Origin of the sequence: Candidatus Kosakonia sp. 282A-S69 (assembly GCF_029433855.1) — a bacterium.
Lineage (GTDB): Bacteria > Pseudomonadota > Gammaproteobacteria > Enterobacterales > Enterobacteriaceae > Kosakonia > Kosakonia cowanii_A.
Genome location: NZ_JAROAU010000003.1, coordinates 2,380,684 through 2,437,665, shown reverse-complemented (window position 1 = coordinate 2,437,665; position 56,982 = coordinate 2,380,684). Strand labels below are relative to the sequence as shown.

Here is a 56,982-nt window from a genome sequence, read left to right as displayed (position 1 = left end):
TCACAGACAGGGTTTTTCAGGAGAGCAGCATGACAGAGAGCATTTCCCGACACTGGCGGGCCGTTGCAGGCGTGGTTGTCGCGCTGACCGTCCTCCCGGCATTTGCCGCGAAAGATGTGGTGGTAGCGGTCGGTTCCAACTTCACCACTCTCGATCCCTATGACGCCAATGACACGCTCTCGCAGGCGGTGGCAAAGTCCTTCTATCAGGGGCTGTTTGGCCTCGATAAAGAGATGAAGCTGGTCAACGTGCTGGCAGAGAGTTATGCCGTCTCCGACGATGGGCTGGTCTACACCATCAAGCTGCGCAAAGGGGTCAAGTTTCAGGATGGGACCGATTTCAACGCCGAAGCGGTGAAAGCGAACCTCGACCGCGCCAGCAACCCGGCGAACAGCCTTAAGCGCTATAACCTCTATAAAAACATCGCCAGCACCGAGGCGGTTGATGAGAGCATGGTGAAGATCACCCTCAAGCAGCCTTTCTCGGCGTTTATCAATATTCTGGCTCACCCGGCGTCGGCGATGATTTCGCCTGCGGCGCTGAAAAAATATGGCAAAGAGATCGGGTTCCACCCGGTCGGTACCGGCCCCTATACGCTGGAAGCGTGGAACCAGACCGATTTTGTGAAGGTGAAAAAGTTTGCCGGTTACTGGCAGCAGGGATTACCTAAGCTGGACTCTATTACCTGGCGCCCGGTGGTGGATAACAACACCCGCGCGGCGATGCTGCAGACCGGCGAGGCGCAGTTCGCCTTTCCGATCCCCTATGAGCAGGCGGCGGTGCTGAAACGCAACAGTAAGCTGGAGCTGGTTGCCAGCCCGTCGATTATGCAGCGCTACATCAGCATGAACGTGACGCAAAAGCCGTTCGACAACCCGAAAGTACGCGAGGCGATCAACTACGCCATTAACCGCCAGGCGCTGGTGAAAGTGGCGTTTGCCGGTTTTGCCGTGCCTGCGACCGGCGTGCTGCCGCCGACCATTGCCTATTCGCAGAGCTACCAACCCTGGCCGTACGATCCGGCCAGGGCGCGCGAGCTGCTGAAAGAGGCGGGCTATCCGCAGGGCTTCACCACCACGCTCTGGTCTTCCCATAATCACAGTACCGCGCAGAAGGTGCTGCAGTTTACCCAGCAGCAGCTGGCGCAGGTAGGGATTAAAGTGCAGGTCACGGCGATGGATGCCGGGCAGCGCGCGGCGGAAGTGGAAGCGAAAGGGCAGAAGCAGAGCGGGGTGCGGATGTTCTATACCGGCTGGACCTCCTCCACCGGCGAAGCAGACTGGGCGCTCTCGCCGCTGTTTGCCTCATGGAACTGGCCGCCCACGCAGTTCAACACCGCCTTCTACAGCAACCCGCAGGTGGATAAAGATCTGGCTGACGCGCTGAAGACGACCAGCACAGATGAAAAAGCACGTCTCTATAAAGAGGCGCAGGATATCCTCTGGAAAGAGTCGCCGTGGGTGCCGCTGGTGGTTGAGAAGCTGGTTTCCGCCCATAACAAAAAGCTGACCGGTTTTTACATCATGCCGGATACCGGCTTTAGTTTTGATAACGCTGATTTGCAATAGATAACTCACGCCGCCCTGCAGGAGAGGGGGCGGCGTGAGGGAATATGAGATGCTGAATTATATTATTAAACGCTTGCTGGGGCTGATTCCGACGCTGCTGATTGTGGCCGTGCTGGTGTTTCTGTTTGTCCACCTGCTGCCGGGCGATCCGGCCCGCCTGATTGCCGGGCCGGAAGCGGACGCCGAGGTGATTGAACTGGTGCGTCGACAGCTCGGGCTGGATCAGCCGCTGTGGGTGCAGTTCTGGCACTATGTTACCAACGTGCTGCAGGGGGATTTCGGCGTGTCGATGGCGTCGCGCCGTCCGGTGGTGGAAGAGATCGCCAGCCGTTTTATGCCGACTCTCCTGCTCACCCTCACCAGCATGCTGTGGGCGATGTTTTTTGGGCTGGGCGCGGGTATCGCCGCCGCCGTGTGGCGCAACCGTTGGCCCGATCATCTGGGGATGGCGGTGGCGGTCACGGGGCTTTCATTCCCGGCCTTTGCGCTGGGGATGCTGCTGATGCAGATCTTCTCCGTCGAGCTGGGCTGGCTGCCGACCGTTGGCGCGGATAGCTGGCGACACTACATATTGCCCTCGCTGACCCTTGGCGCGGCGGTGGCGGCGGTGATGGCGCGCTTTACCCGCGCTTCGTTCGTGGAGGTGCTCAATGAGGACTATATGCGCACCGCGCGGGCAAAAGGGGTCAGTGAAAAGTGGGTGATCCTCAAGCACGGCCTGCGCAATGCGATGATCCCGGTGGTGACGATGATGGGGCTGCAGTTTGGCTTCCTGCTCGGTGGATCGATTGTGGTGGAGAAGGTCTTCAACTGGCCGGGGCTCGGGCGTTTGCTGGTCGACTCGGTTGAGATGCGCGACTACCCGGTGATTCAGGCGGAAGTGCTGCTCTTCTCGCTGGAGTTTATTCTTATCAACTTAGTGGTGGATGTGCTCTACGCCGCCCTTAATCCCGCTATCAGGTATAAGTAAGGATGCGATTGTTAAACTGGCGTCGACAGGCGATTTTAAATGCCATGCCCACGGTGAAACCGGGGCATGTGCGCACTCCGTGGCACGAGTTCTGGCGGCGCTTCTGCCGTCAGCCCGTGGCCATGACCGCCGGGCTGTTTGTCCTGCTGCTGATCCTGCTGGCGGTGATTGCGCCATGGATCGCCCCGTTTGATGCGGAGAACTACTTCGATTATGACCGGCTGAACGAGGGGCCATCGCTGGTGCACTGGTTCGGCGTCGATTCGCTCGGGCGCGATATCTTCAGCCGTGTGCTGGTGGGCGCACAGATCTCGCTGGCAGCCGGTGTCTTCGCGGTGCTGATTGGCGCGGCGATCGGCACGGTGCTGGGGCTGCTGGCGGGCTACTACGAAGGGTGGTGGGATCGCATCATTATGCGCATCTGCGATGTGCTGTTCGCCTTTCCCGGTATTCTGCTGGCGATTGCCGTGGTTGCGGTGATGGGCAGCGGTATGGCGAATGTGATTATTGCCGTCGCGGTCTTTTCCGTACCGGCATTTGCCCGGCTGGTGCGCGGCAATACACTGGTGCTGAAACAGCAAACCTTTATCGAGTCGGCGCGCAGCATCGGTGCCAGCGATGCGGTGATCCTCTTCCACCATATTCTGCCGGGCACGGTCTCCTCCATCGTGGTCTATTTCACCATGCGTATTGGCACCTCGATTATCTCGGCGGCCAGTCTCTCATTTCTTGGACTTGGCGCGCAGCCGCCGACGCCGGAGTGGGGCGCGATGCTCAACGAAGCGCGGGCAGATATGGTGATCGCCCCGCATGTGGCGCTCTTCCCGTCGCTGGCGATTTTCGTCACGGTACTGGCCTTTAACCTGCTGGGAGACGGGCTGCGCGACGCGCTGGACCCGAAAATCAAGGGGTGAGGCGCTCTGTTCGGAGTCGATAAAACGAAAGCGAGCCACATTTAATTTGAGATGAGCGTTAACGAAGGGGAGTGAGGCAGAAGTTTATTCAGAGAGAAGGTCCGCTTTGCGTAAGGAGCGGACGTTTAATTTCTTAGACTTCCGGCTAAATAGCGACCTCCCTCGAAGCAGACCGGGTCTGACCTCATTACCAGAGTGTTCCGGCTTAGGTCTGGATCTATTCAAAATCGCTACAGATTTCAGTGCAAAAATTCAGAAAGGCTTCGACAGCTGCTGGTGCCAGACGACGTGATGGGCGGGCAACATATAGCGGGTAGGTCTCGCCTGGCCATTCCGGAAAAAGCTCTATCAGCTTTCCGTCCGCTATCAGCTGCGCCACGCTCAGAGAGAGCACCTGCGCAATGCCGGTGCCGCTCACACAAGCCTGTACCATAAGATCGACATCTGTCGTAGTCAGATGTCCTTGTGTCGCTACTGACAGACGCTCCCTGCCACGTCTAAATTCCCACCCGAACGGCTTACCGCTGCGCGGATCAATGTACTGAATGCATTCATGCCGAGTGAGATCTTCGGGATGTTTTGGCCGACCATGCTGCCCCAGATATGCAGGTGCTGCCACTGTCAGCACGCGCGTATTCAGCAGCAGCTTTGATGTAATGGTGGAGGGCAGTTGGGGGCCGAAGCGAACCGCAATATCAATCCCTTCGTTGACCAGATCGCCGACATCCGGTTGCTGTACCACCGTCAGCGTCAGATCCGGATGGCGCTGGCGCAACAGCGGCATTTTCGGTGCCAGAATGTAGCGGGCGAAGATGGGATTCACGCTGACGCGCAATGCTCCCCGCACCGCCACGGCAGCACCTGAGACATAGCTCGCAGCTACCTCAATGCCTTCCAGATGCGGCGCGGCGCGTTCATATAAAGCTCTGCCTTCGCTCGTCAGGTTCAGGGTGCGTGTAGTGCGGTTCAGCAGGCGCACACCGAGCCGCTCTTCAAGCCGGTCTATGGATCGGCTGACGCCGGAAGCAGATAGCCCCAGCACCTCACCAGCGCGGCTAAAATTGCCAGCTTCCACAACAGCGGCCAGCACACTTAGTCCAGACAGAAGTCTTCCGTCAAAACTCATACGAATCCACCTTTGATTTTTAGCAAATATAATTTGAATGAAACTACCTTTATCAAAGATGGTGCGCAACCTATTGTGTCGTCCACATCGTTGCGACTCGCAGTTTACCTGGCTCTGGCCGGGTAATTCCGCAACGAATGGCACCCCTTAATTCTGAGGAATACGACATGACAACGAAGCGCACTCTTTTCAAAGGCGGCATCATCCTTACGCTGGATGCCAATATCCCCAATCTTGATGTCGGCGATGTGCTTGTCGAGAACGACCGGATCGCTGCGGTTGGTCCGATCCTGCAGGCGGATGATGCTGAAGTGATCGACGCAACCGGCCATATCGTTATGCCAGGCCTGATAGATGCCCATCATCACATGTGGCTGGGTGTCATGCGGCGCATGATGCCGGATGTGGATGATCTGTTTGCTTACATTGATGTTGTCGCTGAGAAGCTAGGTGCCCACTACCGGCCGCTGGACATGTATCTGAGCACCAGACTGACCGCGGCGGCCTCTCTGGATGCGGGTATCACCACGGTTATTGATGCTTGCCACAATTCGCGCAGCCCTGCGCACACTGATGCCGCGCTGGATGCCCTGCAGGAGAGCGGCATTCGCGCATTACATATGGTGGGTGCGGCGATGGATAAGCAAGCATCAGCCGCGCATCTGCCGGGCGATCTGCCGCGACTGGCGCAGCGCTGGAATACCGCAGAAAGCCTGGTGCGTGTGGGGCTGTTTGGTCAGCTTAATCTGGAGTGGTGGCAGGCCGCGCGTGATCTTGACATGCGTATTCTGACGGAGTTTATCGGCGATCTGACCAGGCTCGGCCCGGAATTTGCCACACCGGGCGTGCTGGGCAAGCACAACATCTTTAACCATTGTTCACGGGTTCCGCAAGAGACGTGGCAGCTGCTGGCCGAAGCTGGCGTTAACGTCACCGTTAATCCGCGTTCGGATGCGCTGTTTGGCTTCGACGACGAGAGCTTCGCTTATCAGCAGGCCGTTAATCATGGACTGACGCCGGCGCTGGGCATCGACCTGGATACCGCGTTTGGCAGCGATATGTTCGGAGAAATGCACGCGCTGTTTGGACAACAGCGCTCAGCGATGCGCTACCGGCGCTTCCGCGGCGAAGAGAGTGTACCAGCACCTATTACGGTCGCAGCGGTGCTGAAGGCGGCGACCGTGAATGGCGCACGCGCGGCCGGACTTGAAGACCAGATTGGCACCCTTACGCCAGGTAAGCAGGCTGACATCATCATGGTGCGCACCAGCGGCGTCGCCGTCTTCCCGGTCACCAACGTAACCGGAACGGTGGTGCAGGCGATTGAACGCGCGGACGTGGACACGGTGATGGTGGCGGGTCAGTTACGTAAGCGCGCCGGCCAGCTGATTGGCGTGGATCTGGCCGCACTGGAGGCAGATATCACGGCGTCCCGTGATTACCTGATCAAAGCCAGCGGCTGGCACGTCGATCGCTTCACCGCAGCCTGATGACAGAGCGGCCCGTCGCAGCGGGCCGTATCACACTTTTATGCCTTTCTCGCACAGGAGATTTCCATGCCAGATCTCGCTCTAAAGCGGAGCACGCAGGTAAACAACCCGCCCGCGCAACTTCCCCGCCCAGCTTCGGGCGTTATCGCCGCACTCTTCTTTGGCTATCTGGCGGTTGGCCTGCCATTGCCGGTGATCCCGTTATACATACATGGTCATCTCGGCTTCAGTAACCTTGTCGTGGGAGTGGTGATCGGCACTCAGTTTCTGGCCACCGTGCTCACACGTGGTTATGCCGGGCGGGTAACTGACCAGCAGGGCGGCAAGCGTTCTGCACTGCAAGGAGCACTGCTTTCGGCGCTGGCGGGTGGCTTGTATCTGGCCGCTGCCGCGTCGGATCTTTCGCCCACCACCAGCCTCGGCATCGTCATTGCCGGTCGTCTGATGGCTGGCTTTGGCGAAAGCCAGTTCGTCACGGGATGTGTCTCCTGGTCGATTGCTTCGGTTGGCCCGCAGCGGGCCGGAATGTCGATGTCATGGACCGGCATTGCCATGTTCGCGGCCCTCTCAATTGGCGCGCCGGTTGGCATGGCGCTATATCAGCATTACAGCCTCGCGGTGGCCATGATGGCCTGCATTGCTGCACCGGTGCTGGCTGCGTTGATCGCGCTGGGCTCTGCTGCTTATGTGTCGCCAGGAGGTGCGCGACTGCCATTTTATCGGGTGATCGGGCGCATCTGGCGCGAAGGGTTGGGGCTGATGCTGCAGGGTGTCGGCCTGTCCGGGCTCACCGCCTTTGCCTCCCTCTACTTTGCGGCACATCACTGGCAAAACGCCGGTCTGGTCATGACTGCCTTTGGACTCGGGTTTATTTTCATTCGCCTTCTCTGCGGCCATCTGCCTGACCGGATGGGGGGCTATCGCGTGGCAATCTGGTCGCTGACGGTTGAAGCCATCGGCCAGGCCATGTTGTGGCTGGGGACAAATGAATGGGCGGCGCTTGCCGGTGCGCTGGTGACCGGGTTGGGCTGTGCGCTGGTTTTCCCGGCACTGGGTGTTGAAGCCATCCGTCGGGTGCCGTCGGCTAATCGCGGCAGTGCGATGGGGGCCTTTGTGGCTTTTCTTGATATCGCCTATGGCCTCTCCGGTCCGGCCGCGGGGGTTATCGCTGGCCATTACAGTTATGCCGCCGTTTATCTTTGTGGCGCGATGTGTGCGCTGCTGGGCGCGCTGCTCGCGAGCATCTCCCGCCGCGCCCAATCCTGAATATCACATAATGCCGTCAGCCCTCTCTGGCGGCGCACTACTCTGGAGAAGTTCTATGTCTCGTATTTTTATTTCCGGCTCATCTACCGGCCTCGGCCTGATGGCTGCCGAACTGCTGGTGCAGCAGGGGCATAACGTTGTGCTGCACGCGCGTAATATCCATCGTGCGAAAGATGCCCGGCGTGCTTTACCCCAGGCCGAGGCGGTCGTCGTCGGCGATCTCGAAACTATTGCAGGGGCGAAGGAAACCGCATCTTGTGTTAACGATCTGGGGCATTTCGATGCCGTGATCCATAACGCCGCAGTGGGCTATCGTGAAGCCAGTCGTGTGATCCGCGACGGGTTGCCGCATGTGTTCGCAATCAACACACTCTCTGCTTACATACTCACCGCATTAATCGCGCGTCCGCAGCGCCTCGTCTATCTGAGTTCCGGTATGCATCATCATGTTGGGGCCAGTCTGGACGACATTCTCTGGCGCAAGCGGCCCTGGAATGGTGCTGACGCCTACGCTGAGAGCAAACTGCATGACGCGATGCTCTCCTTTGCCGTGGCGCGTCGCTGGCGGGATGTACACGTCAACGCCCTGGAACCTGGCTGGGTGCCAACCAAAATGGGCGGCCCGGGTGCGCCCGACGATATGGACCAGGCACATCTGACTCAGGCCTGGCTTGCCGCCAGTGATGATCCGCAGGCAAAGGTAACAGGGAAATATTTCTATCACCTGAAGCGCATGGCCGCGAATCCCCAGGCCCATGATGTCGCACTGCAGGATCGCCTGCTTCATATCTGTGCTGAGCTTTCAGGGGTTATGTTGCCGGAGTAATAAGGAAAGTTTAACCAGCTTTGGTCGGGGCACGGTATTCCCAGCCTGGTTCCTGACTGTTTGGCCTGCGGTAAGCAGTTGCATGGCCGGTTAACAAAGCGCCTTGTCCTTTAATTATGAACGTTACCCGGTTGACACTGGACCGGGTATCCACCCTTTATGAGCTCTCGATGTTCACGCTCCGCAAACATCACATCGCTTCATTAAAATGGCATTACTTAATGCATGTGATGGGATGCAGTCATTACAAATGGCGAATATTCTGATTCGGCTTGAGGTAAAGACAAGGACTGCTGCTGGCAGGAAGCTGACTGAACTGAAGGTCCGCTTTGAGCGAAAAGCGGGCCTTTAAACATTGTGTATAAGATGCAGGAGTATCTTATAGAGGTTGAGGGAGTTGTGCTTCAATGACTCTAAACTGAGTTTGTTATTCAACATTGCCCATGCAATATTTACCGTTCTACTTTTACGGATGCAGTGGTACTTCTGGTAAATGGGCTGCCTGTTTAAAAATAAAACAGTGGGTATTTTCTTTCATAATTTTATTTTCTTTTTAATGTGTGTCTTTGATATTTACTTCATCAGCACTTTTCGCTAGTCAGTCAATATAACTTCCTGTTTGTTTATATCCTGTTGAAATTTCACTTCTTTTATGGTTTGGCGTATTTTCAATAATTTTTGCTCATTAAAATATTTTCGCAGAGCAACTGACACCCTAACTCTATTATGAGCGCGCGAAAAAGGTTAGAAATATTCATTTTTATAAATATCTTGTGTCAAAAGGCAGATAAAATAAATTTAGAGATCCTTCTTTTCTTTAAAAAGCTCATGTTCCAATGTTCTTAGTTGAAAGACTATTTCATTGAGGATCCTTTCTCCATATTCGGCTTAAGTGAGTAGTCCTTAAAGGCGAGTATTCGCGTCAGTGACCAAAAAACTTGACGTAAGTTTTCACACCTTTGAGTGAAAGAAACATAATGTCATGATTTGACTATATAATTTTAAAAGTCTCTACAAAACTATACGCTTAATTGATTACCACCAACGATCATTAATCTATACATGATAGGTAAAAGCTATCAAGAGGGTTAAAACGATCGATAATTTCCATTATGACTGTGTGGTTTTATGCTTTACATTTAGCCCATTAAGTTTTCAGCATCGTCAGACGAATTAACGATCGAACCACAAAGGGAATACGCTATTAAACAGAAAATTACGCTGCTAAGTTTTTTAAAAGCATCTACAACAATGTCATTGGGCTAATGGCTTTTATTATATTTAATATTAAACGCAACCTAAACGACAAATATCCTTTTTAAGGGTAAGTCATGTTATTGCTTATATAAGCAATATGCGTTTTTTCCTAATCACTGAGAGCACCCCGCGTTTACTAAGGGTGGTAAAGCAAAAGTTCTTTAAGTCAGATACTTAAAGCTTCCGACATATTTTATCTGAAATAACAATGGAAATGATTTATGGAAAATAAAATCAATGAATTTGAGCAGATGATTTCACGTTATAAAGGGGACGGGCCCTATTTGCACGATGGTGAACGCGTAATCATTGATGCAGCTTCAGGAACTTTTAACCTGCCTTTCGGTTATACCCATGAACGACTGACTGAAAAACTCAAGCAACAAATTGACCGTTGTGCCCATCTGAGTTCTGCTTACACCAAACCCATTGCTGAGCAAATCCTTAAACGGCTCAAACCACACTTACCCGATGGAATTGATTCTCTCTGGCTCAGGGACGTTTCCGGGTCCGGTGCAGTTGAAGGGGCTATCCGCATGTCACAAAAGTACACGGGGCGCTCAGGTGTAATCTCTCTATTTATGTCACACCATGGCCAGTCTTTAGCCACTGCGAGGATATCCGGTAATGCATTTCGTCTTCACCATTTTACCGCCAATATTGATGGTTCTTTTAAGATACCCGTGCCAGATAGTGAACTCGCTGGAGAGCAAAGCACCGGCTCTTTAAACTTAAATTATTTTTCTGAGTTAGAGGATTTCATCAACTATGGCTCAAGCGGAAACATAGCTTGTCTCATTGTCGAACCCATCCTTGGTAATGGCGGCAACATAGTATTGCCTGTGGAGTTTTACCGCCAAATACGCGAAATCTGCAACAAATACAAAATAGTGTTGATCGCTGATGAGGTTCAGACTGGTTTTGGACGAACTGGCGCTTTTTTTGCAACCACAGGATACGCGAAGGAACTTAAACCAGACATCGTAGTTTTTGCCAAAGGTGCCGGCGGAATAGGGATTCCCACAGGCGGTATTTTGATGAATCGCAAACTGGATGTGCTGGAAGCCTATGAACACTCCACTACCTCAGGCGCAAATCCTTTATCTCTGATCGCTCTTAACGAAACTATCTCTATCATCGAAGATGAAAAGTTGCTCGAGAATGTGCAACTAAATGAGCCTTATCTGCGTAATGCATTGCTCGAGCTGCAAAATAAACATGCGTTAATTACTAATGTTCGCGGGTTGGGCTACATGTTCGGTTTCGATACACCAAGTCCAGAAATCGCTTCGATGGCTATTGAAATAGCAGCTGAGCTAGGACTTGTCATTAGAGGCTCGCGTTACGGTAAGGGACGCGCGATTAAAGTACGCCCTCCAATTATCTGTGGATGCCAACATATCGATGAGATCGCAGCCAAGCTGGATCGCACTTTTATTGAACTTGAACGCAAACTTAATACTACACAGGGAAGAATCTGATGAAAGTACTTAAATTCAACGGTGTGTGGGATGTATCTCCTGTTGAAGTGCCATCTTTACAATGTATCGATCCCGATGACGTGCTCGTTTCAGTTGAGGTCTGTGGCCTATGCGGTACGGATGTGGGCATCATTACAGGTGATTATCCTGTGGCTGTTCCTGGAACAACGTTGGGCCATGAGTCAACTGGCAAGGTTTTGGAGGTGGGTACAGCCGTGACCCGATTCAAGGTGGGGGACCGCGTGGTTATCAACCCTACTTATTCCTGCAACGAGTGTCGTATGTGTCAGACAGGAAATCCTAACCATTGTGAGCGTAAGCACGGAACTGAGGCTGGCGTTTCCTATAACGGCACTTTTGCAGATCAGTACCTCGCAAAAGAGAGCGCCTTACTGCATTTAGATGATCACGTTAGCTTCGAAGAGGGAGCCCTGACCGAGCCACTCAGTTGCACCATCACAGGTGTAGACAAGCTAAATATTACGCATACAAATATTCGAGCATGCGTAATCGGAGCTGGCCCCATGGGAATGCTTTATCTGTGGTGTCTACATCTGCGTGGTGTTAAGGCCTTTTTGGTAGAAAAAAATGAGCATCGTCAGCGGTTTGCAAAAGGGATCCTTCCTGAAAATGGACGTATCTATGATGATTTTGTGACGGCTATGCGAGAAGAGTACGGCAGTGATGATGAAAGGCTAGATTTGTGTGTTGATACCAGTGGTTATCTTTCTGAAGTTGTCTTTAATCGCTTAGCGCCAGGTGGAAAGTTGCTCAATGTGGCTCTGAAAGATTATACGGCCAGGCTGGATGTGCTAAAAATCGCCGATAAAAGTTTGTCAGTAATTGGTTCAATCGATTCTCTTAACCAAAGCTTCGAACGCGCCTACGCGATAATAAGGGACGGCAAGATTCCGGCCGCTAAGCTGGTCAGTCACATCTTTAGTTTTGATGATTACTTGCAGGCATTTGCCATGGTTGGCTGTGACATAGCAGCGAAAAAGCAGCAATTAATCGGTGAGCCAAATTGTAAAGTGCTACTGCGAATCCCATCCAATCAACAGGAGCCGATTTCATGAGCCGTTTGTACGTTATTTTTGATATTGATGGTGTCGTTGTTGATAGCGAGCAGTTGCACTTTGATGTTCTTAAAAAGCTCCTGCCCGAGCATACTAAAGGTGTTACACCCGAGGATCTTATAGGGCTGAGCGTAAAGGAAACTTTATTAAACTTATCTGTCGATGCTCAGCAACATGAACAAATCACCGCCCAGATCGTCAGCACCTATAAGGATCAGCTTAAGCCTCGTTATTTACGCCCAGGTATTCGTTCGCTTATCCAGAGCTTGATTGAACACCATGTCCCATTTGGTTTCGTCTCCACCGCCCCGCGAGAAATCTGTCTGGCTAACTTAGCCACTCTGGAATTGCAGTTGAGGCAGCCACTTATTAGTGGTGATGATACCGAGCGCACAAAGCCTCATCCCGATCCCTATCTGGCGATGTTGCAGTCTCTCGGTGCTCATCCAGACCAGACAGTTGTTATTGAGGATACAGATCTCGGTATAAAGGCAGCAACGGCAGCTGGCATTAGACGTGTTTATGGCTGGCCTCACGCTCTATCAAATACCGAGAATTATGCTAATGCCCACAAAGTGATCGGCTCTTTAGATGAAATCGATGCTTTTGACGCAATATTTAATTGAATCATGAAATGAATATGGAATGTCATCGTCATTAATGGCTATACAAAAAGGGAGTTTATAAAAGTGGTTGCTCAAGACACACTATGTTCCGTTCCGCGCTCGGTTACCTCAACGCGAATTGCCTTTTTTATTGCAGGCCTAAGCCTGGCGACCTGGGCTCCATTGATCCCGCTCGCTAAAATACGCATGATGGCAGACAACGGCACCATGGGCATGGTGATGTTGGCATTTGGCATTGGCTCTTTATTAATGATGCCATTATCTGCTGTTCTCGCTTCACGACATGGCTGCAGGATGGTTTTTAACGTAGCCACGCTGGTCATGCTGATGCTGTTGCCGGCGCTTGTGACCTTCGACACACCATTAACTTTAGCTTTGGCACTATTTGTGTTTGGTGGCGGCATCGGCGGTATGGATGTGGTCGCTAACATCCACGCAGTGCATGTCGAAAAGCTGGCAGGTCGACCCATTATGTCTGGTTTCCACGCGTTATTTAGCATAGGCGGTATAGTGGGTTCTGGACTTGTCAGTACACTAATTATGTATGGTCTGACTCCGCTCGTTACAGTAGGCATAGTTATTATCTTAGTGCTGGGGCTTCTTATTCTCACTTTCGGGGGGCTGCTTAACTATTCTGAATCAGATGATTCTCCATTTTTTGTAATGCCTGAAGGTATTGTCATTGTTCTTGGTGCTCTCTGTTTCGTTGCTTATATCATGGAGGGCTCAATGCTTGACTGGAGCGGTATCCTGCTGACAAATCACAGTAGTATAACTGCCAATTTCGCAGGCATTGGCTACACAACTTTCGCCTTAGCGATGACCCTGGGTCGTCTGTTGGGGGACAGAATTATCAAATCATTTGGCCGCTTCAATGTATTTTTGATCAGCTCCCTCATAGCAACTGCGGGAATTGGCGTAGTAGTGGGAGGAACAAATCTCATTGCGATGATCTGTGGTTTTTTCCTTATCGGCGCAGGGCTTTCAAATATAGTTCCCATATTATTTAGCGCAGCAGGACGTCAAAATACGATGCCAACGACACTTGCAGTCGCTGCAATATCAAGTATAGGTTATTCCGGAATTCTGCTCGGCCCAGCCTTCATTGGCGCGATTGCTCATCAATCCAGCCTGATAACGGCTTTTGTTGTGGTGGGATTGCTTTCTTTTAGCTTACCTCTTTGCAGCTATCTGATACGGAAATATTTTTAATTTTGATGCGTTTCTTATTAATCACAACATCATTATATGGAGAGGGGAGGGATATAAAAAAATGCCAGTGGATTTATGATACGTGCATATTCTGCCGAAGATGAACGGCTATTCCAGAGGAAAGTGAATGTCATCTGAATAGGCAAGGTAAAATGCGCCAAAGGGGCAGCACGAAGGCAAGCCGGTAATGTCACTGGGTGATGTTCTGCAGATGTTCTTCCGTCAGACCGGTCTGAGCATCACGGTATTGCAGTTGATGCTGCCTTGCAATGTTACTACTGCTAACAGTCGGATCTTCACTAAGGGTCTGGTTAAGATTGGGTTTAATTGAAGCTAAGCGATGAATAATGGGATAGATGTCTGAAAAGAGGCAACGTCCGCTTTGAGCGAGAGGCGGACATTCCATACGCATATAGACCGATCTGCCGGGAAGCTTACGCCGTAGGATTGAACATGTGCATTGTGTTAAACAACACGTCGCTGTGAAAAACTCACTCTCTATCTTTCAGTTCAATCAGCGCAAGTTGCAGATGATGCTCTATAAAATTTGTTTTGAACGCACTATAACGATGTGCATCGTTCTTGCATAGCAATGCTGCCGCGCGCTTAATCTCAGCGTATTCTCTTGCAATATCACTGTTTTTCCTCAGGTAATCACGGAAAGCAAGATGTGCTGGTATTTGTGCATCCCCTGATGAAAATGCATGCACTTGATGGCTACGTTGATCGCCGCCCTTAATAAAGTAGCGGCGGCCTGCAATACCGTTTTCTCCGCGAGCAACGTATCCGGCGTTTACCATTGCAGGGGTATATTGATCCAATTCATTGATATCTGAAACTTCCAGCAGAATATCAATCACGGGCTTTGCTGAAAGGCCAGGTACTGACGTACTGCCAATATGATGGACACTCTTAACCACGTCACCCAGTAGTGCCTGTATCAATAAACGTTCAGCTTTAAATATCTGTGGCCATTTTTCATCGTATGGAGTCACAACGATTTCCCGCATAAACACCTCCCCCTTTTTCCAAAGGTTCTTAACATAAAAGTTCCTAAAGCACATCCATCGAAATCGCATGAGGCAAAACGTATGCTTTTGACCGAGAGGATGGACATATGCGCAATGTCCGCGTTGAGGTGAATTAGGGAAAAGTTGATGCTGCGCAACGGGTCATCCCATAAGGATTGAAAGGTCACGATACCAGGCGTATCAAGAGAGACGGCAACGTTGCCATTTTTTCAGGAAACGCAAATAGGGCTGACAGAAGACCCCTTAATCCAGGCGTAGTTGTTCCTGAACCCGGCGGTGGTACACAGCCCCGTGACCGTAACAATAATGGTCGCGTTCGAGAAAAGCGCTCGGACGCGGGTAAACCACGCAAATAATGACAAGCCGCCTCCGGGCGGCTTTTTTCCAAAATTTATTATGAGGTTGCGCTGTTATATTCGCTAGTCCGGAGCAGCGTTTTGCCACCTTTCAGGGTAAAGAGGGAGACGATGGTAAAGCTCAGCGTAATGCTGCCCAGAATGAGATAAGCCTGGTGGAAGCCGACAGTGTCATACATCCTTCCGACCCATGCGGACAGTACAACGCCTGAAAGCTGTTTCGATAAGTTAAAACCAATCAGGAACAGTGTTGCCGATAGTTTCGGGTTAAAGGCGGATGATATGTATTTGAAAGTGCCCACCAGCAAAAACGGGAGTTCAAACATATGTAGCATTTTTAAGATCACCACTTCGATAGCTGAAGAGGCAAAAGAAGAACCCAGAATACGCGCTGACATAATAATACCGGCAGTGATCAGCGCGTTTTTCGCTCCAATCCGGTTCACGATGGCAGGGGCAAAGAACATAATCGTCGCGTTAAGTAACTCTCCTCCGGTGGTGACGAAGCCGAATACTTCGGTTCCGCGTTGCGGACTGGAGAAAAAGCCTTTAAAGAAGTTGGCAAACTGTTGATCAAAGACGTCATATACGCTGGCGACGCCAACTACGTAGACAATAAATCCCCAGAAGCGTGGCATGCGTAATAGTTCCGCGGCGGTGCGCATCGAGAAGGCCTGGCGGTTGGCTCCCAGCGCATCGATTACCCGTTCACTGTTGCTCCCTTCCGGGCGTGACATCCACAGCAGCACTCCCAGCACCAGCGCAAAACCTGAAGCAATCCAGAAGGTGATATTGGGATCGATGCCAAACAAAATACCGGTGATGGATGCGCACAGTGCCCAGCCAATACAGCCGGAGACGCGCACTTTTCCGTATTCAAAACGGTTCGCGCGACTGACGCGTTCAATATAGGCCTCTACCGCCCCGGAACCGCTGGAGAAGACAACCCCCAGATAAATACCGCCCGCTAGCGCACCGGCGAAAATATTCAATTGCAATAACGGAGACAGCACAAAAATAAAGAAGGGCGCAAACAAGATCAGCAAGATCGTAATGGTCCACAACAGGTGTTTGCGTAACCCCAGTTTGTCAGATATCAGGCCAAATATCGGCTGAAATATAATCGCAAACAGCGAGATTGAGGAGAAAACGATCCCCGTTTCTGTTTTGGTTAAATGATTAACTTCCGCCAGCCAGACCGGGAAAAAAGGAAAGTAGGCCGACATAATGAAGTAGTAGAAGAAAAAGAACAGCATAAAGTAGATGAAGTTATGCCGTTCTCTTGGCGCGAGTTCAGAGAGTTTCATTGTCTATATCCATCCTGTGATACGCGTCATTATTAAAGCCGCTTTTTTGGTGGTTTCGCGCTTTCATCCCGGTAAGAGAGTCAACGCCAGCGAAGATAATCTGCGTCTGGCCACCAGCCCGCCAGTTTTCCTCCACGCTGAACGTCAGTGAGGAGCAGCCTGTCGGGTTTTGCCAGGCCTCATGCGCCAGCATGTCATGAAACAGGTGGCCCGGGGATGTCCGGGGAGGGTGATATAGCATAGGTATATTCGCCTGATAAATGAGAATGTCGTTCGCTATACAAGATGGATGAGTTATCAGATATTTTGTTTAAAGCCACAATACTGGCGAAAGTGAAACTCATACACGATCACGAAATCGCATGGAAATGATGTTATTTTGTCGTCTTTAAGACATAAAATGTTAGCGTACGACATTGTTATGGACGTGTAAGGGAGTGGTTTATGCAGCGCCGCACGGCAACGTTAGAAGATGTGGCTCGCAAGGCCGGGGTGTCGCAGCAGACGGTTTCGCGTGTACTGAATAAACCCGGGCTTGTGTCTGAACGCACCCGCGACAAGGTTATCAGCGCGATGCAGGCGTTGCTCTATGTTCCTAACCGTTCGGCGCAATTGCTGGCGGGGAAGTCTGCGCCGTCGATTGGTTTGATCACCGCGTCGTTGACCCTGCATGCGCCCTCACAAATCGCCGCGGCAATAAAAAGTCACGCCAGCGTAAACCAGCTTGAGGTCGCTATTGCGATGCCCGCGACCGTCGATTACACCTCACTTCAGGCACGGCTCAATGAGTTTCGTGCACAGAATATTCGTGGTGCAATTATTAACCTGCCGCTGGAAGGCAGTGTTGCCGAAAAGCTGGTAAGTGAGAACCCGGATATTTGCTGTCTGTTTTTGGATATTTCGCCGGAGACCGATGTCTGCTGCGTGCGCTTTGACCATCTTGATGGTTGTAGCGCTTGCATCCATCATCTCTGGGAACTGGGGCACCGGGATTTCGGTCTGCTTGCCGGGCCTGAAAGTTCTGTTTCAGCGCGCATGCGTTTGAGCAGCTGGCGTGAGACGTTGCATCGACTTGGGGTAAGTAATGCTGTGACGGTTTTTGGCGACTGGAGTGCGGCCAGCGGCTGGCACAATGCTTTCAAACTGTTACATCAATACCCGAAGATAGGTGCCATCGTTGTGGCGAACGATCAGATGGCACTCGGCGTGTTGAGCGCCCTGGCGCAGCTCAATCGCAACGGGAGTCAGGCAGTCTCCGTCACGGGTTATGACGATACAGCAGATAGCCTTTACTTCCAGCCGCCGTTGACGACCGTGGCGCAGGATTTCAACAAACTCGGTAAGCGGGCCGTAGAGTTACTTATGCAACTCATGGCTGATCCGCAAATAAGGATCCGTGAGCTGCTGCCTACACGACTGGTTATTCGTCAGTCAACCTGGCCCGTAGCCGGTCACACCGCGGATGACAACGCGCAGCTAATTACGCAATTAAAAACACTGGTAAATAAGCTGTAAGATCTACAGATTCTGTCCGTGGCGCGACCCATTTTATTAATCAACATCCACAGGCACTACCATCACCATATGCAGCCAGCATTGCCACTTAATTATTTTCAGTGAATCTCTTTGCCGCTTTATTGGCAGGCATCGGTGCATGGATTTTGTTATTTATATCTCTGCCCTAATCCTTTTTGCCTGACGCTATCAGGCATACAGAAGGTGAACCCTGGGCTTGTTTTTATACGTTCCAATAAGCCAGACAGGCTCGCAATTCAACTGCCTCATAAGCGAAATCCTGAGCCATTCAAATAAAGCATCCCGCAATGAACCCTACTTCCCTGAAGGAGAGGGTAGCCGTCACGAATATTTACTTAACCGGAGAAGAAGGGTTTTTCACCCTCAAACGGCATAAATAAACACAAACGATGCTGGCAACGTCCGCTTCTTGTACAAAGCTGACTCTCAATGAGCCCCTGATCATTCAAGGCGGGTAAATTGCCGGGTGGCGCGTAAACACTTATCCGGCCTACCTGTTCGCTCGCGATAGACACAAAAAACCCGGCGGGTGCCGGGTTTTTTTAATCGCTTAAACGCGTGTGCCCCACAGGTCATACTCGTCGGCGTTTTCCACTTTCACGCGAACCACATCGCCCGGTTTGACGTTGGTTTCACCGTTCAGGTAGACCGCGCCGTCGATTTCCGGGGCATCGGCCATGCTGCGGCCAATCGCGCCTTCTTCATCTACTTCGTCGATCATCACCAGGATTTCACGACCAATCTTCTCCTGCAGACGCTCAGCGGAGATGCGCTGTTGCAGCTGCATAAAGCGGTTCCAGCGCTCCTCTTTCACCTCTTCCGGCACCTGATCCGCCAGCTCATTGGCGGTGGCACCCTCAACCGGGCTGTATTTGAAGCAGCCAACGCGATCGAGGCGCGCTTCGGTCAGGAAGTCGAGCAGCATCTGGAAATCTTCTTCGGTCTCGCCGGGGAAGCCGACGATAAAGGTGGAGCGCAGCGTCAGCTCCGGGCAGATTTCGCGCCAGCGCTTGATGCGTGCCAGCTGGCGATCGACCGCACCAGGGCGCTTCATCAGCTTCAGAATGCGCGGGCTGGCGTGCTGCAGCGGGATGTCAAGGTAAGGCAGAATTTTGCCTTCCGCCATCAGCGGGATCACATCATCCACGTGCGGATAAGGGTAAACGTAGTGCAGACGCGTCCAGACGCCGAGTTTCGCCAGCTGCTCGCAGAGGCCAACCATGCTGGTTTTCACCGGCTCGCCATTGTGAAAGCCCATGCGGTGCTTCACATCAACGCCGTAAGCAGAGGTGTCCTGTGAGATAACCAGCAGCTCTTTAACGCCGGCATCGACCAGACGTTTGGCCTCGGCAAGCACTTCACCAATCGGGCGGCTCACCAGATCGCCACGCATCGATGGAATAATGCAGAAGGTGCAGCGGTGGTTACAGCCTTCGGAAATTTTCAGGTAAGCGTAGTGACGCGGCGTCAGCTTTACGCCCTGTTCCGGCACCAGGCTTAAGAAGGGGTTGTGCTGCGGTTTTGGCACATAGTGATGAACATGGGCGAGAACCTGCTCATAGCTGTGCGGGCCGGTGATCTCCAGCACTTTCGGGTGCACTTCGCGGATCTGATCCTCTTTCGCACCCAGACAGCCGGTGACAATCACTTTACCGTTTTCATTCAGCGCTTCGCCAATCGCTTCCAGCGACTCCTGCACGGCGCTGTCGATAAAACCGCAGGTGTTTACAATCACCATATCGGCATCATCGTAACTCGGGACAACATCGTAACCTTCGGTACGCAGCTCCGTAAGGATGCGTTCAGAGTCGACGAGATTTTTTGGGCAGCCAAGAGAGACAAAGCCGATTTTCGGCTGCAGGTTCACATTGCTCATAGTTCAAAAAGTAATCAGTTATTGGATCTTAGGCGAGGGATTGTACAGAGTTCCGGGCGGGATTTATAGCGGATTATCAGCGCAGTGGCTTCGTGCCCGGTAAGTTATTTTGCTTCTTTAGTGATTGCTGCCTGCGCGTGTGCGCAATGGCTTTAGTCAGGGTCATGAATCTCCTGCACCCACTCATCCCAGCATGCACAGCCAAGGTCTGCGACCGCCGCGTTTTTATTACTCGCAAACCACCACTCTTTGACGACGGCATACTCCTCAGGAGACAGCGCAAAGGGGCGCCAGGTGCCCATCCGGCAATCCTGGTCGCAGGGATCGCTGCCGCGTAAGAAGAACGCATTCAGAAACGCCAGCGGCGGGAAGTAACCGCAGCCGTCAATGATGCTGAAAATGCCATACGGCACGTGGATATTTGCATTAAGAATGTGTATTGCTTGCGCGCTCTGCTTCATCATTGGCTCTTTTACTGCTCCGCGACATCGCTGCGGTCACCGCGCGGGGTGGGGTGAGAGAAGACGATAAACTCAACCGCCGCATCAGAATCATTGCGCGCCTGATGTTTTGCTAATGGCGGGATCTCAATGCCTTGTTGGGCAGCAATGTGCTGTTTTACGCCTTCCAGCTCCATCGTTAACACGCCGCTAAGTACAAAGAAAAATTGCCGCGACACGGAGTGGTAGTGGCGCTGCTCCTGCGTGCCGGCGGCCATTTTCTCATGGATGATCATCATCTCTGGCCGCTTCACCAGGTACCAGCCGTCGCACCCCTCGCCCCAGAGATAGTGCTCGGCATTCTCTTTTGAAATCATTAACTTCTCCTGATGTCGGTGCTTCTTAACCACCGTTATACCGGGCTTCGACGCACGGCATAAGCTGCCTGAATTAGCGGGCGCACTTACGCGAGCCAATCACGCAGAGGATCACGCCCAGCGTCACCAGTAGCATTAACGGGCTCACCCTCTCGTTGAGCAGCAGGGCAGAGAGGGCAAGGCCAAAAAAGGGCTGCAACAGCTGCAACTGGCCGACGGCGGCAATCCCGCCGCGCGCAAGGCCGTTGTACCAGAAGATAAAGCCGATCAGCATACTAAAGAGCGAGACATAGCCCAGTGCGTACCAGGCTGGCGTACCGATCTCAGCAAGCGTAGCGGGGCGTGTCAGCCACGCGGCGGGCAACATCACCGGAAGCGACAGGATCAGCGCCCAGCAGATCACCTGCCAGCCGCCAAGCGTGCGGGTTAAGCTTGCCCCTTCGGCATAGCCCAGCCCGCAGATTATCACCGCTGCCAGCATCAGCAGATCGCCAGTCAGCGAAACGGCATGGCTCTGCGCCAGCGCGAAGGCCACCACCAGCAGGCTGCCAATCAGTGAAAAGAGCCAGAAGGCGCGCTTTGGCCGTTCGCCACCGCGCAGCACCGCAAAAATCGCCGTGCAGAGCGGCAGAAGGCCGAGAAAGACAATCGAGTGGGCGGAGGTGACGTGCTGTAACGCCAGCGCCGTCAAAAGCGGGAACCCGATCACCACGCCGCAGGAGACAATCAGCAGCGGGAGAAGCTGAGCGCGGCGCGGGCGCGGTTCGCGCAAGACACAAACAAGGATAATCGCCAGCAATCCGGCGAGAGAGGCGCGCAGAAAGGTGAGGAAAAAGGGCGACATCTCCAGCACGGCGATGCGCGTGGCGGGTAACGATCCGCTGAAAATCACCACCCCAAGCAGGCCGTTGAGCCAGCCTGTCAGCGCAGGATGAAGCGCTTTTTGCAGCGTAGAGTTCGCCATCTTGACCTCGTTATCAGTTATTAGTGGGAGCTTGAGCATTGATGGGCTGAATGGTAGGTTGAGGCACTTACGACAATCAAATTATTGTCATGGATACATTTGATGAAAGCGCGCTACAAACAGCTGGTGGATCGCTTCGCTGCGCAGATCCGTGCCGGCGAGCTGCCGCCCGGTGCCCGTTTACCAACGCACCGTTGCCTTGCCGGGCAGGAACATATTTCGCTGGCTACAGCCACCCGTGTCTACCGCGAACTGGAGGCGATGGGCCTGGTGAGCGGTGAAACTGGCCGCGGTACCTTTGTCAGGGAGATTGCCCTTCCTCCCGGGCACGGCATCGATCAGCTTGCCGTTGCCAGCGATGTGCTGGATCTCAACTTCAACTACCCGTCGGTGGCCGGGCAGGGCGAGATGCTGCGCGAGGCCCTCAAACGCACGGCGGTGGAGGGCAATATCGAGGCGCATCTGCGTTATCAGCCCCATGGCGGGCGCATTACCGAGCGAGAGGTGTTTGCCGCCCACTTTACGCAGGGCGCGTTTTGCCCGGCACCGGAGGATCTGCTGCTGGTCAATGGCGCGCAGCACGGTTTGACTGTTGCCGTAATGGGGTTGCTGAAACCGGGCGATGTGATAGCGGTGGACGCGCTGACCTATCCCGGTTTTAAGGCGCTGGCCGCGCTCTATCATCTGGAGCTGGTGGCGATCCCGGCGGCGCAAGCGGGCCCGGATCTGGCCGCGTTACGCCAGCTCTGCCAGCAGCGGCGTATTCGCGCGGTGTATACCATGCCGACCATGCATAACCCGCTGGGCTGGGTGATGAACCGTGCCCAACGCAAAACGCTTGCCGATATCGCTCGTGCTCACGATCTGCTGATCATTGAAGATGCCGCCTATGCCTGGCTGGCCCGTCGCGCGCCGCCGCCGCTCGCCTGTTTTGCGCCTGAGAGAACGGTCTATGTCAGCGGCTTTTCAAAAAATGTGGCGACCGGATTGCGGGTCGGAGTGGTGATCTGCCCGCCTGCGCTACGGCCTGCGCTGGAGCGGGCGATTCGCGCCACAACGTGGAATGCGCCGTCGTTAATGACCTCGCTGGTCAGCCACTGGATAGAGGAGGGCACGGTGGCCGATCTTGAGAAACGCAAGCGAGAAGATGCCCGGCTGCGTCAGCGCATCCTGCATGAAACGCTGGCCGGTCTGCCGTGCGTTACCCATCCCGACTCTTACTTTGCCTGGCTACCGCTCTGTGAAGAGTCGCGCGCCGATCGGGTGGTGAAGCAACTGATGGATAACAACATCTCCCTCTCTACCGCGGAACCCTTTTGCACTGCGCCATCGACGCCGCAGGCGTTGCGCGTTGCCCTCGGCTCGGTTGCCATCGACACCCTGCACGGGGCGCTGCTGACTATCCGCGAAGCGATAGAGTATGAAGCATGCCGCTAGCGGTAACTCCCCTCCAGCCAGTGCATCAGTGCGCTAAGCCGGGCGGTGAAGTGCGCCGTGTCCTCCTCAGGCGTGTGGCACTGTTGCAGCAGCCAGCCGATAGCCTGCTGCTGCTGTGGAAAGCGTTGTACAACCCGGCTGGCGTACTCCTCCAGCGTCTCGGGCCAGTCGTTATCCTCTGCGCTACGTAACAGATTGGTTGCGCGCAGCAGCTTACGCGCCGCGGCCCGCTGAAGCTGCCGCGCATCGCCCGCCTCTGCCAGCTGCAGAAGGTAGCCTTGCAGGACGGGAATAAAATCACTGTTTACCGCCACGGCAATCTCGCGCGAGGGGGCAAAAGGCGTGAAGCGCAGGGAGAGATCCTCGCCCGCCACGCGGCGGCAGTGGTGCTTGAGCCAGTAACCCCAACTGAACCGGTTATCCGGGGCCAGCGCCTCTGCCAGCGTGCCGCAATCAAAATCGACTTTGCTGATAAGCGGATGCTTCGCCTGCACACGTTCGGCAATCGCCCGCAGGCAATCGCCCTCCGCCGCGTTTAGGGTGCGCTGAGTGATCAGGCAGAGATCCAGATCCGAGACGCCCGCCACCGCCGCACCTTTAGCTACGCTGCCGTAGAGGTAAATGCTGTGCACCTGCGCGCCGAGGCCCGCGCGCAGCAGGTCAATGGCCTCATCGACGACCGGGCGAAACGCCGGTTGCAGCGGGGTGTCGGGTAAAGAGGTGATAAAACCGTTGGCATCGACCATCGGAAGTGCCTCCGGTTACAGGACGGTGATCTGCAACTGCTGGAACAGGGCGCTCATCTTCTCGTCGAGCGGCTCATCGACCAGCAGCGTGCTGGCGAGTGTCAGTTCGCCGATGCCAAAGGCCGAAGCGGAGTTGATCTTCTCCGGCGACGCCAGCACCACGGTTTCTGCCGCGCGCTCCGAAAGTGCGCGCTTCACGCACGCCTCTTCATAGTTGCCGGTGGTAAAGCCTGCCTGCTCATGCACGCCGGTCACGCCCATAAAAAAGAGGTCTGCATTGATACGGCGAATAGACTCAATCATCGATGCACCCACGGTGACCATTGAGTGTTTATATAACTGCCCACCGATGACGATCACGTCCACATTTGGCAGGTTAATCAATCCGGCGGCGATCGTCGGGCTGTGGGTAACCACGGTAAAGGCCAGATCGGGTGGCAGCAGGGTGATCATCTCTTCTGAGGTCGTACCGCCGTCAATGATGACGATATTGCCCGGCTGAATAAGATTGACGGCTTTCTGCGCAATGATGCGTTTTGCATGAATGTTCACGCTTTTGCGTACTTCAAACGGCGCAATCGCCGCGGATACTGCCAGCGCGCCGCCGTGTACCCGTTGCAGCAGGCCATCTGCCGCTAGCTCCCTTAAATCCCGGCGGATGGAGTCTTCAGAGATAGCAAAGTGCTGGCTTAATTCGCGGGACAAGACCTGCTTATCACGCGCCAGCATCTCAAGTATCTTCTGCTTACGTTGACTGGATAACACCTTTTCTCCTTTCACGTTTGATCTTGATCTTGCACGATTATGCATTTTAGCGTGCCGCTTGTCAGCCTGACGATCCTAATTTTACGCAGTTTACAGGGGAAACCATGCACGCCATGCTTATTTTAATCGCCGGACCCGTGCGCAGCGGCACCAACGGTGATGATGCGTTAATCAAACAGAATCTGGATGCCATGACGCGCGCTGCCGCAAAGGTGTTCGAAAAAGGCCACACGCCGGTGATCGGCGAATGGCTGGCAATGCCGCTGGCCGAAGCGGCCGGGTCGAAGAAGATTGGCGATGAGATTAGCCAGACCTTTTTATACCCCGTCGCCCATCGCCTGATACAACACTGCGACGCCATTTTGCGGCTGCCCGGCGACTCAGCGGGAGCCGATAACGATGTACGTATCGGGCGCGAGCGGGGCCTTACCCTTTACAGCGCCCTTGATGAGATCCCTGATGCTGAAACGCGGAGGGCGTCTCCGGCATAACAAACGGGATGTAATGGAAATCAACATTGTGGGGTTTATCCCCGTACTCCTACCCGTCGCGCTCTCTCCGGGCGCGAGTTTTACCCTGGCAATGAACAGCGCGCTGGCCGGCGGGCGGGGCGGCTTGCTGCGCACGCTGGCGGGAACCGCGCTCGGCATCTACACCCACGCGCTGCTGATTGGCCTTGGAGTGACGGCGATGCTCGTCTCCTCTCCCGCGCTGTTTAACGTGCTGAAATATGCAGGGGCGGTCTATCTGATGTGGCTTGGCGTACAGCTGATCCGCAGCGGGTTAGCGACGAATGCGGTCACGCTACGCGCCAACGGAGCGACGGTAACGCTGAAAGAGGCGTGGCTGGCGAACGTGCTTAACCCTAAAGCGATCGTTTTTTATCTCACCGTGGTGTCCCAATTTGCCGGCAGCCGGGGAGATGTCAGCCACTATCTGCTGCTGGCAACGGTGCATGTGCTGGTGATGGGCGCGTGGCTGATTGCGCTGAGCAGGGTGCTGGTCTTTTCGGCGAAAAAAGCCAATCCGGCACGGCTCAAAAAAGGGGTGAATGTGGTGGGCGGCACGTTATTGCTCATCTTCTCCGCCCTTTCACTGCTGCACTGAATGGCGATGTCAGTAGAGCTTTTGTTCAAAATGCTCCCCGGCGTCAGTCACTCGCCAGATCTTCCACTCGCCCGCCTCTTTACGTGTCCAGACCTGCAGATGAGAGTGCTTGTTATCTTCAATACCCAGCCAGACATCCAGCCGCATGCTGTCGCCATCGGCCTGCGGCGGTGAGACGTTAAGGCGCGGGATCCACGCCGGGTCGTAATCCTGGGTGTAGGTGAAATAGTCCGCTGAGAGGAGCTCCTGCTCCGGCATGGCATAAATTTCAGCTATCCGCGTCAGCAACTTAGCGGAGACATATTGACGCATTTCCGCCGTTTTAATGACCTCGTCCGGCGGCGTGTTCTCCAGGGCATGCAGATAGAAATGATAAAACGCGGTCATCTGTTTTTGCACGTCGGGCGCGCTGCTGGCGCCGGCGAAGGGCAGATAACAGGCGAGCAGCAGAGAGATAATCAGACGCATGAGTATTCCTGCGAAAAGGGATGGGTGAAAAAAGTGCGCTCATCCTGACATTGACCACAGGCGTAAGAAAGCACTTTATACGGCCCGGCAGGGCAGATTTTGGTAGGGCGAAAAGCGGCCTGGCAGCCTTATGAGCGCATCGCTTTCCGCTATGATGGCAGAGATTTCAACTCGCCGCAGGAGAGTGGATGAAGACCTTGAGTGAACTAATCGATGTGCACGATCCCGGCTGGGCGGTGGTGCAGGAGTGGCTTAACGCGGCCAGTAACCCTTACGAAGTATTGGCGAAAGAGGAGAGCCGCGCTGAGCAGGCGCTGCTGCAACTGCAGGTCACTACCCGCTCCCCGCTGGGGGCGCTGGTGTATGAAACCGGCGGGCTGCTGATTGAAGATGGCTGGCTGCGTATTCTCGGCTCCGGCAGCACGCGGCTGTCGCGCGATCCGATGAACTGGACGCAGACGGCAACCGATGCGGCGTCGTTCGGTGCCCTGCTGATTGCCGATGATGCGTCAGGCGGTTTTTTTGCCCTCAACGGCGGCGGGCTTGGTGAGGATATTGGCAACGTCTACTACTTCGCGCCCGATGCGCTGGCCTGGGAAGGGCTGGAGGTGGGCTACTCGGCTTTTGTCGAGTGGGCGCTGTGCGGCGATCTGGCGCTCTTCTACCAGACGGTACGCTGGCCCGGCTGGCGGGAAGAGGTAGCTTCGCTCGGCGGCGAGCAGGTGTATGCCTTCTTTCCTTTTCTCTGGAGCGAGCCGCAACTGTCGGTCGATGAACGCAAGCGCACGGTGATGCCGATTGAGGAGCAGTGGCGGCTCGCGCAGGAGCTGGCAGGGAGCAGCCCTAAGGCGTAACTGGGCAAGGCAGCAATACCTGCTGCCGCTTACCTGTTGCAATCAATAATGATTCCCATTAACGTTTGCTCTCATTGCGAGTTCAGCTGATGCGAAGAGGAGTGCATGGCTGATGCACAGGGAGAAGGGGTTTATGCTTTGTCGTTTTAACGTCGTGCGCCTTGCGGCGCTGCTTCTGCTGCTTGCCTGGAAAACGGGTTATGCCAGGCCGGATATGGCGCCGCTCGGGCCGAACATCGCCGATCGCGGCTCGGCTTACTACCACTTTTCGGTGAAGGAGTTCCATTCCCGGGATGGTCAACGCCATTACAAAGTGTGGAGAGGCGTACCCAATAAAAGCGCGCCGCCCGGCGGTTTCCCGGTGCTCTATATGCTGGATGGCAACGCGGCAATGGATAAGCTTTCGGAGGCGTTTTTACAAAAGCTCTTCGCCGCCAACCCACCCGTGCTGGTAGCGGTCGGGTATCAAACCGATCTGCCATTCGATCTTGATAGCCGGGCGTATGACTACACGCCACCGGGCACCGCCAGGCAGCAGCTGCGCGGCAGAGCGGGCGGTGGCAGTCACGCCTTTCGCCACCTGCTGGAGGAGAGCATCGCGCCAGCGGTCGAAAAAGGGGTTACCATCAATCCGGCGCAGCGCGGGCTGTGGGGGCACTCTTACGGCGGGCTGTTCGTGCTGGAGAGCTGGCTCTCCTCCTCCTTTTTCACCACCAGCTTCTCGGCCGTACCTTCGCTGGCGCGCAACGATTTTCAGTTGCTGAAAGCGATGGAAGCCGTCTCGCCGCAACAGGCGGCGGGGAAGCACCTTTATCTTATGGAGGGGGATGGGGATCGCCGCGCGCTGGATGAGAACAGCGAGTCTGGCGTACTGCCGCGCGTTCGCCACACGCTTGCGCAGCTCAATCAGCATGGCGTCTTAGCCACCTACCGCTTATTCCCTGGCCTGACGCATGGAGTGATGTTCACCACCTCGCTCCAGGCGGCGTTACTCCAGCTTGCGCAGGCAGAGAGATAGCCGTTCTGATTACGCCGCCGGGGTATGGTGTCCGGCGGCAGTGAAGGTCACTGATGACCAGTAGCCATTCCCGGTGCGCTCGCGTTTTACCCAGCCCGCCTTTTCCAGTTCCCGCGAAATCAGCCGGTTAATCACACCGTGCCCCATGCTGAGCACGCGATCATACTGCTGCGCATGAGCAATCAGCGCACGCGCCATCTTCTCTGCCCGCTGCATCGTCTGTTTTTTCGATTCCGGCCCGGCCAGCGCACCGGTGAACCAGCAGAGGCGAAACAGCACCAGCCACGCCTGCGGCGAGAGGCGAAGAAAGGGGAGGTTGAATACCGGCAAGGGCGCTTCGCGCAGATCGTCGACAATCCGATCGGGGGTAAGGTTAATCGCCTGTAGCGAGGCGAGTGCGCGCGGCAGCGGGCTACTCATCACAAAAGTGCGCCGCGTATCCGCCAGAATGGCGTGGCAATCGGGTTCGCCAGTTACGCTTGAGGCATCATAGCCTGCAATCCAGCCGGGCATGTGAGTGGCTTTGACCCGTGCCGAACCCTGCTGAGCGCTGAATTCAGGCTCGCCATGACGCACTAAAACAATCTCCATGTCACGCTCCTGTGCGTTCTACTCTTCTGCTGCCCGGTAATGGGCTTCCATCTCATCCAGCGCGGCCTGGTTCTCCAGCCCCCACAGGTACATCTGCTCAATCGGTTCGGCGAAGGTTTTGCCAAGCGGCGTGAGCCGGTAATCCACTTTCGGTGGGATCACGTCATAAACGTGACGGGCGATAAGGCCGCGCTGCTCCAGCTCTTTTAGCGTCTGAAAGAGCATTTTTTTGGAGATGCCCTGCAGGCTGCGCTGCAACTCGCCGGTGCGGGCGCGCTCATCAGGCCAGTGGTAGAGCGCGTGCAGCACCATCGTGCTCCACTTGACGGAGAAGAGATCCATCAGGCGGCGCGGCGGCGAGTCCGCGTAGAAAAAGAGTTTGCCGTCAACCCAGGCTGGCATAAGAAGCCCTCATCTGTGGTCACCAAATGGTAACTACTATCAATTGTGAACCTTGCGGACTATAGTCTGCCGCCTTCACGTTATTAACGCCAGCCCAACCTGGAGGCTTTATGAAAATCAATGCACTGGTGGCGGTCGACGCCGCAAAACCACTGACGTCCGGCGACATTACCCTTCGCCCGCTGCAAACCCAGGATGTCAAAATCGATATTCTTTACTGCGGCGTCTGCCACTCTGATCTGCATATGGCGCGCAATGAGTGGGCGGTGAGCCGCTATCCGCTGGTGCCGGGACATGAGATTGTCGGCCGCGTCAGCGCGACCGGCGCGGGCGTATCGGCCTTTCAGGTCGGCGATATTGTCGGCGTCGGGGTGATGGTCGACTCCTGCCGCGAATGCCACTTCTGCAAACAGCATGAAGAGCAGTATTGCGAAGCGGGCTTCACCGCCACCTATAACGGCATTGATAAATACACCGGCGAGAGCACCTGGGGTGGTTATGCAGAGAGCGTGATTGTCGATCAGGATTTTGTTGTCTCGGTGCCGCAAAACCTGCCGCTGGCGGGCGTTGCGCCGCTGCTCTGCGCAGGCGTAACCGTCTGGTCGCCGCTGCGCCACTTCAATGTGAACGCAGGTGATAAGGTGGGCGTCGTTGGCCTCGGCGGGTTAGGGCATATGGCGGTTAAGCTGGCGAGCGCGATGGGCGCTGAGGTAACCCTCTTTACCACGTCGCCGGAGAAGGGCGAAGATGCCCGTCGTCTCGGCGCAAAACGGGTGGTTGTCTCGCGCGATGCGGCGCAAATGGCCGCCTGCCAAACCTCGCTGGACTTCGTTATCGACTGCGTCGCTGCACCGCACGATCTCGATCCCTATCTGGCGACGCTGAAAACTAACGGCCGCCTGGTGCTGGTAGGTATCCCGGATCAGCCCCATGTGTCACCCAACATCACGCCGATGGTCTTTCGCCGCTTGAGTATCAGCGGCTCATCGATCGGCAGCATCCGCGAGACGCAGGAGATGCTCGATTTTTGCGGGCAGCACGGCATTACGGCGGATGTGGAGATGATCGGCGGTGAAGCGATCGAAAGCGCCTTCGCCCGCATGCTGAAAGGCGATGTGAAATACCGCTTTGTTATCGATATGCAGGCTACACGCTGGTAATGCACCCAGCCTTACATCAGCGCGACGTGCTCCTGTGGCACCCAGCCGAGGTCGCCGTCCGCTTTTTCAGCCAGATACCAGCCGTTCAGGTGCCGATGCACCGTAAGCTGCTCGCCGGTTTGTACCGTGAGTTCGTGTGCACAGTAGGCTTGCTGGCAGATCCCCTCATCGGCGCTGACCGGCGTAAAGATCTGCTGCGGCGCCCAGCCCGCTTTTCCTGAATCTAACGTCACCCAAATCCAGCCGCGCCACTGCAGATCGCAGTGGCTGATTTTCGCCCGTTCCCCTTCGCGGATAGTCAGCGGATCGGGATAGGCCGAGCGATAATCACTAACCACTGTTGCGGTGGTTTGCACCGGGTGAGAACCTGCTTTCATTCTCCTTATCTCCTGACGTCGCGAAGCGCTTTTTAAACAAGCGAAACGGCAGGCCAGCCCAGAGCTGGCGCGGCCTGTGTAAAAGATCGTCAAAAGGAGAATATTATTGACCAAACCCATGTAATTGGTCAAAAAGCGGCCATACTATTGATCTGCCCAATGGCTGACAAGGGAGGTAAAAGTATGACCGCTGATGAACTCGCTCGTCGTTTAGTAATGAAGTTGATGACTGCCAGAACAGACCTTGCGGCCTATATCCAGATGCGCAAAGCGAAAGGGTATATGTCGGTCAACGAAAACGATCGTCTGCGCGAGATGTTTTTTGCTCTGGCGCTGGAGATCCGCGATAAAAGCGAAAGATTGCAAGAGATAGAGGATCGCGATACGCGTAGCGCCATGTACAGTGCCGAAGAGGCGCTCTCATCCGCCGCCGTTTCACTGATGAGCGGGCGAAGAGATTGCGCCAACTTTATTTCGGTGAATGTCGACAAGCTGGAGCGCTCGCTCACTATCCTCGAGTACAGCATTCAATACCTGAATGAGCACTCTCCGCTTGCTGAAGCCTGAGCCGCTTCCACATCCTGACCCATAAGGGGAGCCAGCTCCCCTTTATGCTTAAGCTTTTGTAAAAGCAAACCCACCCGCGAAATCGATGGCTAACCTTTATCCAGGCTTACCGCTTAATAAAGGAGTGCCGTATGCGTCGTCTTCCTCTGTGCTTACTTTTCCTCTCAACCTCTGTGCTCGCCGCTCCGGCTGCGGTCAACGTGGATGTCCTGCAAACAAAACTCGATCACCCCTGGGCACTGGCTTTTTTACCTGATGACGGCGGAATGCTGATCACCCTGCGCGGCGGCGAACTGCGCCACTGGCAGGCGGGTAAAGGGCTTTCCGATCCGATAAGCGGCGTGCCAAAAGTGTGGGCGCAGGGGCAGGGGGGCTTGCTGGATGTGGCGCTGGCACCCGATTTTGCCTCATCAAGGCGCGTGTGGCTGAGCTATGCCGAAGCGGGAGAGGATGGCAAAGCGGGGACCGCTGTCGGCTTCGGTCGCCTGAGCGACGATGGTAAGCAACTCGAGCAGTTCCAGACCGTTTTCCGCCAGCAGCCAAAACTCTCGACCGGTAATCACTTCGGCGGCCGGATGGTGTTTGATGGCAAAGGTTATCTGTGGATAGCGCTGGGTGAGAATAATCAGCGCCCGACCGCGCAGGAGCTGGATAAGCTGCAGGGCAAGCTGGTTCGGCTGACGGATCAGGGTAAAGTGCCGGAGGATAATCCCTTTGCAGGCAAGCAGGGCGCCCGGCCGGAGATCTGGTCTTACGGCATTCGCAACCCGCAGGGGATGGCGATCAACCCGTGGAGCCAGGCGCTGTGGCTGAATGAGCATGGCCCGCGCGGTGGGGATGAGATCAACGTGCCTGAAAAGGGTAAAAACTACGGCTGGCCGATTGCCACCTGGGGGATCAACTACAGCGGAACGAAGATCCCGGAAGCGAAAGGCGGCATTGTCGACGGAACCGAGCAGCCGATCTTTTACTGGAAAGTCTCCCCGGCGGTCAGCGGCATGGCCTTTTACAATGCAGATACCTTTAAGCAGTGGCAGAACAAGCTCTTTATCGGCGCGCTGAAGGATAAGGATGTGATTGTGATGAGCGTCGATGGCAACAAGGTGAGCGAAGATGGCCGCATTCTTGGCGATCGCAATCACCGCATCCGCGACGTGCGCGTCGGGCCGGATGGGTATCTGTATGTCTTAACCGACGAGAGCAACGGTGAGTTGTGGAAGGTGAGTCCGGCATCGTAATCGCGCCGTGTTAGTGCCGAATGGTGCGCAGTTATCCGGTTTAGGCCAGGTGGGGTTTGTCTTGCCGGATGGCGGCTGCGCCTTATCCGGCCTACGCGTGCACCATGCTTTTGTAGGCCGGATAAGCGCCAGCGCCATCCGGCAATCAAGCCATCACGTCACCGGGATCATCACGTTATGGCGAAACGCCGGGCGCTCGCAAAGCTGCGCGTACCAGCGCTGCAGATGCGGGTGCGGCGCCCAGCTGAGGCCGGGGATATTGAACAGGTTATAGACGAACGGTGCGACGGCGATATCGCCACAGCCAAACGCTTCGCCCGAGAGCCATGGCGTTGTTGCCAGCTCATTATCAAGCAGCTGTAAGGCAGCATCGAGCGCCTCTTTTGACGACGCAATCACCGCATGATCGCGCTTTTCTGCTGCAGTTCGCACCAGGTTCATCAGCAGTGGGCTATGTCTGGGGGCCAGCATACTCAGCGACCAGTCCATCCACTTATCCCCCTGCGCCCGCGCGACAGGCGACTCCAGCCACAGCCGGCTCTGTCCATACTGCGCGGCCAGGTAGCGAACAATGGTGTTCGATTCCCACAGCACGGCTCCGGTTTCGTCGTCGCGCAACAGCGGCACCAGCCCGTTAGGGTTCATCGCCAGGTACTCTGGATCGTGATTAACGCCAAACTCCCGGCCCGCCAGAATATGCTCATACGGCAGCTCCAGTTCATCCAGCAGCCAGCGCACTTTTTTGACATTCGTCGAATTATTCCGTCCCCACAGCGTGATCATTTTTACCCCTGTGCAAAAGTGTGTTTCAGTGAATCTATCGTGAGCGAAACTTAACGTTCTGGCAACGGCTTAGAAAAATAATGCACAACAGGCGCGCAACAGGCTGTTATTGCGTAAACTTTAAAAACTTTACCCAGTAGCGGTTTTTTTCGTTTCGTTTGTGCGTTATTACTCACCGTTTGTTACGGCACGGTGATGTGACGTTTTATTGAAAGGATACTCGGGTGGCTTATATGACGCAGTTCTCTCTATCCCTTCGCGGCCTGGCAGCAGGCTCCGCGCTGTTGTTTCTCTTCTCCCCTTCGTTATATGCAGTAGAACAAACGCCTGCCGCGCCCCCGGTCGATGCCCGCGCGTGGATCCTGATGGATTACGCCAGCGGCAAAGTGCTGGCCGAGGGCAACGCCGATGAAAAACTCGACCCTGCCAGCCTGACCAAACTGATGACCAGCTATGTGGTCGGCCAGGCGCTGAAAGCGGGGAAAATCCACCTGACCGATACCGTCACCGTTGGCAAAGATGCGTGGGCGACCGGCAACCCGGTGCTGCGCGGCTCGTCACTGATGTTCCTGAAACCGGGCGATCAGGTTTCGGTGGCGGATTTGAATAAAGGGGTCATTATTCAGTCCGGAAATGATGCCAGCATCGCCATCGCCGATTATGTGGCGGGCAGCCAGGACTCATTCGTCAGCCTGATGAACAGCTATGCGCAAAAGCTCGGGCTGACCAATACCACGTTCAAAACCGTCCACGGGCTCGATGCGCCGGGTCAGTTCAGCACCGCGCGCGATATGGCGCTACTCGGCAAAGCGCTGATCCACGACGTGCCGGACGAGTACGCGATCCATAAAGAGAAAGAGTTCACCTTTAATAAGATCCGCCAGCCTAACCGCAACCGTCTGCTGTGGAGCACCAGCATGAACGTGGACGGCATGAAAACGGGTACTACCGAGGGGGCAGGCTACAACCTCGTCGCCTCGGCCACCCAGGGCGACATGCGCTTGATCTCCGTGGTGCTGGGGGCGAAAACCGACCGCATCCGCTTTAACGAGTCAGAAAAACTGCTCACCTGGGGTTTCCGCTTTTTTGAAACGGTGACGCCGGTGAAACCTGACGCCACCTTTGTCAGCCAGCGCGTCTGGTTTGGCAACAGCAGCGAAGTGAAGCTCGGTGCAGGCGAAGCGGGATCGATCACCATTCCCAAAGGGCAGTTTAAAAACCTGAAAGCGAGCTTCACCCTCAACCAGCCGGAGCTTGAAGCGCCGCTGAAGAAGGGGCAGGTGGTGGGCACCATCAACTTCCAGCTGAATGATAAAACCATTGAGCAGCGCCCGCTGGTGGTGATGGAAGCGGTGAATGAAGCGGGCTTCGTTGGGCGGATGTGGGATTTTGTCCTGCTGAAGTTCCACCAGTGGTTTGGTAGCTGGTTCTCATAACTGCGGGTGACCGTGCCCGACGGGCGCGGTCAGTAGAGAAGGGTGATCTGCTCTTTTTTCGCCGCGCTGACCAGGCCATCATCCGGTCGGCGGTCGCTGACAATCACGTCGAAACGGTTCAACGCGCCCATGCAGGCCGGGCGCACTTTGCCGAATTTGCTGTGATCAACCACCAGCACATGACGTTGCGCACTGTTCATCGCCCACTGTTTTACCGGCAGCTCTTCAAGATTAAAGCAGGTTGCGCCCTGCTCCGTGTGCACGCCTGCCGCGGAGTAGAAAGCGATGTCCGGGCGCAGGTTGCTCAGGGTTTCGTTAAAGTTCAGCGGCTTGAAAATGGCGTTGCTGGCGTGAAATTCGCCGCCGCTGAGAATGGCGCGGCACAGCGGTTTCTCCTGCAGCGCCAGAAAGGTGTTCAGCGAGTAGCAGACCGCAGTGAAGGGCAGATCCTGAGGCAGCGCGTCGATGATCCACGGCGTGGTGGTGCCGCAGTCAAAAAACGCCATCTGGTGCGGTTGCAGCAGCGCGGCGGCGAGCTTTGCCGCGCGGCGCTTCTCCTCGACGAGGCGGTTTTTCTGATCGCTTAACAGATAGTGGCTGGCTGAGCGCGGCTCAAGCACAATATAGCCGCCGAGCAGCACTACCGGGGCGCTGTTGGCGCTGAGATCGCGACGAATGGTCATTTCAGAAACGCCAAGCAGGCCGGCTGCCTCTTTCAGATGCAGCTTATCGCTGCGCTTGAGCGCCGCCAGCAGCTGGTTGATCCGCTCGTCACGTTTTGTTTCCATAATTCACCCGAATAAAAGAAGCCCCGCATAAGCGGGGCCCTTATCTTACCTGCGCCCTGGCGCTTAGTCACGCACCCAGCCGCGGCGGATCGGGAAGGCAAAACAGAGGCGATAGATCTGCTGTGCGGTGTGATAAATCTTCTCGCCGAAGGCCTGCCACAGAATTTGCGCGCTCAGACAGCCGCAGATGCCGACCAGCAAGCCGCCGAGCATATCCAGCGGCCAGTGGACGCCGAGGTAAACGCGCGACCAGGCGATGGCCAGCGCGGTTACCATCAGGGCTGCGCCGGACCAGAGGCGGTGCCAGGCAAGAAAGGCGACGGCAAAGGTGAAGATCACTGTACCGTGATCGCTCGGGAAGGAGTCATCCGCCGAGTGCGGCAGGAAGTTATAGCCGACATGATCGACAAAAGGCCTGTCGTGCGGAAAGGTATGGCCTAAAATCCATGAGAGCGAGAGGCTGACGAGGATCGCCAGCGCCACTTTGATCACCAGCTGACGCTGAGCGCTGACCTGGCTGCGCGGCCCCCACAACCACAGCCCAACGGCCAGCAGCGGCACAATATTGATCAGATCTTTGGCAACAAAATGGGCAACGGTCAGGAGCCAGGCGGGCGAGTCGGGCGTGGCGTTAATCCAGTAGAACAGGGTGTGATTCAGGCTCTCTAACATAGACAGGTTACTCTTTGATGACAGTCCGGATTGATCAAAGCGCTCACCATAAAAGCGGTGCGGCACAGGGTAAAGGGGTTTTGTCTTACTCCCCGGAGAGTTAGACAATTCCTGGTACTGAGCGTACGCCCTGTCACTTAAGCAAACCTTAAACGAGTGAATAAGTGCTTTATCTGTTTTTACGGGAGAATTCACTACCGTCGCGCGGTGGCTTTGATTACACTCTGCGCGATTTTTCAAAGGAAGAGATTGCATGCAAAACCATACCCTTTCCGGCCAACGTCTGGGACGACGGGCGCTGTTATTCCCCCTCTGTCTGGTGCTTTACGAATTCTCCACCTATATCGGCAACGATATGATCCAGCCCGGTATGCTAACGGTGGTCGAGCAATATAACGCGGGCATTGAGTGGGTACCGACCTCAATGACCGCCTACCTGGCGGGCGGCATGTTTTTACAGTGGCTGTTAGGGCCGCTCTCCGATCGCATCGGTCGTCGCCCGGTGATGCTGACCGGCGTGGTGTGGTTTATTGTCACCTGCCTGGCGACGCTGCTGGCGCAGAACATTGAGCAGTTCACCCTGCTGCGCTTTTTACAGGGCATCAGCCTCTGCTTTATTGGCGCCGTGGGGTACGCGGCGATTCAGGAGTCGTTTGAGGAGGCGGTCTGTATCAAGATCACCGCCCTGATGGCCAACGTCGCGCTGATTGCGCCACTACTTGGCCCGCTGGTGGGCGCAGCGTGGGTGCATGCCGCCCCGTGGGAGGGGATGTTCGTCCTCTTTGCCATGCTGGCAGCTTTCTCCTTCTTCGGGTTACAACGGGCGATGCCGGAGACCGCTACCCGGCTTGGCGAAAAGCTCTCGTTTAAATCTCTATGGCACGACTATCTCGAGGTGCTGAAGAACGTGCGCTTTGTTGCCGGTGCGCTGGCCATCGGCTTTGTCAGCCTGCCGCTGCTGGCGTGGATTGCCCAGTCGCCGATTATTATCATCAGCGGCGAGCAGCTCAGCAGCTACGAGTATGGCCTGTTGCAGGTGCCGATTTTCGGCGCGCTGATTATTGGTAACCTGGTGCTGGCGCGCCTGACCTCGCGGCGTACCGTGCGCGCGCTGATCATTCTTGGCGGTTGGCCGATTGTTGCTGGCCTGCTGCTGGCGGCGGTTGCCACCGTCGCCTCATCCCACGCCTATTTGTGGATGACGGCCGGGTTAAGCGTTTACGCCTTCGGGATTGGCCTTGCCAACGCCGGGCTGGTGCGCCTGACGCTGTTTGCCAGCGAGATGAGCAAAGGGACGGTGTCGGCGGCGATGGGTATGCTGCAGATGTTTATCTTCACCGTCGGCATTGAGGTCAGTAAGCATGCCTGGCTGCTCGGCGGCAACGGGCTGTTTAGCCTGTTCAACCTGCTGAACGGGCTTATCTGGCTGGGGCTGATGGTGGTGTTTCTGCGCGATAAGCGCATGGGGAATTCGCTGGAGGGATAAGGCGGCAGCCCGCTGGCTGCCGCCCCAATGTTAGCCGGGTTCTGCCTGTGCTTGCGGTTCCGGTTTTGCCACCGCGCGCGCCACCAGCGCGGCAATGAGCACCAGGCCAAGCACCACCAGCATCGCGCTGCGCAATCCATAGTGCTCGCCGAGGAAGCCGAGCAGCGGCGGGCCCACGAGGAAGGCGAGGTACCCGGTTGTTGCCACCACGCTGACGCGCGTCGCGGCATCCGGCCCGGTATCGCTGGCCGCCGAGATGGTCAGCGGGAAGCCGAGCGACGCGCCTAATCCCCACAAAATGACCGAGAAGCCCGCCACCCAGGCGCTGTCGACAAAAATAATCAGGCCGATGCCCAGCGCGCCCATTATCGCGCTGGCACGCACTACCGCGACGCGGCTGTAGCGGTCAATAAACCACCCGCCGCAGAAGCGTCCGGTGGTCATACCGAGGGTAAAACCGGTGTAGATCAGCGAACCGGACGTCGGGCTAAAGCCGTGACCATCCACCATCAGCAGCGGCAACCAGTCATTGGCAGAGCCTTCAGCAAACGCCATCGCCAGCACCACCACGCCAATCAACAGCAGCTGCGTATCGCGCCAGAAGGGCATCCCTTTTTCACGCCTGGCGTGCTCTTCGGCGCTGTTTTGCCCGGTACCCTCCGGCACGGCGGAGATCGCCAGCATGATTGGCACAATCGCCGCCAGCGCCGCCAGCAGAATGTGCAGGTTTGCGCTGATGCCGAGGGCGGTTAACGACATCCCAACCCCTGCGCCAACCAGCGTACCCAGGCTGTAAAAGCCGTGCATCATCGGCAGCACGGTTTTGTTCATCTCCTGCTCAACCACCGCGCCCTCGATATTCATCGCCACTTCGCCCGCGCCCAGGCTGCCGCCAAAGCAGGCCAGACCAACGGCGAAGAGCAGCGGTGAGGCGAACCACAGGGCGATACTTAAAATCACCATCCCGAGCACCGAGAAGGACATGCTGGCGCGGATCACCTTGCGCGCCCCGAAACGCTTCACCAGCCATGCTGATGAGAGAATGCCGCTCATCGACCCAACCGACAGACCAAACAGCACCGCGCCCATTTCAGCTGTCGAGACTGAGAGAACGTCGCGTATCGCCGGCGTACGCGACGCCCATGAGGCCATTAATAATCCGGGGAGAAAAAAGAAGGTGAACAGCGCCCATAGGCGATGGCGCAGGGCTTTTCGGGAGGCGTTTTCAGTCATAGATTCACATCAAAAAAAGTAAGGTGAAGTAACACTAGCATTTTTTGCGTCACTCAGGCGTTGTTATGCCAGAAGAGAAGGGCAGATAAGAAAGTTTTTCACTCTCTGCGCTATTGGTGGCAGGATGTTCGCCTCTCGGGTCGCTAAGGCCCTTTTTTATGAACTAAGCAACACGAGACAGGCAGATAAGGGATGATTATCAACACGGTAATGTGGTTAGCGTCAACGGCGGCGCTCTTTGCGTGGGTCTTCAAGGTCACCCTTAAAAACACCTTTAAAACGAATGCGAAATACTTCGGGATATTTATTGTGGTGCATCTGGCGCTCAATATCGGCGCGATGGCGCTAACCCAACACGGGGTTGTGCTGGTTAAACATCACTCCAGCCTGCTGATACTTGAGAGCATGAGGCTATTTCTTAAGGTGTACATGGTGCTGATGACGATAATGGGGCTCAGTTTTTTCATTGCGCTCAGCGGCAAAGGCGTTGAGCGAATGACTCACTTTCATAAAACTTATAATGCAGACAATTTACACCGTAAGCCCATGCAGTTTTACCTGCGCAACCAGTCAGGGATTGTCAAAATCTATCGTTGGGGTTTTTTGATAGGTGGAACTTATGTGTTGTGGGCGCTCTGGTTCAGGATAAATTTTTGAAAAGAGTGGCTTTAATAAAGAGATGCAGGGTGATGGGCAACAAAAAACCCATCAACCTTGAACCTAAGCGGCGGGGTTGATGGGCTCCACAATCGGGGGACATCAAAGAAAAGCAGTGGCACTAGTTATGACTGACACCCCATAAAAAAGTTCTGCCTATAAGCGAAATATTTCTTAGCTTCGGAGTTATCCGAGCCCCGGCCAGATAATGATGATCAATGTCCCGGCAAGGGTAAGCAGCACGTTAGCGATGGCGTAGGTACCGGCATAGCCCAGCGCGGGAATATTGCTGCGCGCGGTATCGCTGATGATCTCCATTGCCGGTGCGCAGGTGCGCGCGCCCATCATCGCGCCGAAGAGCAGGGCGCGGTTCATTTTCAGCACGTAGGCGCCAAACAGGAAGCAGATCAGCACCGGCACCAGGCTGACAAGCAATCCGGCGATCAACATCTGCCCGCCCACAACGCCAAGACCATTGCCGATGCCGCTCCCGGCGCTTAACCCGACTCCGGCCATAAATACCATCAGGCCGAACTCTTTCACCATCATCAGCGCGCCCTGCGGGATGTAACCAAACGTCGGATGGTTCGCGCGCAGGAAGCCGAGCATGATACCGGCAAAGAGCAGGCCGGCAGCATTACCAACGCCGAAGCTGAATGAACTGAACTGGAAGGTGATCATGCCGATCATCAGGCCGACAATAAAGAAGGCGCAGAAGGCGAGCAGGTCGGTCACCTGGCTGTGAATAGAGATAAAGCCGATGCGGTCAGCGATGGTTTTCACGCGCCGCGCATCGCCGCTCACCTGCAGCACGTCCCCTTTGTTGAGCACGATATTGTCGTCGATCGGCATCTCAATCTGGCTGCGGATCACGCGGTTGAGGAAGCAGCCGTGATCGGTCAGCTTCAGCTGCGCCAGGCGGCGGCCGACCACATTGTGGTTTTTCACCACCACCTCTTCGGTGACGATGCGCATATCCAGCAGGTCACGGTCGAACACCTCTTTACCGTTGCGGAAGCTCGGGTCGAGCCGCGCGTGGGCATCCGGGTAGCCGACCAGTGAGATCTCATCACCCATCTGCAACACCGCATCTCCGTCCGGGTTGGCGAGAATACCGTTGCGGCGAATACGCTCGATGTAGCAGCCGGTCTGGCGGTAGATCCCCAGCTCGCGCAGGTTTTTGCCATCCGCCCAGGCCACCAGCTCCGGCCCGACGCGATAGGCGCGGATCACCGGCAGGTAGACTTTACGGTGCGCATCGGTATCCAGCCCGCGCTCACGGGCGATCTGCTGGGCGCTGGTCTGCAAATCCTGATGCTGCAGCTTTGGTAAGTAGCGCGCGCCGAAAATGAGGCTCACCAGCCCAATCAGATAGGTTAAGGCGTAGCCGAGGCTGAGGTTGTCCAGCGCACTGGCGAGCTGGCTGCTCTCCATGCCGGTGTGGCGCAGTGTGTCACCCGCACCGACCAGAACCGGCGTCGAGGTCATCGAGCCGGCGAGCATCCCGGCGGTCAAGCCGATATCCCAGCCAAAAAGTTTGCCGAGACCGAGCGCAATTAACAGCGCGCTGCCGACTAATACCAGCGCCAGCATCAGATAATTCTTGCCGTCGCGAAAAAAAATTGAGAAAAAGTTAGGTCCGGCTTCAACGCCAACGCAAAAAATAAACAGCATAAAGCCGAGGTTCAGGGCATCGGTGTTAATGCTGAAATGTTGCTGGCCTAATAATAAAGAAACGACTAAAACGCCAATGGAATTACCCAGTTGGATAGATCCCAGTCGTAATTTTCCAAGGCAAAGCCCAAGCGCCAGAACCACAAACAATAACAGTATGTAATTCCCATTTAACAAATCTGCGACGTTTATATTCACGGAGTCTAACTTCTTGTTTACTTGTAAGCTGTTGATAGAAATGGTGATTTGAGCTAGTGTTTTGCCTATGCGCTGGCGGATGAATAAAAGCCGTGCAACACCAGACACCCCGCACAAAACATAAACTGGCCGTTAGTTTAATCTCATTGGATAACAACGGCTAGTGACAATCGTCCGTTTGCACGGGTGCCATTCAGGCAATAATTGCCGCAACGCTTTATCCGTCCGACATTCTTTAAAACGGTGTAAACGTCGATAGAGAAAAAGTCAGGAGGCGTGTTTGAAGAACAGGCGTAGTTGGTTCGGCGTTATCTGCTGTGGTCTCCTTTTTATCGCAATTTGTCTTACTCTGGTAATGAATATGCAGGGCAAATTGCCCGCGCCTGGCGCTCCGGCGACCGGTTTGCTGCTCTTTACCCTGCCGGGGATCCTTGGCGGCCTGGTTTCCCGTCGTCGTCGTGCCATCGTGCCGCTGGTGGGCGCGCTGCTGGCAGCCCCCCTTTGTTATATTTTGATTCATATTTTATTCACCCCGGTACGCACCTTCTGGCAGGAGGTGGCCTGGCTCTTCAGCGCGATGTTCTGGTGCGGCCTCGGCGGCCTTGGCTGCGATTTCGTTCACCGCATTGTGCGCGCCCGCAGGCGCATCTGATCAGAACTTCGCAACTTCCGCTTACAACGAGCGCAGCGGCTTAGCCTATACTGAACAACTTGTTTAACTGGGGGATTATTCAACATGACACCTACTATTGAATTGCTGTGCGCCCATCGTTCCATTCGCCACTTTACCGATGAGCCGATTACGGACGCACAGCGCGAGGCGATTATCGCCAGCGCACAGGCGGCATCGACCTCCAGCTTTTTGCAGTGCAGCTCCATTATCCGCATCACCGATCCCGCTATGCGCGAAAAGCTGGTGACGTTAGCGGGCGGACAGCCGCATATCGCGCAGGCGGCCGAGTTCTGGATCTTCTGCGCCGATTTTCACCGCAACTTTGAGATCTGCCCGGAAGCGAAACCGGGGCTGGCGGAGCAACTGCTACTCGGCGTAGTCGATACGGCAATCATGGGGCAAAACGCCTTTACCGCGGCGGAGTCGCTGGGGCTGGGCGGCGTCTATATTGGCGGCATTCGTAACAATATCGAAGCGGTCGGCGAACTGCTGCGCATTCCGCAGCAGGTGCTGCCGCTGTTTGGCCTCTGCCTCGGCTGGCCTGCCGATAATCCGGATATCAAACCGCGTATGCCGGCTTCGATGCTGGTGCATGAGAACCACTACCAGCCGCTGGATAAAGAGAAACTGGCAGAGTATGACGCCCAGCTGGAGCACTACTATATGACGCGCGACAGCAATAAACGCCGCGATAACTGGAGCGATCATATCCGTCGCACCATTATTAAAGAGAGCCGTCCGTTTATCCTCGACTATTTGCATAAACAGGGCTGGGCAACGCGCTAATTCCCGTTCATCCTGCCCCGCGCTGCGTGTATGATACGCAGGCTTTTAACTGGTCTTCTGCGTGAGGTGCAGGGTGAAAATAGCCGTATTATCCCGGGATGGAACGCTTTACTCCTGTAAACGCCTGCGTGAAGCCGCTGTGCAGCGTGGGCACCAGATTGAGATCCTCGATCCACTCTCCTGTTATATGAACATCACCCCGGCCGCCTCCTCGATTCACTACAAAGGCCGCCAGCTTCCCCATTTTGATGCGGTGATCCCGCGAATCGGTTCGGCCATCACCTTTTATGGCACCGCCGCGCTGCGCCAGTTTGAGATCCTCGGCAGCTACCCGCTCAATGAATCGGTGGCGATTACCCGCGCCCGCGACAAGCTGCGCTCCCTGCAACTGCTGGCGCGCCAGGGGATCGATCTGCCGATTACCGGCATTGCCCACTCGCCCGATGACACCAGCGATCTGATCGATATGGTCGGCGGCGCGCCGCTGGTAGTGAAGCTGGTTGAGGGGACTCAAGGGATCGGCGTGGTGCTGGCGGAGACACGCCAGGCGGCAGAGAGCGTAATTGACGCGTTTCGCGGCCTCAACGCCCATATTCTGGTGCAGGAGTTTATTGAGGAAGCGAAAGGGTGCGACATCCGCTGTCTGGTGATCGGCAACGAAGTGGTGGCGGCGATTGAACGCCGGGCGAAAGCGGGGGATTTCCGCTCCAATTTGCACCGCGGCGGGCAGGCGACCGTAGTCGAGATCACGCCGCGCGAGCGGGAGATCGCGCTGGCAGCGGCGCATACGCTCGGGCTGGATGTTGCCGGGGTCGATATTTTGCGCGCTAACCGCGGCCCGCTGGTGATGGAAGTCAACGCCTCGCCGGGGCTGGAAGGGATCGAAAAAGCCACCGGGCTGGATATTGCCGGGCGAATGATCCACTGGATCGAGCGCCAGGCGATGCCAGGCTTCTGCCTGAAAACCGGCGGCTAGGAGGATTTTCCTCCCCGAGCATGGTACGGCAACCGCTTTTTGCGTAAGCTATGGGCAATTTTTTTCCCAACAGAGCACGTTTTCTATGGATTCACTGGTCGTCCCCGGTCTGGACACGCTTCGCCAATGGCTTGATCAGCTCAGCATTAACTTCTTTGAGTGCGACACCTGCCAGGCGCTGCACCTGCCGCATATGCAGAATTTTGACGGCGTGTTCGATGCAAAAGTCGACCTGGTCAATGATGTCTTGCTCTTTACCGCCATGGCAGAAGTGAAACCCTCCGCGCTGCTGGCGCTGGCGGCGGATCTCTCGGCGATCAACGCCAGCTCTCTCACCGTCAAAGCCTTCCTCGATATGCAGGATGATAATCTGCCGAAGCTGGTGGTGTGTCAGACGCTCAGCATCGGTCCCGGCATCGCCTTTGAGCAGTTCGCGTGGTTTATGCGCCAGAGTGAAGAGCAGGTCTCAATGGTGATTATGGAAGCCAACGCGCACCAGCTGCTGTTCACGCCGGGTGAGGACGATCTGCTGGCTGGCGGCGAAGAGCCGAACAATTTTCTTCACTGATTCCTGCCTCGATTAGCGCAGCCGCTGCCACGGTGGCTGCGTAGCCACATCTTTTATTCTGCTTTTAACCTTTCTTTAAAGAATGATTCACCACCATTCCTCGCCTTCTGGCTTATCCCATAGAGACTTATTGCATAAAAAATTGATAAAAGGCGGTTTTTTATCTGCCCTATAGCCTCAAACCCTGGCTACAGTTATTCTTGCGCTGCTTTAAAAAGCATGCGGCGTCTGCCGGAGCACTTTTGCTCTCCGGCGCAGAGCAGAGTGACAAACTATGCATGAATCTTGCATATCCCAGAAAGCGTAGATTTAGTTCGTAGCTTAACGAGCTTTCCAGAAGGAATGAGATATGAGTGCCTCAAGAAAAAAATGGGTATCGGGTCTTGTTGCGGGTGCGTTAATGGCTCTCTCAGCCAGCACGCTCGCCGCCGGGCAAAAGACGCTGCATGTGTATAACTGGTCTGACTATATTGCGCCGGACACCGTCGCGAATTTTGAGAAAGAGACCGGCATTAAAGTGGTTTACGACGTATTCGACTCCAACGAAGTGCTGGAGGGCAAATTAATGGCCGGCAGCACCGGTTTCGATCTGGTGGTGCCTTCCGCCAGTTTCCTTGAACGCCAGCTGTCGGCGGGCGTCTTCCAGCCGCTCGATAAGAGTAAGCTGCCGAACTGGAAAAACCTCGATCCGGAAGTGTTGAAGATGGTCGCGAAACACGACCCGGATAACAAATACGCTTTCCCCTACCTGTGGGCGACCACCGGTATTGGCTATAACGTCGATAAAGTGAAAGCGGTGCTCGGCAAAGATGTGCCGATCGATAGCTGGGATGTCGTGCTGAAACCGGAAAACCTCGAGAAGCTGAAGAGCTGCGGCGTCTCCTTCCTTGATGCGCCGGAAGAGATTTTCGCCACCGTGCTGAACTACCTCGGCAAAGATCCCAACAGTACCAAAGCAGATGATTACACCGGCCCGGCAACAGACCTGCTGCTGAAGCTGCGTCCGAACATCCGCTATTTCCACTCTTCGCAATACATTAACGATCTCGCCAACGGCGATATCTGTGTGGCCATTGGCTGGGCGGGCGACGTCTGGCAGGCAGCGAACCGTGCGAAAGAGGCGAAGAACGGCGTTAATATCAATTACATCATTCCGAAGGAGGGGGCGCTGGCCTTCTTTGACGTCTTCGCCATGCCGAAAGATGCCAAAAATACCGATGAAGCTTACCAGTTCCTCAACTACCTGATGCGTCCGGACGTGATGGCGCACATCAGCGACCACGTCTACTACGCGAACGGCAACAAGGCTTCTGTGCCGCTGATCAGCGAAGAGGTGCGTAACAACCCGGCGATCTTCCCGCCGCCGGATGTCTTCGCCAAGCTCTTCACCCTGAAAGTGCAGGAGCCGAAAATCGACCGCGTACGAACCCGCGCCTGGACGAAAGTCAAAAGCGGTAAATAAATCAATCACCTGACTGGTGAAAGCGCTGCACCGCGCCGGTGCAGCCGCCCCAAAACGGGACAGCGGGCGCACCTGCTGTCCCGTCATCTGTACGACAACCTGTTGAAGCAGGGTGATGCTTATGCCGGAGAGCACCGCAGTGAATGACGCTATTCCCCGCCCGCAGACGAAGAGCCGCAAGGTTCTGACGCCGCTGCTGGAGATCCGTAACCTGACAAAATCCTTCGACGGCCAGCACGCCGTGGATGATGTCAGCCTGACTATCTACAAAGGCGAAATCTTTGCCCTGCTCGGCGCATCGGGCTGTGGCAAATCGACGCTGCTGCGCATGCTGGCAGGCTTTGAGCAGCCGACCCACGGGCAGATTATGCTCGACGGCGTCGACCTGGCCCATGTACCGCCTTACCTGCGCCCGATCAATATGATGTTCCAGTCCTACGCGCTCTTCCCGCACATGACCGTTGAGCAGAATATCGCTTTCGGCCTGAAGCAGGACAAGCTGCCGAAAGCGGAGATCGCCAGCCGCGTCGCCGAAATGCTGCACCTGGTGCACATGAGCGAGTATGCCAAACGCAAACCGCACCAGCTCTCTGGCGGTCAGCGTCAGCGTGTGGCGCTGGCGCGCAGCCTCGCCAAACGGCCGAAACTCCTGCTGCTTGATGAGCCAATGGGCGCGCTGGATAAAAAACTGCGCGACCGCATGCAGCTGGAAGTGGTCGATATTCTTGAGCGCGTCGGCGTCACCTGCGTGATGGTGACCCACGATCAGGAAGAGGCGATGACCATGGCCGGGCGTATCGCCATTATGAACCGCGGCAAATTTGTGCAGATTGGCGAGCCGGAAGAGATTTATGAGCATCCGACCACTCGCTACAGCGCCGAGTTTATCGGCTCGGTCAATGTCTTCGAAGGGTTGCTAAAAGATCGTCAGGAGGATGGCCTGGTCATTGAATCGCCTGGACTGGTGCATCCGCTGAAAGTCGACCCCGATGCCTCGGTGGTGGATAACGTGCCGGTCTACGTGGCGCTGCGCCCGGAGAAGATCATGCTGTGCGACGATCCGCCGGCTGATGGCTACAACTTTGCCGTCGGCGAAGTGGTGCATATTGCTTACCTTGGCGATCTGTCGATTTATCACGTGCGGTTGCAGAGCGGGCAGATGATCAGCGCCCAGCTGCAAAACGCGCATCGCTACCGCAAAGGCGCGCCAACATGGGGCGATGAAGTGCGTCTCTGCTGGGATGCCGACAGTTGTGTGGTTCTGACGGTTTAAGGAGCGGCGATGAGTACACTCGAGCCACCGGCCCGCGTAACAAAACCGGGCGGTTTAAGACTGTGGCTGGCGCGCCTGCAAATGCGCCACGGGCGCAAGCTGGTGATTGCGCTGCCCTATATCTGGCTGATGCTGCTGTTTCTGCTGCCGTTTTTGATCGTCTTCAAAATCAGCCTTGCGGAGATGGCGCGTCAAATCCCACCCTATACCGATCTGCTGGAGTGGGCCGACGGGCAGCTAACGATTACGCTTAATCTCGGCAACTTCCTGCAACTGACCGACGATCCCCTCTATATCGAGGCTTATTTGCAGTCGCTGCAGGTTGCGGGCATTTCGACAATCTGCTGTTTACTGCTTGGCTACCCGCTGGCGTGGGCGGTGGCGCACAGTAAGCCGTCGACGCGTAATATCCTGCTGCTGCTGGTGATTCTGCCGTCGTGGACCTCGTTTCTGATCCGCGTCTACGCCTGGATGGGGATCCTGAAAAACAACGGCGTGCTGAACAACTTTCTGCTCTGGCTGGGGGTTATCGATCAGCCGCTGACCATTCTGCATACCAATCTTGCGGTCTATATCGGCATTGTGTATGCCTATCTGCCCTTTATGGTGCTGCCGATCTACACCGCGCTGACGCGTATCGACTACTCGCTGGTGGAAGCGTCCCTCGATCTCGGCGCGCGTCCGCTGAAAACCTTCTTCAGCGTCATCGTGCCGCTGACCAAAGGGGGGATTATCGCCGGTTCGATGCTGGTGTTTATTCCCGCGGTGGGTGAGTTTGTCATCCCGGAACTGCTCGGCGGGCCGGATAGCATCATGATTGGCCGCGTACTGTGGCAGGAGTTCTTTAACAACCGCGACTGGCCGGTGGCCTCGGCGGTAGCGGTGATCATGTTGCTGCTGTTGATTGTGCCGATCATGTGGTTCCACAAACATCAGCAGAAACAGACGGGGGAGCAGGCATGAACAATTTACCGGTAGTGCGTTCGCCCTGGCGCATCCTGATCCTGGTGATTGGCTTCACCTTTCTTTATGCCCCGATGTTGATGCTGGTGGTCTACTCTTTTAACAGCTCGAAGCTGGTAACGGTGTGGGCAGGGTGGTCAACGCGCTGGTACAGCGAGCTGTTTCACGATGACGCGATGATGAGCGCGGTGGGCTTGAGCCTGACGATTGCCGCCTGTGCAGCGACGATGGCGGTGATCCTGGGCACCATTGCGGCGGTGGTGATGGTGCGCTTTGGCCGCTTTCGCGGCGCTAACGGCTTCGCTTTTATGATCACCGCGCCGCTGGTGATGCCGGATGTGATCACCGGCCTGTCGCTGCTGCTGCTGTTTGTTGCCCTGGCGCACGCCATTGGCTGGCCGGCGGATCGCGGCATGCTCACCATCTGGCTGGCGCACGTTACCTTCTGTACCGCCTATGTGGCGGTGGTAATCTCCTCGCGGCTGCGTGAGCTGGATCGCTCGATTGAAGAGGCGGCGATGGATCTGGGCGCAACACCGCTGAAGGTCTTCTTTGTCATCACGCTGCCGATGATCATGCCGGCGATTGTCTCCGGCTGGCTGCTGGCCTTTACCCTGTCGCTGGATGACCTGGTGATCGCCAGTTTTGTCTCGGGTCCCGGTGCGACGACGCTGCCGATGCTGGTCTTCTCCAGCGTACGCATGGGGGTCAACCCGGAGATCAACGCCCTGGCGTCGATTATTCTCGGTGTGGTGGGGATTGTCGGTCTTATCGCCTGGTTCCTGATGGCGAGAGCGGAAAAGCAGCGCCAGCGTGATATCCAGCGTGCAAGACAGGGCTGAACTCATTAGAATCTGCAAATTGTGTCGTTGATGCCGCGCTTGCGCGGCATTTTTCACAGGGAAATCATGGAATTGGGGTTCTTCAACAAAACCACGCATCATGCGACGTTGAACGTACCGGCGCTGGTTCAGGTGGCGGCTATCGCCATCATTACGATTCGTTGTGTCGACGTGCTGATGATCATGAACCTGCTTGGCTGGCGCGGGCTGCTCGACTTTGTGCACCGCAGCGCCCAGACCTGGAGCCTGACGCTCATTTTCCTGGGCAGCCTGATGCTGGTCTTTATCGAGATCCTCTGCGCCTTCTCGGTGGTGAAAGGGCGGCGCTGGGCGCGCTGGCTCTATCTGTTGACGCAACTCACCTCGACCGCTTACTTGTGGGCCGCCTCACTGGGCTATGGCTACCCGGAACTCTTCAGCATCGCTGGCAGTTCGCGGCGGGAGATCTTCCACTCCCTGATGATGCAAAAGCTGCCCGATCTGCTGGTGCTGTTCCTGCTCTTTGTGCCGACGCCGAGCCGACGCTTTTTCCGTCTGCAATAACGGTGGTACAATCCCGCCCCCGCAAATTGAAAGGCTTTATCTATGCAGTGCACTCTCTTCGATGCTGGTCGCTGCCGCTCCTGTGAGTGGATCGACCAGCCCCTCCCGTTGCAACTCTCCGCGAAGATGGATCATCTGCGCGCGCTGCTTGCCCCTTTTGCGGTGGAGTCATGGTGCGATCCGGTGAGCGGCCCGGAGCAGGGCTTTCGTAATAAAGCCAAAATGGTGGTCAGCGGCAGCGTTGAAAAACCGCTGCTCGGCATGCTACACCGCGACGGTACGCCGGAAGATCTTACCGCCTGCCCGCTCTATCCTGAGACCTTCGCCCCGGTATTTGCCGCCCTGAAACCCTTTATCGCCCGCGCCGGGTTAACGCCCTATAACGTGGCGCGCAAACGCGGTGAACTGAAATACCTCCTGTTGACCGAAAGCCAGCTCGATGGCGGCATGATGCTGCGTTTTGTGCTGCGCTCTGAGGCGAAAGTTGAGCAGCTGCGCGCCGCGCTGCCAGCGCTGCAGGCGCAGCTGCCGCAACTGAAGGTGATCTCGGTAAATATCCAGCCGGTGCATATGGCAATCATGGAGGGGGAGAAGGAGATCTTTCTCACCGACCAGCAGGCGCTGGCGGAGAACTTTAACGGCGTACCGCTCGCTATCCGCCCGCTGAGCTTTTTTCAGACCAACCCGGCAGTCGCCAGCCAGCTCTACGCCACGGCGCGCGACTGGGTGCGCCAGCTCCCGGTCAGCCACATGTGGGATCTCTTCTGTGGCGTCGGCGGCTTTGGCCTGCACTGTGCCACGCCGGAGATGAAGTTGACCGGGATTGAGATCGCGCCCGAAGCGATCGCCTGTGCGACCCAATCCGCTGAGGCGCTGGGGCTGCACAACCTCCATTTTCAGGCGCTCGATTCCACCCGTTTCGCCACCGCGCAAGAGTCGGCGCCGGATCTGGTGCTGGTCAACCCGCCCCGGCGTGGTATTGGCGCAGAGCTGTGTGCCTACCTGAGCCGCATGGCGCCGCCGTGGATCATCTACTCCAGCTGCAATGCGCAGACGATGGCGAAGGACTTTGCCGCCCTTGCGGATTATCGCGTCGCGCGCGTGCAACTGTTTGATATGTTTCCGCATACTGCCCATTATGAAGTGCTTACGCTGCTTATCAGGCGTTAATTCTCCCGCTTAAACGCCATTTGGCATGACGAAATACTGACTTTTTTCCCCACAGGCGCGTTTTTTGTACCAGGCTTAAGCCCAAAGAGACGCGAACAGTGTGGGGCAATATGAAAGAGCAAAAACAATCAACGGTGGGGATCGCGCCATACGGCGGCTCTGCGGGTGGCTGGGGCGCGTTAAAAGCGGTGGCTGATGCACTGCGTGGTCAGATGTCTGTTAAGCAGGATGTGATTGCGTTATTTAAAGTTAACCAGCCGCAGGGCTTTGACTGCCCTGGCTGCGCATGGCCAGATCCGCAGCACACCTCCTCATTTGAGTTTTGTGAGAACGGTGCCAAGGCTGTCTCCTGGGAGGCGACCAGCAAACGTGCGACGCCGGAGTTCTTCGCCGCGCATACCGTCAGTGAACTGTGGCAGCGCAACGCTTTTGAACTGGAAGGCGAGGGGCGCTTAACCCACCCGATGAAATATGACGCTGAGAGCGATACTTACCGTCCGATTGAGTGGGAGACCGCGTTTCAGGAGATTGGCGCGCTGCTGCAAAGCTATGACGATCCCAACAGCGTGGAGTTTTACACCTCAGGCCGCGCCTCCAACGAAGCGGCATTTCTCTGGCAACTCTTTGCCCGCGAATATGGCACCAACAACTTCCCCGACTGCTCAAATATGTGTCATGAACCGACCAGCGTCGGGCTGCCGGAGTCAATTGGCGTTGGCAAAGGTACCGTCGAGCTGGAGGATTTTGACCACTGTGACCTGGTGCTCTGCATCGGCCATAACCCCGGCACTAACCACCCGCGTATGCTCGGTACGCTGCGGGAAGTGTCAAAACGCGGTGCAACCATTGTCGCCATTAACCCGCTGCGCGAGCGTGGCCTTGAGCGCTTTACCTCGCCGCAAAGCCCGATAGAGATGCTGGCCCTCAGCTCCACCAAACTGGCTTCGACCTACTACAAAGTGCGCGTCGGCGGCGATGCGGCAATGCTGAAAGGCGTAATGAAGATCCTGTTGTCGATGCATGAGCAGGCGCTGGCGAACGGTGAACCGGGCGTAATTGATGAGGTGTTTATTCGCCAGCACACGCAGGGCTTCGCGGAGCTGAAAGCCGATCTCGACGCCACTGAGTGGGACCATATCCTGAAAGTTTCCGGCATGGAGCGCGAGGAGATCCAGAATATCGCCCGGCTCTACGCCGAGTCTGAACGCACCATTATCTGCTACGGCATGGGCATTACCCAGCATCAGTACGGCACGCAAAACGTGCAGCAGATCGCCAACCTGTTACTGCTGCGCGGCAATATCGGTAAAAAAGGGGCGGGCATCTGCCCGTTGCGCGGCCACTCCAATGTGCAGGGCGACCGCACCGTGGGCATCACCGAAATTCCCTCTGCCGAGTTTCTTGATAACCTCGAACGGGTGTTTGGTTTTACACCGCCGCGTGAGCATGGGCACGGCGCGGTGGCCGCCATTCAGGCGATGCGCGACGGCAAAGTGAATGCACTGCTCTGCCTGGGCGGGAACCTGGCTGAAGCGATCTCCGATCCGCAAACCACCTTCCCGGCGATGCGCAAGCTCGATCTGGTGGTGCATATGGCGACCAAGCTGAACCGCTCCCATCTGCTGCTCGGCAAACACAACTACCTCTTCCCGGTGATTGGGCGGACCGAAACCGATGAGCAGGCCTCCGGGGCGCAGAGCGTGACGGTGGAGGATTCGATGTCGATGGTGCACGCCTCGCGCGGATCGCTCAACCCGGCGTCGCCACACCTGAAGTCGGAGCCGGCGCTGGTAGCGGCGCTTGCCAAAGCGACGCTGCCGCAAACGGTGGTGAACTGGGACAGAATGGTTAACGACTACAGCAACATTCGCGACGCCATCGAAGCGGTCTTCCCGGCCTTTGCCAGGTTTAATGAACGGATCAAACAACCGGGCGGCTTCCGCCTGCGCAACGCTGCCTCCGAGCGGGAGTGGCACACGCCGTCGGGCTTTGCCGAGTTTAAAGTGATGCAGGGGATTAACGAGGATCCGCGCTCCCTGAAGTGTCACGACCTGGTGCTCACCACCCTGCGCAGCCACGATCAGTACAACACCACGCTTTACGGGCTGAATGACCGCTATCGCGGTGTGACCGGGCGGCGCGACGTGCTGTTTATCAATGCCGATGAGGCGGAGCGTCGTGAGCTGCGCGTCGGCGATCAGGTGAATGTGGTGGCGCTCGATCCCGAAGGGAACCCCACCTCGCGGCGGATGGATAACCTCACCGTTGTGGTGATCGATATGGCACCCGGCTCGGTGGGAGCCTACTACCCGGAGGCAAATATTCTCGTGCCGCTGGACAGCCACGACACCAAAAGCGGCATCCCGGCCTATAAAAGCATTCCGATTGCGATGGAGCGCGTTGAAACGCCGGTCGCCACCTCGGGCGCACGGCGTTAAATGCGAAACCCGTAGGCCTGATACGCGAAGCGCCATCGGGCATTGGTGCGAGGAGTGATTGCCGGATGGCGGCTGATGCCCTATCCGGCCTACAAAACCGTACTATGTTGGCCTGATAGGCGAAGCGCCATCAGGCATTGGTGCGGAGTTTATTGCCGGATGGCGGCTGACGCCTTATCTGACCTACAAAACCGTATTACGTAGGCCTGATAAGCGAAGCGCCATCAGACATTGGTGCAGAGTTCATTGCCGGAGGCGGCTGACACCTTATCCGGCCTACAAAACCGTATTACGTAGGCCTGATAAGCGAAGCGCCATCAGGCATTGGTGCGGAGTTCATTGCCGGATGGCGGCTGACGTCCTATCCGGCCTACAAAACCGCATTACGTAGGCCTGATAAGCGAAGCGCCATCGGGCATTGGTGCGGAGTTTATTGCCGGATGGCGGCTGACGCCTTATCCGGCCTGCGCAAGAGAAGTGCTTACTGCGGGAACCACTGGTCACTGATTTTCTGGTATGTACCGTCGGCTTTAATCGCTTTCAGCGCGGCGTTCAGTTTCTCCAGCAGCGCTTTGTTATCCGGGCGCACAGCGATACCAAGACCGGTGCCGAAATATTGCGGGTCGGTCACCTTCGGTGTGGCTGCACCGAGCTGCGGGTTGGTTTTCAGCCACTCATTCACTACTGCTGTATCGCCAAACACGCCGTCGATGCGGCCATTTTTCAGGTCGATAATCGCGTTCTGGTAGCTGTCATACGCGACGGTGGTCACTTCCGGGTGCTTATCCTGCAAATATTTCTGATGGGTGGTGCCATTTTCCATGCCGATGCGTTTGCCCTTCAGATCGTCAAAAGATTTAAAAGCCTCTTTTTTGGCAATCACCAGCGCAGAGTTGGCGTAATAGGGGTCGGTAAATGCTACCTGCTTACTACGCTCCGGGGTAATGTCCATCCCGGAGATCACCGCGTCATACTTCTTGAATTTCAGCGCCGGGATCAGGCTGTCGAAGGCGTGATTGGTAAAGGTGCAGTTGGCCTGCATCTGCTTGCAGAGCGCGTTCGCGAGATCGATATCAAAGCCGACAATCTTATTGCCCGCATCGAGGGATTCAAACGGTGGATAGGTCGCCGACACGCCGAAGCTGATCTTATCGGCCGCCATAGCCCCTGTGGAAACGGTAGCGAGAAGGGCGGCCAGTATCATTTTTTTCATGAGTAAACTCCTGTCTATCTTATTGTTGTCACCCGGAGGCATGAGATTAACAATGCCAGTGTATGAATTTATATGCAACTATAATGCTTAATTATTTATTAAAGGCAAAAATAAAGGCGAGAAATGGGGTCATTTGCTCGCCTCTACAGCTTATCTATGCAGCTTAGTTGCGCCGCTCAAACGCCAGCGCCTTGCGCTCAATCAGGCGCATCATCAGCGTCAGCAAGCCATTCACCACCAGATAAATCAAACCGGCTGCGCCAAAGACCGTCACATCGTAGGTACGTCCATACAGCAGCTGCCCGTGTCCCATCACTTCCATCAATGTAATGGTGTAGGCCAGCGACGTACTTTTGAACACCAGCACCACTTCGTTCGAGTAGGAGGAGAGGGCGCGTTTAAACGCATAGGGTAGCAGGATCGCCAGCGTATCTTTCTTGCTCATCCCCAGCGCGCCGCAGGATTGCCACTGCCCATCCGGGATGGCGCGGATCGCACCATAGAAGAGCTGCGTGGTATAGGCCGCGCTGTTAAGCGACAGCGCAATCAGCGCGCAGAGCCACGGCTCAGAGAGCAGACGCCAGATCGCCGGATAGTTCTGCAATGAAGGGAACTGCCCCGGCCCGTAGTAAATCAGGAAGATCTGCACCAGCAGCGGCGTGCCGGTAAAGAGCGTGATATAGGCGCGGACAATCTGCGTCAGCACCGGCGTTTTCAGCGTCAGCACAATGGTGAAGAGCAGCGACAACACCAGCGCCACGATCAGCGAGGCCACCGTCAGCGTCAGGCTGGTGTGCAGCCCTTTGAACAGCTCGGGCATAAATTCAAGCATTATCCCGGCCTCCGTTCAAAGCGCGTCGCGTGCAGATCGATGCGTTTCAGCACCCACTGGCTGAGCAGGGTGATCACCAGATAGATCGCCGCCGCCACAATATACCAGGTAAACGGCTCCTGAGTGCGGGTGGCGATACTTTTGGTTTGCAGCATCAGATCGTTAACGCTTATCAGCGACACCAGCGCAGTATCTTTCAGCAGCACCAGCCACTGATTACCCAGCCCCGGCAGCGCATGGCGCCACATCTGCGGCATCACCAGGCGAAAGAAAATGGCCCTTTTCGACAAGCCCAGCGCCTGACCCGACTCGCGCTGACCCTCCGGCACCGCTTTTAACGCACCGCGCAGGGTTTGCGAGGCGTAAGCCGCGTAGAGCAGGGAGAGGGCGATCACGCCGCAGAGAAACGGGCTGACGTCGAAATTCTCAATCTGCATCTGCACCGGGATCTGCACAACGCCGAGGTTGAGGGTAAAGCCGTCCGACAGCAGTAACAGCAGCTGAGAGGAGCCGAAATAGATAAACAGCACCACCAGAATCTCCGGCAGGCCGCGTAAAATCGTCACCAGCGCGGTGCCGATCCAGGCAATGGGTCGCCATTTGACCGACTCCCAGACGGCAAAGATCATCGCCAGCACCAGGCCGATGATCAGCGCGCAGACGGCAAGGCCGACGGTCATCCCGGCGGCGCTTGCTAGTGGAAACATGTCATTCATTCAGTATTACTTCTGGAACCATTTGCTGTAGATGGTCTGGTAAGTCCCATCTTTCTTCACTTTTTCCAGCGCGGCGTTAAATTTCTGCTGCAGCTCGGTGTTACCCTGGCGTACCGCGATACCGAGGCCGGTGCCGAAGTAATCTTTGTCGGTCACTTTATCGCCAACGGCGGCCAGTTTAGCGTCAGACTTCAGCCACTCTGTCACCACCGCGGTGTCGCCAAAGACGGCATCGATACGGCCGTTTTGCAGATCCAGACGCGCGTTCTGGTAGCTGTCGTAAGGCACGGTGGTGATTTCCGGATGCTTATCGGTGATGAATTTCTGGTGCGTGGTACCGTTCTGTACGCCGACACGCTTACCTTTCAGCTGGTCAATGCCGGTGAATTTGCCCTGCTGGCCGACAAAGAGCGCAGAGTTGTCATAATACGGGGTGGTGAACAGCACCTGTTTTTCACGCTCCGGCGTGATATCCATCCCGGCCATTACCGCGTCGAAGCGGCGAAATTTCAGGCTCGGGATCAGGCTGTCAAACGCCTGGTTAGTAAAGGTACAGGTGGCATCGATCTCTTTACACAGGGCGTTCGCCAGATCGACATCGAAACCGACAATTTTGTTATTGGCGTCGGTCGATTCAAACGGAGGGTAGCTCGCTTCGGTGGCGAAACGGATGGTCTGGGCTGCTGTAGCGCTAAGGCTGACGCTGGCAACAAGTGCGGCGATCAGTAATTTTTTCATTGTCTTTATTCCCGAGTCTTCAGTGAGATAGGTAGTATTTAAACGCGTCGGTCTGCGGCGCAGCAAAGCAGCCCGCATCCCCTTGCTCAACAATGTGACCATTTTCCATATACACCACGCGACTGGCTGTCTTGCGCGCCACTTCCACTTCGTGGGTCACGATAACTTGCGTAATACCGGTTTGCGACAGCTCGCGAATGATGCTCACGATCTGTGCGGTGATCTCCGGGTCGAGCGCAGCGGTCGGCTCATCAAACAGCAGCACCTGCGGCTCCATCATCAGCGCGCGCGCAATCGCCACGCGCTGCTGCTGACCGCCGGAAAGGTGCAGCGGGTAACGATCGCTGTAAGGCTTGAGGCGAAGACGCTCAAGCAGTTTCTCGGCGCGCGCCAGCGCCTCATCTTTACGTAATCCGAGCACGCGGCACGGCGC

56 protein-coding genes (1 of these 56 only partly in view) are annotated in these 56,982 nt (G+C 55.8%); 33 read left to right on the top strand and 23 right to left on the bottom strand.

Annotated elements, in window-relative coordinates:
- Positions 1-29: 29 nt before the first annotated feature.
- The 3 genes from gsiB to gsiD are packed head-to-tail and all read left to right on the top strand — an operon-like array spanning position 30 to position 3,452.
- Positions 30-1,568 carry a glutathione ABC transporter substrate-binding protein GsiB gene (gsiB, locus tag PU683_RS17225; RefSeq protein ID WP_277173612.1) on the top strand — a complete coding sequence of 513 codons (1,539 nt, stop codon included), beginning with the start codon at positions 30-32 and terminating at the stop codon, positions 1,566-1,568.
- Positions 1,569-1,617: 49 nt separating this feature from the next.
- On the top strand, positions 1,618-2,538 hold the full coding sequence (gsiC, locus tag PU683_RS17220) for a glutathione ABC transporter permease GsiC (protein ID WP_277173610.1): 921 nt from the start codon (positions 1,618-1,620) through the stop codon (positions 2,536-2,538).
- A 2-nt stretch (positions 2,539-2,540) separates the two neighbouring features.
- On the top strand, positions 2,541-3,452 hold the full coding sequence (gene gsiD / locus PU683_RS17215; protein ID WP_034813897.1) for a glutathione ABC transporter permease GsiD: 912 nt from the start codon (positions 2,541-2,543) through the stop codon (positions 3,450-3,452).
- A gap of 217 nt (positions 3,453-3,669) precedes the next feature.
- Here gsiD and PU683_RS17210 read toward each other — a convergent pair whose 3' ends face one another.
- On the bottom strand, positions 3,670-4,578 hold the full coding sequence (locus PU683_RS17210) for a LysR family transcriptional regulator (protein WP_277173607.1): 909 nt from the start codon (positions 4,576-4,578) through the stop codon (positions 3,670-3,672).
- Positions 4,579-4,745: 167 nt separating this feature from the next.
- On the opposite strand from PU683_RS17210, the gene PU683_RS17205 reads away from it, so the two are divergent.
- From PU683_RS17205 to PU683_RS17175, 7 genes are all read left to right on the top strand, one after another.
- Positions 4,746-6,068 (top strand): amidohydrolase family protein, encoded by a 1,323-nt coding sequence (locus tag PU683_RS17205; protein WP_277173605.1) that lies wholly within the window; start codon positions 4,746-4,748, stop codon positions 6,066-6,068.
- A 66-nt stretch (positions 6,069-6,134) separates the two neighbouring features.
- On the top strand, positions 6,135-7,334 hold the full coding sequence (locus PU683_RS17200) for an arabinose transporter (protein ID WP_277173603.1): 1,200 nt from the start codon (positions 6,135-6,137) through the stop codon (positions 7,332-7,334).
- A 55-nt stretch (positions 7,335-7,389) separates the two neighbouring features.
- Complete coding sequence (locus PU683_RS17195; protein ID WP_277173601.1) at positions 7,390-8,160, top strand: SDR family NAD(P)-dependent oxidoreductase; 771 nt, start codon at positions 7,390-7,392, stop codon at positions 8,158-8,160.
- 1,478 nt (positions 8,161-9,638) lie between these two features.
- A complete protein-coding gene (locus PU683_RS17190; RefSeq protein WP_277173599.1) occupies positions 9,639-10,898 on the top strand; it encodes a class-III pyridoxal-phosphate-dependent aminotransferase in 1,260 nt (419 codons plus the stop codon).
- Positions 10,898-11,974 (top strand): zinc-dependent alcohol dehydrogenase, encoded by a 1,077-nt coding sequence (locus tag PU683_RS17185; RefSeq protein WP_277173597.1) that lies wholly within the window; start codon positions 10,898-10,900, stop codon positions 11,972-11,974. Before PU683_RS17190 ends, PU683_RS17185 begins: the two co-directional genes overlap by 1 nt.
- Entirely contained in the window at positions 11,971-12,600 is a 630-nt protein-coding gene (locus PU683_RS17180) for an HAD family hydrolase (RefSeq protein WP_277173595.1), read from the top strand. The genes PU683_RS17185 and PU683_RS17180 overlap by 4 nt, the downstream gene beginning before the upstream one ends.
- 57 nt (positions 12,601-12,657) lie before the next feature.
- Positions 12,658-13,812, top strand: coding sequence for an MFS transporter (locus tag PU683_RS17175; RefSeq protein ID WP_277174321.1), 1,155 nt, complete (start codon positions 12,658-12,660; stop codon positions 13,810-13,812).
- Between the two features lie 491 nt (positions 13,813-14,303).
- On the opposite strand, the gene PU683_RS17170 is transcribed toward PU683_RS17175, so the two are convergent.
- Together PU683_RS17170 and PU683_RS17165 are read right to left on the bottom strand one after the other, a co-directional pair.
- The gene (locus tag PU683_RS17170; protein WP_277173593.1) at positions 14,304-14,822 is read right to left on the bottom strand and encodes a GrpB family protein; all 519 of its coding nucleotides are present in this window, start codon (positions 14,820-14,822) and stop codon (positions 14,304-14,306) included.
- Between the two features lie 415 nt (positions 14,823-15,237).
- The gene (locus PU683_RS17165) at positions 15,238-16,506 is read right to left on the bottom strand and encodes an MFS transporter (RefSeq protein WP_277173591.1); all 1,269 of its coding nucleotides are present in this window, start codon (positions 16,504-16,506) and stop codon (positions 15,238-15,240) included.
- 444 nt (positions 16,507-16,950) lie between these two features.
- On the opposite strand from PU683_RS17165, the gene PU683_RS17160 reads away from it, so the two are divergent.
- Positions 16,951-18,021, top strand: a complete 1,071-nt coding sequence (locus tag PU683_RS17160) for a LacI family DNA-binding transcriptional regulator (RefSeq protein ID WP_277173588.1) — start codon at positions 16,951-16,953, stop codon at positions 18,019-18,021.
- Between the two features lie 571 nt (positions 18,022-18,592).
- Here the strand turns inward: PU683_RS17160 and rimO are convergent.
- The 4 genes from rimO to PU683_RS17140 form a co-directional block, all read right to left on the bottom strand.
- Entirely contained in the window at positions 18,593-19,918 is a 1,326-nt protein-coding gene (gene rimO / locus PU683_RS17155) for a 30S ribosomal protein S12 methylthiotransferase RimO (protein ID WP_277173586.1), read from the bottom strand.
- Between the two features lie 152 nt (positions 19,919-20,070).
- Positions 20,071-20,382, bottom strand: coding sequence for a hypothetical protein (locus PU683_RS17150; protein WP_277173584.1), 312 nt, complete (start codon positions 20,380-20,382; stop codon positions 20,071-20,073).
- Positions 20,383-20,390: 8 nt separating this feature from the next.
- On the bottom strand, positions 20,391-20,735 hold the full coding sequence (locus PU683_RS17145; RefSeq protein WP_277173582.1) for a cupin domain-containing protein: 345 nt from the start codon (positions 20,733-20,735) through the stop codon (positions 20,391-20,393).
- 73 nt (positions 20,736-20,808) lie between these two features.
- Positions 20,809-21,699, bottom strand: a complete 891-nt coding sequence (locus tag PU683_RS17140; RefSeq protein WP_277173580.1) for a DMT family transporter — start codon at positions 21,697-21,699, stop codon at positions 20,809-20,811.
- 102 nt (positions 21,700-21,801) lie between these two features.
- Here PU683_RS17140 and PU683_RS17135 point away from each other — a divergent pair, with 102 nt between their 5' ends.
- A complete protein-coding gene (locus PU683_RS17135) occupies positions 21,802-23,136 on the top strand; it encodes an aminotransferase-like domain-containing protein (RefSeq protein ID WP_277173577.1) in 1,335 nt (444 codons plus the stop codon).
- Here PU683_RS17135 and PU683_RS17130 read toward each other — a convergent pair.
- Both PU683_RS17130 and PU683_RS17125 read right to left on the bottom strand, forming a co-directional pair.
- Entirely contained in the window at positions 23,133-23,882 is a 750-nt protein-coding gene (locus PU683_RS17130; protein WP_277173575.1) for a nucleotidyltransferase domain-containing protein, read from the bottom strand. The two genes, PU683_RS17135 and PU683_RS17130, sit on opposite strands and share 4 nt — an antisense overlap.
- Before the next feature lie 15 nt (positions 23,883-23,897).
- The gene (locus PU683_RS17125) at positions 23,898-24,647 is read right to left on the bottom strand and encodes a DeoR/GlpR family DNA-binding transcription regulator (RefSeq protein ID WP_277173573.1); all 750 of its coding nucleotides are present in this window, start codon (positions 24,645-24,647) and stop codon (positions 23,898-23,900) included.
- 104 nt (positions 24,648-24,751) lie between these two features.
- Between PU683_RS17125 and PU683_RS17120 the strand changes: the two genes are divergently transcribed.
- Both PU683_RS17120 and PU683_RS17115 read left to right on the top strand, forming a co-directional pair.
- The gene (locus PU683_RS17120; RefSeq protein WP_277173571.1) at positions 24,752-25,138 is read left to right on the top strand and encodes an NUDIX hydrolase; all 387 of its coding nucleotides are present in this window, start codon (positions 24,752-24,754) and stop codon (positions 25,136-25,138) included.
- Between the two features lie 13 nt (positions 25,139-25,151).
- The gene (locus PU683_RS17115; RefSeq protein WP_277173569.1) at positions 25,152-25,754 is read left to right on the top strand and encodes a LysE family translocator; all 603 of its coding nucleotides are present in this window, start codon (positions 25,152-25,154) and stop codon (positions 25,752-25,754) included.
- 9 nt (positions 25,755-25,763) lie between these two features.
- On the opposite strand, the gene PU683_RS17110 is transcribed toward PU683_RS17115, so the two are convergent.
- Positions 25,764-26,222, bottom strand: a complete 459-nt coding sequence (locus tag PU683_RS17110; protein WP_277173567.1) for a DUF3828 domain-containing protein — start codon at positions 26,220-26,222, stop codon at positions 25,764-25,766.
- Between the two features lie 188 nt (positions 26,223-26,410).
- Between PU683_RS17110 and PU683_RS17105 the strand changes: the two genes are divergently transcribed.
- On the top strand, positions 26,411-27,076 hold the full coding sequence (locus tag PU683_RS17105) for a DUF2625 domain-containing protein (protein ID WP_277173566.1): 666 nt from the start codon (positions 26,411-26,413) through the stop codon (positions 27,074-27,076).
- A gap of 112 nt (positions 27,077-27,188) precedes the next feature.
- Positions 27,189-28,094 (top strand): alpha/beta hydrolase, encoded by a 906-nt coding sequence (locus tag PU683_RS17100; protein WP_277173564.1) that lies wholly within the window; start codon positions 27,189-27,191, stop codon positions 28,092-28,094.
- A gap of 9 nt (positions 28,095-28,103) precedes the next feature.
- Here PU683_RS17100 and PU683_RS17095 read toward each other — a convergent pair whose 3' ends face one another.
- Together PU683_RS17095 and PU683_RS17090 are read right to left on the bottom strand one after the other, a co-directional pair.
- Positions 28,104-28,685, bottom strand: coding sequence for a histidine phosphatase family protein (locus PU683_RS17095; protein WP_277173562.1), 582 nt, complete (start codon positions 28,683-28,685; stop codon positions 28,104-28,106).
- A gap of 18 nt (positions 28,686-28,703) precedes the next feature.
- Positions 28,704-29,087, bottom strand: a complete 384-nt coding sequence (locus PU683_RS17090) for a winged helix-turn-helix transcriptional regulator (protein ID WP_277173560.1) — start codon at positions 29,085-29,087, stop codon at positions 28,704-28,706.
- Positions 29,088-29,197: 110 nt separating this feature from the next.
- Here PU683_RS17090 and PU683_RS17085 point away from each other — a divergent pair, with 110 nt between their 5' ends.
- Complete coding sequence (locus PU683_RS17085) at positions 29,198-30,247, top strand: NAD(P)-dependent alcohol dehydrogenase (protein WP_277173558.1); 1,050 nt, start codon at positions 29,198-29,200, stop codon at positions 30,245-30,247.
- An 11-nt stretch (positions 30,248-30,258) separates the two neighbouring features.
- Here PU683_RS17085 and PU683_RS17080 read toward each other — a convergent pair whose 3' ends face one another.
- Complete coding sequence (locus tag PU683_RS17080; RefSeq protein WP_277173556.1) at positions 30,259-30,624, bottom strand: SH3 domain-containing protein; 366 nt, start codon at positions 30,622-30,624, stop codon at positions 30,259-30,261.
- Between the two features lie 183 nt (positions 30,625-30,807).
- On the opposite strand from PU683_RS17080, the gene PU683_RS17075 reads away from it, so the two are divergent.
- Together PU683_RS17075 and PU683_RS17070 are read left to right on the top strand one after the other, a co-directional pair.
- On the top strand, positions 30,808-31,191 hold the full coding sequence (locus PU683_RS17075) for a biofilm formation regulator BssR (RefSeq protein ID WP_277173554.1): 384 nt from the start codon (positions 30,808-30,810) through the stop codon (positions 31,189-31,191).
- Positions 31,192-31,322: 131 nt separating this feature from the next.
- Positions 31,323-32,429: a PQQ-dependent sugar dehydrogenase gene (locus PU683_RS17070; RefSeq protein ID WP_277173552.1), complete on the top strand. Its 1,107-nt coding sequence runs from the start codon at positions 31,323-31,325 to the stop codon at positions 32,427-32,429.
- A gap of 153 nt (positions 32,430-32,582) precedes the next feature.
- On the opposite strand, the gene PU683_RS17065 is transcribed toward PU683_RS17070, so the two are convergent.
- Positions 32,583-33,212, bottom strand: coding sequence for a glutathione S-transferase family protein (locus tag PU683_RS17065; RefSeq protein ID WP_277173550.1), 630 nt, complete (start codon positions 33,210-33,212; stop codon positions 32,583-32,585).
- 233 nt (positions 33,213-33,445) lie between these two features.
- On the opposite strand from PU683_RS17065, the gene dacC reads away from it, so the two are divergent.
- Positions 33,446-34,648 carry a serine-type D-Ala-D-Ala carboxypeptidase gene (dacC, locus tag PU683_RS17060; protein ID WP_277173548.1) on the top strand — a complete coding sequence of 401 codons (1,203 nt, stop codon included), beginning with the start codon at positions 33,446-33,448 and terminating at the stop codon, positions 34,646-34,648.
- Between the two features lie 29 nt (positions 34,649-34,677).
- Here dacC and deoR read toward each other — a convergent pair whose 3' ends face one another.
- Together deoR and ybjG are read right to left on the bottom strand one after the other, a co-directional pair.
- Entirely contained in the window at positions 34,678-35,436 is a 759-nt protein-coding gene (gene deoR, locus PU683_RS17055; RefSeq protein ID WP_277173546.1) for a DNA-binding transcriptional repressor DeoR, read from the bottom strand.
- Between the two features lie 63 nt (positions 35,437-35,499).
- Positions 35,500-36,108 (bottom strand): undecaprenyl-diphosphate phosphatase, encoded by a 609-nt coding sequence (gene ybjG / locus PU683_RS17050; RefSeq protein WP_277173544.1) that lies wholly within the window; start codon positions 36,106-36,108, stop codon positions 35,500-35,502.
- A gap of 253 nt (positions 36,109-36,361) precedes the next feature.
- On the opposite strand from ybjG, the gene PU683_RS17045 reads away from it, so the two are divergent.
- Positions 36,362-37,594, top strand: a complete 1,233-nt coding sequence (locus PU683_RS17045; protein WP_277173542.1) for an MFS transporter — start codon at positions 36,362-36,364, stop codon at positions 37,592-37,594.
- A gap of 30 nt (positions 37,595-37,624) precedes the next feature.
- Here the strand turns inward: PU683_RS17045 and PU683_RS17040 are convergent, their stop codons facing one another.
- Positions 37,625-38,827, bottom strand: a complete 1,203-nt coding sequence (locus tag PU683_RS17040; protein WP_277173540.1) for an MFS transporter — start codon at positions 38,825-38,827, stop codon at positions 37,625-37,627.
- Between the two features lie 192 nt (positions 38,828-39,019).
- Between PU683_RS17040 and PU683_RS17035 the strand changes: the two genes are divergently transcribed.
- The gene (locus tag PU683_RS17035; protein WP_277173538.1) at positions 39,020-39,484 is read left to right on the top strand and encodes a hypothetical protein; all 465 of its coding nucleotides are present in this window, start codon (positions 39,020-39,022) and stop codon (positions 39,482-39,484) included.
- Positions 39,485-39,670: 186 nt separating this feature from the next.
- Here the strand turns inward: PU683_RS17035 and PU683_RS17030 are convergent, their stop codons facing one another.
- Positions 39,671-41,356, bottom strand: coding sequence for an aspartate:alanine antiporter (locus tag PU683_RS17030; RefSeq protein WP_277173536.1), 1,686 nt, complete (start codon positions 41,354-41,356; stop codon positions 39,671-39,673).
- A 280-nt stretch (positions 41,357-41,636) separates the two neighbouring features.
- Between PU683_RS17030 and ybjM the strand changes: the two genes are divergently transcribed.
- From ybjM to PU683_RS16975, 11 genes are all read left to right on the top strand, one after another.
- Positions 41,637-42,008: an inner membrane protein YbjM gene (gene ybjM, locus PU683_RS17025; protein ID WP_277173534.1), complete on the top strand. Its 372-nt coding sequence runs from the start codon at positions 41,637-41,639 to the stop codon at positions 42,006-42,008.
- 84 nt (positions 42,009-42,092) lie between these two features.
- The gene (gene nfsA, locus PU683_RS17020) at positions 42,093-42,815 is read left to right on the top strand and encodes an oxygen-insensitive NADPH nitroreductase (RefSeq protein ID WP_277173532.1); all 723 of its coding nucleotides are present in this window, start codon (positions 42,093-42,095) and stop codon (positions 42,813-42,815) included.
- A 73-nt stretch (positions 42,816-42,888) separates the two neighbouring features.
- A complete protein-coding gene (gene rimK, locus PU683_RS17015) occupies positions 42,889-43,791 on the top strand; it encodes a 30S ribosomal protein S6--L-glutamate ligase (RefSeq protein WP_277173530.1) in 903 nt (300 codons plus the stop codon).
- Between the two features lie 85 nt (positions 43,792-43,876).
- A complete protein-coding gene (locus PU683_RS17010) occupies positions 43,877-44,359 on the top strand; it encodes a type III secretion system chaperone family protein (RefSeq protein WP_277173528.1) in 483 nt (160 codons plus the stop codon).
- A 349-nt stretch (positions 44,360-44,708) separates the two neighbouring features.
- Positions 44,709-45,821: a spermidine/putrescine ABC transporter substrate-binding protein PotF gene (gene potF / locus PU683_RS17005; protein WP_124968921.1), complete on the top strand. Its 1,113-nt coding sequence runs from the start codon at positions 44,709-44,711 to the stop codon at positions 45,819-45,821.
- 139 nt (positions 45,822-45,960) lie between these two features.
- Complete coding sequence (gene potG / locus PU683_RS17000) at positions 45,961-47,094, top strand: putrescine ABC transporter ATP-binding subunit PotG (protein WP_277174320.1); 1,134 nt, start codon at positions 45,961-45,963, stop codon at positions 47,092-47,094.
- Between the two features lie 9 nt (positions 47,095-47,103).
- Positions 47,104-48,057 (top strand): putrescine ABC transporter permease PotH, encoded by a 954-nt coding sequence (gene potH, locus PU683_RS16995; protein WP_277173526.1) that lies wholly within the window; start codon positions 47,104-47,106, stop codon positions 48,055-48,057.
- Complete coding sequence (gene potI, locus PU683_RS16990) at positions 48,054-48,899, top strand: putrescine ABC transporter permease PotI (RefSeq protein WP_277173524.1); 846 nt, start codon at positions 48,054-48,056, stop codon at positions 48,897-48,899. Before potH ends, potI begins: the two co-directional genes overlap by 4 nt.
- Positions 48,900-48,965: 66 nt before the next feature.
- Entirely contained in the window at positions 48,966-49,442 is a 477-nt protein-coding gene (locus tag PU683_RS16985) for a YbjO family protein (protein WP_277173522.1), read from the top strand.
- Positions 49,443-49,484: 42 nt separating this feature from the next.
- Positions 49,485-50,612 carry a 23S rRNA (uracil(747)-C(5))-methyltransferase RlmC gene (gene rlmC, locus PU683_RS16980; RefSeq protein WP_277173520.1) on the top strand — a complete coding sequence of 376 codons (1,128 nt, stop codon included), beginning with the start codon at positions 49,485-49,487 and terminating at the stop codon, positions 50,610-50,612.
- A gap of 110 nt (positions 50,613-50,722) precedes the next feature.
- Positions 50,723-53,050, top strand: a complete 2,328-nt coding sequence (locus PU683_RS16975) for an FdhF/YdeP family oxidoreductase (protein WP_277173518.1) — start codon at positions 50,723-50,725, stop codon at positions 53,048-53,050.
- 481 nt (positions 53,051-53,531) lie between these two features.
- Here PU683_RS16975 and artJ read toward each other — a convergent pair whose 3' ends face one another.
- The 5 genes from artJ to artP all read right to left on the bottom strand — a co-directional run.
- Complete coding sequence (gene artJ / locus PU683_RS16970; RefSeq protein ID WP_277173516.1) at positions 53,532-54,263, bottom strand: arginine ABC transporter substrate-binding protein ArtJ; 732 nt, start codon at positions 54,261-54,263, stop codon at positions 53,532-53,534.
- A gap of 163 nt (positions 54,264-54,426) precedes the next feature.
- Positions 54,427-55,095: an arginine ABC transporter permease ArtM gene (gene artM, locus PU683_RS16965; RefSeq protein ID WP_023481628.1), complete on the bottom strand. Its 669-nt coding sequence runs from the start codon at positions 55,093-55,095 to the stop codon at positions 54,427-54,429.
- Positions 55,095-55,811, bottom strand: coding sequence for an arginine ABC transporter permease ArtQ (gene artQ, locus PU683_RS16960; protein WP_277173513.1), 717 nt, complete (start codon positions 55,809-55,811; stop codon positions 55,095-55,097). The genes artM and artQ overlap by 1 nt, the downstream gene beginning before the upstream one ends.
- Before the next feature lie 6 nt (positions 55,812-55,817).
- A complete protein-coding gene (gene artI, locus PU683_RS16955) occupies positions 55,818-56,549 on the bottom strand; it encodes an arginine ABC transporter substrate-binding protein ArtI (RefSeq protein ID WP_277173510.1) in 732 nt (243 codons plus the stop codon).
- Between the two features lie 19 nt (positions 56,550-56,568).
- A protein-coding gene (gene artP, locus PU683_RS16950; RefSeq protein ID WP_023481454.1) for an arginine ABC transporter ATP-binding protein ArtP crosses the window boundary here: on the bottom strand, positions 56,569-56,982 show its 3' portion. It continues 315 nt past the right edge of the window; the window shows 414 of its 729 coding nt (coding positions 316-729); the start codon falls outside the window, past its right edge; it ends in the stop codon at positions 56,569-56,571.

Coding starts and splice junctions, on each gene's coding strand:
- gsiB (WP_277173612.1), top strand. CDS start 30: ATGACAGAGAGCATTTCCCGACACTGGCGGGCCGTTGCAGGCGTGGTT.
- gsiC (WP_277173610.1), top strand. CDS start 1,618: ATGCTGAATTATATTATTAAACGCTTGCTGGGGCTGATTCCGACGCTG.
- gsiD (WP_034813897.1), top strand. CDS start 2,541: ATGCGATTGTTAAACTGGCGTCGACAGGCGATTTTAAATGCCATGCCC.
- PU683_RS17210 (WP_277173607.1), bottom strand. CDS start 4,578: ATGAGTTTTGACGGAAGACTTCTGTCTGGACTAAGTGTGCTGGCCGCT.
- PU683_RS17205 (WP_277173605.1), top strand. CDS start 4,746: ATGACAACGAAGCGCACTCTTTTCAAAGGCGGCATCATCCTTACGCTG.
- PU683_RS17200 (WP_277173603.1), top strand. CDS start 6,135: ATGCCAGATCTCGCTCTAAAGCGGAGCACGCAGGTAAACAACCCGCCC.
- PU683_RS17195 (WP_277173601.1), top strand. CDS start 7,390: ATGTCTCGTATTTTTATTTCCGGCTCATCTACCGGCCTCGGCCTGATG.
- PU683_RS17190 (WP_277173599.1), top strand. CDS start 9,639: ATGGAAAATAAAATCAATGAATTTGAGCAGATGATTTCACGTTATAAA.
- PU683_RS17185 (WP_277173597.1), top strand. CDS start 10,898: ATGAAAGTACTTAAATTCAACGGTGTGTGGGATGTATCTCCTGTTGAA.
- PU683_RS17180 (WP_277173595.1), top strand. CDS start 11,971: ATGAGCCGTTTGTACGTTATTTTTGATATTGATGGTGTCGTTGTTGAT.
- PU683_RS17170 (WP_277173593.1), bottom strand. CDS start 14,822: ATGCGGGAAATCGTTGTGACTCCATACGATGAAAAATGGCCACAGATA.
- PU683_RS17165 (WP_277173591.1), bottom strand. CDS start 16,506: ATGAAACTCTCTGAACTCGCGCCAAGAGAACGGCATAACTTCATCTAC.
- PU683_RS17160 (WP_277173588.1), top strand. CDS start 16,951: ATGCAGCGCCGCACGGCAACGTTAGAAGATGTGGCTCGCAAGGCCGGG.
- rimO (WP_277173586.1), bottom strand. CDS start 19,918: ATGAGCAATGTGAACCTGCAGCCGAAAATCGGCTTTGTCTCTCTTGGC.
- PU683_RS17150 (WP_277173584.1), bottom strand. CDS start 20,382: ATGATGAAGCAGAGCGCGCAAGCAATACACATTCTTAATGCAAATATC.
- PU683_RS17145 (WP_277173582.1), bottom strand. CDS start 20,735: ATGATTTCAAAAGAGAATGCCGAGCACTATCTCTGGGGCGAGGGGTGC.
- PU683_RS17140 (WP_277173580.1), bottom strand. CDS start 21,699: ATGGCGAACTCTACGCTGCAAAAAGCGCTTCATCCTGCGCTGACAGGC.
- PU683_RS17135 (WP_277173577.1), top strand. CDS start 21,802: ATGAAAGCGCGCTACAAACAGCTGGTGGATCGCTTCGCTGCGCAGATC.
- PU683_RS17130 (WP_277173575.1), bottom strand. CDS start 23,882: ATGGTCGATGCCAACGGTTTTATCACCTCTTTACCCGACACCCCGCTG.
- PU683_RS17120 (WP_277173571.1), top strand. CDS start 24,752: ATGCACGCCATGCTTATTTTAATCGCCGGACCCGTGCGCAGCGGCACC.
- PU683_RS17115 (WP_277173569.1), top strand. CDS start 25,152: ATGGAAATCAACATTGTGGGGTTTATCCCCGTACTCCTACCCGTCGCG.
- PU683_RS17110 (WP_277173567.1), bottom strand. CDS start 26,222: ATGCGTCTGATTATCTCTCTGCTGCTCGCCTGTTATCTGCCCTTCGCC.
- PU683_RS17105 (WP_277173566.1), top strand. CDS start 26,411: ATGAAGACCTTGAGTGAACTAATCGATGTGCACGATCCCGGCTGGGCG.
- PU683_RS17100 (WP_277173564.1), top strand. CDS start 27,189: ATGCACAGGGAGAAGGGGTTTATGCTTTGTCGTTTTAACGTCGTGCGC.
- PU683_RS17095 (WP_277173562.1), bottom strand. CDS start 28,685: ATGGAGATTGTTTTAGTGCGTCATGGCGAGCCTGAATTCAGCGCTCAG.
- PU683_RS17090 (WP_277173560.1), bottom strand. CDS start 29,087: ATGCCAGCCTGGGTTGACGGCAAACTCTTTTTCTACGCGGACTCGCCG.
- PU683_RS17085 (WP_277173558.1), top strand. CDS start 29,198: ATGAAAATCAATGCACTGGTGGCGGTCGACGCCGCAAAACCACTGACG.
- PU683_RS17080 (WP_277173556.1), bottom strand. CDS start 30,624: ATGAAAGCAGGTTCTCACCCGGTGCAAACCACCGCAACAGTGGTTAGT.
- PU683_RS17075 (WP_277173554.1), top strand. CDS start 30,808: ATGACCGCTGATGAACTCGCTCGTCGTTTAGTAATGAAGTTGATGACT.
- PU683_RS17070 (WP_277173552.1), top strand. CDS start 31,323: ATGCGTCGTCTTCCTCTGTGCTTACTTTTCCTCTCAACCTCTGTGCTC.
- PU683_RS17065 (WP_277173550.1), bottom strand. CDS start 33,212: ATGATCACGCTGTGGGGACGGAATAATTCGACGAATGTCAAAAAAGTG.
- dacC (WP_277173548.1), top strand. CDS start 33,446: ATGACGCAGTTCTCTCTATCCCTTCGCGGCCTGGCAGCAGGCTCCGCG.
- deoR (WP_277173546.1), bottom strand. CDS start 35,436: ATGGAAACAAAACGTGACGAGCGGATCAACCAGCTGCTGGCGGCGCTC.
- ybjG (WP_277173544.1), bottom strand. CDS start 36,108: ATGTTAGAGAGCCTGAATCACACCCTGTTCTACTGGATTAACGCCACG.
- PU683_RS17045 (WP_277173542.1), top strand. CDS start 36,362: ATGCAAAACCATACCCTTTCCGGCCAACGTCTGGGACGACGGGCGCTG.
- PU683_RS17040 (WP_277173540.1), bottom strand. CDS start 38,827: ATGACTGAAAACGCCTCCCGAAAAGCCCTGCGCCATCGCCTATGGGCG.
- PU683_RS17035 (WP_277173538.1), top strand. CDS start 39,020: ATGATTATCAACACGGTAATGTGGTTAGCGTCAACGGCGGCGCTCTTT.
- nfsA (WP_277173532.1), top strand. CDS start 42,093: ATGACACCTACTATTGAATTGCTGTGCGCCCATCGTTCCATTCGCCAC.
- PU683_RS17010 (WP_277173528.1), top strand. CDS start 43,877: ATGGATTCACTGGTCGTCCCCGGTCTGGACACGCTTCGCCAATGGCTT.
- potF (WP_124968921.1), top strand. CDS start 44,709: ATGAGTGCCTCAAGAAAAAAATGGGTATCGGGTCTTGTTGCGGGTGCG.
- potH (WP_277173526.1), top strand. CDS start 47,104: ATGAGTACACTCGAGCCACCGGCCCGCGTAACAAAACCGGGCGGTTTA.
- potI (WP_277173524.1), top strand. CDS start 48,054: ATGAACAATTTACCGGTAGTGCGTTCGCCCTGGCGCATCCTGATCCTG.
- PU683_RS16985 (WP_277173522.1), top strand. CDS start 48,966: ATGGAATTGGGGTTCTTCAACAAAACCACGCATCATGCGACGTTGAAC.
- rlmC (WP_277173520.1), top strand. CDS start 49,485: ATGCAGTGCACTCTCTTCGATGCTGGTCGCTGCCGCTCCTGTGAGTGG.
- PU683_RS16975 (WP_277173518.1), top strand. CDS start 50,723: ATGAAAGAGCAAAAACAATCAACGGTGGGGATCGCGCCATACGGCGGC.
- artJ (WP_277173516.1), bottom strand. CDS start 54,263: ATGAAAAAAATGATACTGGCCGCCCTTCTCGCTACCGTTTCCACAGGG.
- artM (WP_023481628.1), bottom strand. CDS start 55,095: ATGCTTGAATTTATGCCCGAGCTGTTCAAAGGGCTGCACACCAGCCTG.
- artQ (WP_277173513.1), bottom strand. CDS start 55,811: ATGAATGACATGTTTCCACTAGCAAGCGCCGCCGGGATGACCGTCGGC.
- artI (WP_277173510.1), bottom strand. CDS start 56,549: ATGAAAAAATTACTGATCGCCGCACTTGTTGCCAGCGTCAGCCTTAGC.